The sequence below is a fragment of the Polaribacter sp. ALD11 genome (assembly GCF_002831685.1).
Lineage (GTDB): Bacteria > Bacteroidota > Bacteroidia > Flavobacteriales > Flavobacteriaceae > Polaribacter.
The window spans coordinates 784,729-842,399 of record NZ_CP025119.1 but is presented as its reverse complement, the minus strand read 5'-3'; the positions used below and the strand labels follow the sequence as shown (position 1 = coordinate 842,399).

The 57,671-nt window shown below is 28.2% G+C and carries 53 protein-coding genes (2 of these 53 only partly in view); 40 read left to right on the top strand and 13 right to left on the bottom strand.

The window, feature by feature from the left end:
- From CW731_RS03665 to CW731_RS03655, 3 genes are all read left to right on the top strand, one after another.
- Positions 1 to 2,828, top strand: partial view of a T9SS type A sorting domain-containing protein gene (locus tag CW731_RS03665; protein ID WP_157812181.1) — the 3' portion only. The gene continues 943 nt to the left of window position 1, outside the view; the window shows 2,828 of its 3,771 coding nt (coding positions 944–3,771); its start codon lies off the left edge, out of view; it ends in the stop codon at positions 2,826 to 2,828.
- 18 nt (positions 2,829 to 2,846) lie between these two features.
- Complete coding sequence (locus CW731_RS03660; protein WP_100945458.1) at positions 2,847 to 3,026, top strand: hypothetical protein; 180 nt, start codon at positions 2,847 to 2,849, stop codon at positions 3,024 to 3,026.
- Between the two features lie 384 nt (positions 3,027 to 3,410).
- Entirely contained in the window at positions 3,411 to 4,034 is a 624-nt protein-coding gene (locus CW731_RS03655) for an SDR family oxidoreductase (RefSeq protein ID WP_100945457.1), read from the top strand.
- Between the two features lie 34 nt (positions 4,035 to 4,068).
- On the opposite strand, the gene nth is transcribed toward CW731_RS03655, so the two are convergent.
- A complete protein-coding gene (gene nth / locus CW731_RS03650; protein WP_100945456.1) occupies positions 4,069 to 4,731 on the bottom strand; it encodes an endonuclease III in 663 nt (220 codons plus the stop codon).
- Between the two features lie 125 nt (positions 4,732 to 4,856).
- Between nth and bcp the strand changes: the two genes are divergently transcribed.
- Positions 4,857 to 5,309, top strand: coding sequence for a thioredoxin-dependent thiol peroxidase (bcp, locus tag CW731_RS03645; protein ID WP_100945455.1), 453 nt, complete (start codon positions 4,857 to 4,859; stop codon positions 5,307 to 5,309).
- On the opposite strand, the gene CW731_RS03640 is transcribed toward bcp, so the two are convergent.
- Both CW731_RS03640 and CW731_RS03635 read right to left on the bottom strand, forming a co-directional pair.
- Positions 5,306 to 5,932 (bottom strand): response regulator transcription factor, encoded by a 627-nt coding sequence (locus CW731_RS03640; protein WP_100945454.1) that lies wholly within the window; start codon positions 5,930 to 5,932, stop codon positions 5,306 to 5,308. The genes bcp and CW731_RS03640 overlap by 4 nt on opposite strands.
- Positions 5,925 to 7,745: an ATP-binding protein gene (locus tag CW731_RS03635; protein ID WP_100945453.1), complete on the bottom strand. Its 1,821-nt coding sequence runs from the start codon at positions 7,743 to 7,745 to the stop codon at positions 5,925 to 5,927. The genes CW731_RS03640 and CW731_RS03635 overlap by 8 nt, the downstream gene beginning before the upstream one ends.
- 92 nt (positions 7,746 to 7,837) lie before the next feature.
- Here CW731_RS03635 and CW731_RS03630 point away from each other — a divergent pair, with 92 nt between their 5' ends.
- Both CW731_RS03630 and CW731_RS03625 read left to right on the top strand, forming a co-directional pair.
- Positions 7,838 to 8,239, top strand: a complete 402-nt coding sequence (locus CW731_RS03630; RefSeq protein ID WP_100945452.1) for a helix-turn-helix transcriptional regulator — start codon at positions 7,838 to 7,840, stop codon at positions 8,237 to 8,239.
- A gap of 318 nt (positions 8,240 to 8,557) precedes the next feature.
- The gene (locus tag CW731_RS03625; RefSeq protein ID WP_100945451.1) at positions 8,558 to 10,213 is read left to right on the top strand and encodes a DUF1036 domain-containing protein; all 1,656 of its coding nucleotides are present in this window, start codon (positions 8,558 to 8,560) and stop codon (positions 10,211 to 10,213) included.
- Between the two features lie 4 nt (positions 10,214 to 10,217).
- Here CW731_RS03625 and CW731_RS03620 read toward each other — a convergent pair whose 3' ends face one another.
- Together CW731_RS03620 and CW731_RS03615 are read right to left on the bottom strand one after the other, a co-directional pair.
- Complete coding sequence (locus CW731_RS03620; RefSeq protein WP_100947613.1) at positions 10,218 to 12,665, bottom strand: TonB-dependent receptor; 2,448 nt, start codon at positions 12,663 to 12,665, stop codon at positions 10,218 to 10,220.
- A 7-nt stretch (positions 12,666 to 12,672) separates the two neighbouring features.
- Positions 12,673 to 14,373 (bottom strand): M23 family metallopeptidase, encoded by a 1,701-nt coding sequence (locus CW731_RS03615; RefSeq protein WP_100945450.1) that lies wholly within the window; start codon positions 14,371 to 14,373, stop codon positions 12,673 to 12,675.
- A gap of 145 nt (positions 14,374 to 14,518) precedes the next feature.
- Here CW731_RS03615 and CW731_RS03610 point away from each other — a divergent pair, with 145 nt between their 5' ends.
- From CW731_RS03610 to CW731_RS03580, 7 genes are all read left to right on the top strand, one after another.
- Entirely contained in the window at positions 14,519 to 14,809 is a 291-nt protein-coding gene (locus tag CW731_RS03610; protein WP_100945449.1) for a hypothetical protein, read from the top strand.
- A gap of 13 nt (positions 14,810 to 14,822) precedes the next feature.
- The gene (locus CW731_RS03605; protein WP_100945448.1) at positions 14,823 to 15,113 is read left to right on the top strand and encodes a cell division protein ZapA; all 291 of its coding nucleotides are present in this window, start codon (positions 14,823 to 14,825) and stop codon (positions 15,111 to 15,113) included.
- Positions 15,114 to 15,341: 228 nt separating this feature from the next.
- Positions 15,342 to 16,907 carry a ribonuclease Y gene (rny, locus tag CW731_RS03600; RefSeq protein ID WP_100945447.1) on the top strand — a complete coding sequence of 522 codons (1,566 nt, stop codon included), beginning with the start codon at positions 15,342 to 15,344 and terminating at the stop codon, positions 16,905 to 16,907.
- Positions 16,908 to 17,135: 228 nt separating this feature from the next.
- Entirely contained in the window at positions 17,136 to 20,285 is a 3,150-nt protein-coding gene (locus CW731_RS03595) for a SusC/RagA family TonB-linked outer membrane protein (RefSeq protein WP_100945446.1), read from the top strand.
- A gap of 5 nt (positions 20,286 to 20,290) precedes the next feature.
- Positions 20,291 to 21,769 carry a SusD/RagB family nutrient-binding outer membrane lipoprotein gene (locus tag CW731_RS03590; RefSeq protein WP_100945445.1) on the top strand — a complete coding sequence of 493 codons (1,479 nt, stop codon included), beginning with the start codon at positions 20,291 to 20,293 and terminating at the stop codon, positions 21,767 to 21,769.
- Between the two features lie 71 nt (positions 21,770 to 21,840).
- The gene (locus CW731_RS03585; protein WP_100945444.1) at positions 21,841 to 23,430 is read left to right on the top strand and encodes a metallophosphoesterase family protein; all 1,590 of its coding nucleotides are present in this window, start codon (positions 21,841 to 21,843) and stop codon (positions 23,428 to 23,430) included.
- A gap of 4 nt (positions 23,431 to 23,434) precedes the next feature.
- Positions 23,435 to 24,544 (top strand): alkaline phosphatase family protein, encoded by a 1,110-nt coding sequence (locus CW731_RS03580; protein WP_100945443.1) that lies wholly within the window; start codon positions 23,435 to 23,437, stop codon positions 24,542 to 24,544.
- 49 nt (positions 24,545 to 24,593) lie between these two features.
- On the opposite strand, the gene xerD is transcribed toward CW731_RS03580, so the two are convergent.
- Together xerD and CW731_RS03570 are read right to left on the bottom strand one after the other, a co-directional pair.
- Positions 24,594 to 25,490 carry a site-specific tyrosine recombinase XerD gene (gene xerD / locus CW731_RS03575; protein ID WP_100945442.1) on the bottom strand — a complete coding sequence of 299 codons (897 nt, stop codon included), beginning with the start codon at positions 25,488 to 25,490 and terminating at the stop codon, positions 24,594 to 24,596.
- Positions 25,491 to 25,554: 64 nt separating this feature from the next.
- On the bottom strand, positions 25,555 to 25,926 hold the full coding sequence (locus CW731_RS03570) for a TM2 domain-containing protein (RefSeq protein ID WP_100945441.1): 372 nt from the start codon (positions 25,924 to 25,926) through the stop codon (positions 25,555 to 25,557).
- Positions 25,927 to 25,974: 48 nt separating this feature from the next.
- Between CW731_RS03570 and CW731_RS03565 the strand changes: the two genes are divergently transcribed.
- The 3 genes from CW731_RS03565 (at position 25,975) to aroQ (ending at position 27,992) form a co-directional block, all read left to right on the top strand.
- A complete protein-coding gene (locus tag CW731_RS03565) occupies positions 25,975 to 26,892 on the top strand; it encodes a hypothetical protein (protein ID WP_100945440.1) in 918 nt (305 codons plus the stop codon).
- 104 nt (positions 26,893 to 26,996) lie between these two features.
- Complete coding sequence (locus tag CW731_RS03560) at positions 26,997 to 27,500, top strand: transporter (protein ID WP_100945439.1); 504 nt, start codon at positions 26,997 to 26,999, stop codon at positions 27,498 to 27,500.
- Positions 27,501 to 27,578: 78 nt separating this feature from the next.
- Entirely contained in the window at positions 27,579 to 27,992 is a 414-nt protein-coding gene (gene aroQ, locus CW731_RS03555; RefSeq protein ID WP_100945438.1) for a type II 3-dehydroquinate dehydratase, read from the top strand.
- A 95-nt stretch (positions 27,993 to 28,087) separates the two neighbouring features.
- On the opposite strand, the gene CW731_RS03550 is transcribed toward aroQ, so the two are convergent.
- Positions 28,088 to 28,546 (bottom strand): GNAT family N-acetyltransferase, encoded by a 459-nt coding sequence (locus tag CW731_RS03550; protein ID WP_100945437.1) that lies wholly within the window; start codon positions 28,544 to 28,546, stop codon positions 28,088 to 28,090.
- A 105-nt stretch (positions 28,547 to 28,651) separates the two neighbouring features.
- Here CW731_RS03550 and CW731_RS03545 point away from each other — a divergent pair, with 105 nt between their 5' ends.
- The 23 genes from CW731_RS03545 to CW731_RS03435 all read left to right on the top strand — a co-directional run bounded on the left by CW731_RS03545 (position 28,652) and on the right by CW731_RS03435 (position 52,375).
- Positions 28,652 to 29,524 carry an ABC transporter permease gene (locus tag CW731_RS03545; RefSeq protein WP_100945436.1) on the top strand — a complete coding sequence of 291 codons (873 nt, stop codon included), beginning with the start codon at positions 28,652 to 28,654 and terminating at the stop codon, positions 29,522 to 29,524.
- Position 29,525: 1 nt separating this feature from the next.
- Positions 29,526 to 30,764: an ABC transporter ATP-binding protein gene (locus tag CW731_RS03540; protein WP_100945435.1), complete on the top strand. Its 1,239-nt coding sequence runs from the start codon at positions 29,526 to 29,528 to the stop codon at positions 30,762 to 30,764.
- Between the two features lie 12 nt (positions 30,765 to 30,776).
- A complete protein-coding gene (locus CW731_RS03535; RefSeq protein WP_100945434.1) occupies positions 30,777 to 31,541 on the top strand; it encodes a class I SAM-dependent methyltransferase in 765 nt (254 codons plus the stop codon).
- A gap of 189 nt (positions 31,542 to 31,730) precedes the next feature.
- A complete protein-coding gene (locus CW731_RS03530; RefSeq protein WP_100945433.1) occupies positions 31,731 to 32,471 on the top strand; it encodes a DUF1796 family putative cysteine peptidase in 741 nt (246 codons plus the stop codon).
- An 8-nt stretch (positions 32,472 to 32,479) separates the two neighbouring features.
- On the top strand, positions 32,480 to 33,391 hold the full coding sequence (locus CW731_RS03525) for a glycosyltransferase (protein WP_100945432.1): 912 nt from the start codon (positions 32,480 to 32,482) through the stop codon (positions 33,389 to 33,391).
- Positions 33,391 to 34,347, top strand: a complete 957-nt coding sequence (locus CW731_RS03520; RefSeq protein ID WP_100945431.1) for a glycosyltransferase family 2 protein — start codon at positions 33,391 to 33,393, stop codon at positions 34,345 to 34,347. The genes CW731_RS03525 and CW731_RS03520 overlap by 1 nt, the downstream gene beginning before the upstream one ends.
- Positions 34,344 to 35,342 carry a glycosyltransferase family 2 protein gene (locus CW731_RS03515; protein ID WP_100945430.1) on the top strand — a complete coding sequence of 333 codons (999 nt, stop codon included), beginning with the start codon at positions 34,344 to 34,346 and terminating at the stop codon, positions 35,340 to 35,342. The genes CW731_RS03520 and CW731_RS03515 overlap by 4 nt, the downstream gene beginning before the upstream one ends.
- A complete protein-coding gene (locus CW731_RS03510; protein WP_100945429.1) occupies positions 35,335 to 36,282 on the top strand; it encodes a glycosyltransferase in 948 nt (315 codons plus the stop codon). Before CW731_RS03515 ends, CW731_RS03510 begins: the two co-directional genes overlap by 8 nt.
- Before the next feature lie 5 nt (positions 36,283 to 36,287).
- On the top strand, positions 36,288 to 37,442 hold the full coding sequence (locus CW731_RS03505; protein ID WP_100945428.1) for a glycosyltransferase: 1,155 nt from the start codon (positions 36,288 to 36,290) through the stop codon (positions 37,440 to 37,442).
- On the top strand, positions 37,439 to 38,458 hold the full coding sequence (locus CW731_RS03500) for a glycosyltransferase family A protein (RefSeq protein ID WP_100945427.1): 1,020 nt from the start codon (positions 37,439 to 37,441) through the stop codon (positions 38,456 to 38,458). Before CW731_RS03505 ends, CW731_RS03500 begins: the two co-directional genes overlap by 4 nt.
- Before the next feature lie 13 nt (positions 38,459 to 38,471).
- A complete protein-coding gene (locus tag CW731_RS03495) occupies positions 38,472 to 39,104 on the top strand; it encodes a CatB-related O-acetyltransferase (RefSeq protein ID WP_157812180.1) in 633 nt (210 codons plus the stop codon).
- Positions 39,097 to 40,140 carry an N-acetylneuraminate synthase gene (gene neuB, locus CW731_RS03490; protein ID WP_100945425.1) on the top strand — a complete coding sequence of 348 codons (1,044 nt, stop codon included), beginning with the start codon at positions 39,097 to 39,099 and terminating at the stop codon, positions 40,138 to 40,140. The genes CW731_RS03495 and neuB overlap by 8 nt, the downstream gene beginning before the upstream one ends.
- Positions 40,133 to 41,266 (top strand): UDP-N-acetylglucosamine 2-epimerase, encoded by a 1,134-nt coding sequence (gene neuC, locus CW731_RS03485; RefSeq protein WP_100945424.1) that lies wholly within the window; start codon positions 40,133 to 40,135, stop codon positions 41,264 to 41,266. Before neuB ends, neuC begins: the two co-directional genes overlap by 8 nt.
- Before the next feature lie 2 nt (positions 41,267 to 41,268).
- Positions 41,269 to 41,919: an acylneuraminate cytidylyltransferase family protein gene (locus CW731_RS03480; protein WP_198519845.1), complete on the top strand. Its 651-nt coding sequence runs from the start codon at positions 41,269 to 41,271 to the stop codon at positions 41,917 to 41,919.
- A 6-nt stretch (positions 41,920 to 41,925) separates the two neighbouring features.
- Positions 41,926 to 43,293 (top strand): hypothetical protein, encoded by a 1,368-nt coding sequence (locus CW731_RS03475; RefSeq protein ID WP_100945423.1) that lies wholly within the window; start codon positions 41,926 to 41,928, stop codon positions 43,291 to 43,293.
- Positions 43,294 to 44,421, top strand: coding sequence for a glycosyltransferase family 4 protein (locus CW731_RS03470; RefSeq protein WP_100945422.1), 1,128 nt, complete (start codon positions 43,294 to 43,296; stop codon positions 44,419 to 44,421).
- Entirely contained in the window at positions 44,418 to 45,545 is a 1,128-nt protein-coding gene (locus CW731_RS03465) for a glycosyltransferase (protein ID WP_100945421.1), read from the top strand. Before CW731_RS03470 ends, CW731_RS03465 begins: the two co-directional genes overlap by 4 nt.
- Positions 45,538 to 46,614 (top strand): glycosyltransferase, encoded by a 1,077-nt coding sequence (locus tag CW731_RS03460; RefSeq protein WP_100945420.1) that lies wholly within the window; start codon positions 45,538 to 45,540, stop codon positions 46,612 to 46,614. Before CW731_RS03465 ends, CW731_RS03460 begins: the two co-directional genes overlap by 8 nt.
- 1 nt (position 46,615) lies before the next feature.
- On the top strand, positions 46,616 to 47,983 hold the full coding sequence (locus CW731_RS03455) for an O-antigen ligase (protein WP_100945419.1): 1,368 nt from the start codon (positions 46,616 to 46,618) through the stop codon (positions 47,981 to 47,983).
- 316 nt (positions 47,984 to 48,299) lie between these two features.
- Positions 48,300 to 48,977, top strand: a complete 678-nt coding sequence (locus CW731_RS03450; protein WP_232734714.1) for a glycosyltransferase family 4 protein — start codon at positions 48,300 to 48,302, stop codon at positions 48,975 to 48,977.
- Complete coding sequence (locus CW731_RS03445; RefSeq protein ID WP_232734713.1) at positions 48,977 to 50,263, top strand: phenylacetate--CoA ligase family protein; 1,287 nt, start codon at positions 48,977 to 48,979, stop codon at positions 50,261 to 50,263. The genes CW731_RS03450 and CW731_RS03445 overlap by 1 nt, the downstream gene beginning before the upstream one ends.
- A complete protein-coding gene (locus CW731_RS03440) occupies positions 50,256 to 50,996 on the top strand; it encodes a glycosyltransferase family 2 protein (RefSeq protein WP_100945417.1) in 741 nt (246 codons plus the stop codon). The genes CW731_RS03445 and CW731_RS03440 overlap by 8 nt, the downstream gene beginning before the upstream one ends.
- Positions 50,996 to 52,375 (top strand): sugar transferase, encoded by a 1,380-nt coding sequence (locus CW731_RS03435; RefSeq protein WP_100945416.1) that lies wholly within the window; start codon positions 50,996 to 50,998, stop codon positions 52,373 to 52,375. Before CW731_RS03440 ends, CW731_RS03435 begins: the two co-directional genes overlap by 1 nt.
- On the opposite strand, the gene CW731_RS03430 is transcribed toward CW731_RS03435, so the two are convergent.
- From CW731_RS03430 to CW731_RS03420, 3 genes are all read right to left on the bottom strand, one after another.
- A complete protein-coding gene (locus CW731_RS03430; RefSeq protein WP_100945415.1) occupies positions 52,355 to 53,539 on the bottom strand; it encodes a DUF4105 domain-containing protein in 1,185 nt (394 codons plus the stop codon). The two genes, CW731_RS03435 and CW731_RS03430, sit on opposite strands and share 21 nt — an antisense overlap.
- A gap of 5 nt (positions 53,540 to 53,544) precedes the next feature.
- Positions 53,545 to 54,621 (bottom strand): PorV/PorQ family protein, encoded by a 1,077-nt coding sequence (locus tag CW731_RS03425; protein ID WP_100945414.1) that lies wholly within the window; start codon positions 54,619 to 54,621, stop codon positions 53,545 to 53,547.
- A gap of 64 nt (positions 54,622 to 54,685) precedes the next feature.
- Positions 54,686 to 55,669 carry a YheT family hydrolase gene (locus CW731_RS03420; protein WP_100945413.1) on the bottom strand — a complete coding sequence of 328 codons (984 nt, stop codon included), beginning with the start codon at positions 55,667 to 55,669 and terminating at the stop codon, positions 54,686 to 54,688.
- A 109-nt stretch (positions 55,670 to 55,778) separates the two neighbouring features.
- On the opposite strand from CW731_RS03420, the gene CW731_RS03415 reads away from it, so the two are divergent.
- Positions 55,779 to 56,498: a phosphatidylcholine/phosphatidylserine synthase gene (locus CW731_RS03415; RefSeq protein ID WP_100945412.1), complete on the top strand. Its 720-nt coding sequence runs from the start codon at positions 55,779 to 55,781 to the stop codon at positions 56,496 to 56,498.
- 87 nt (positions 56,499 to 56,585) lie between these two features.
- On the opposite strand, the gene lptB is transcribed toward CW731_RS03415, so the two are convergent.
- Positions 56,586 to 57,323, bottom strand: a complete 738-nt coding sequence (gene lptB, locus CW731_RS03410; protein ID WP_100945411.1) for an LPS export ABC transporter ATP-binding protein — start codon at positions 57,321 to 57,323, stop codon at positions 56,586 to 56,588.
- Positions 57,324 to 57,420: 97 nt separating this feature from the next.
- Positions 57,421 to 57,671 carry the 3' portion of a carboxymuconolactone decarboxylase family protein gene (locus CW731_RS03405; protein ID WP_100945410.1) on the bottom strand. 100 nt of this gene lie beyond the right edge of the window, so 251 of the gene's 351 nt are visible here — the last part of the coding sequence; its start codon lies off the right edge, out of view; its stop codon occupies positions 57,421 to 57,423.

Genomic DNA, 57,671 nt, shown 5'->3' with positions numbered 1-57,671 from the left:
ATATAGTTTATAATGATCCTACAAACCCGAGTTGGAGTTTTATCAATCCAACATTACCGAACGCTGTTAATGATTTTGCGTACGGGCAACAAATAGCGGTAGACAGTAATGGCAATCTTTTTATCGCGTATCAAGATAGCGAATTTAATAAAGGCAAAACTTCAGTTTATAAGTTTAGTAAAACTCCTTATGCGAATTGGACCAATGTTAGTGCAGATACTTCTACAGATTTTTCCTTTAGCAATGAAGTAGAAGTTCTAAACTCAGCTATAAGCCCAAACGGTGTGCCTTATATAAGTTATTTAGATAACAATAAAATTACAGTAGCAAAATTTGATGGTACAGAATGGATTTCTGTAGGCATACCAAATTTTGAAACAACTGGATTTGCAAGGTTCCTTGAAGAAGAATCAGGTGTTTTTGTAGATCGGAATAATGTACCTTATGTCTTTTTTAATTATTTAGAAAATGCACCAGATTTTAACAATCAAGGTCCTCCAAGTGATTTTCCTGTATTTAAATTATTGAAATTTGATGGAACAAACTGGGTTGCAGCTACACCAACAGAAGAAGTAGGTAGTGGTGGTAATGGAATGTTTTCTGTTGACAACAATAATAATATTTATTTTGCTAGTACAACCTATGATTTCAGTTCTGGCCCTCCTATTATTTCTACTAACATACAAAAGTATAATGGTACTATTTGGACAACTTTAGACAATACGCTTACATCTCCTGTAGTTACTATTTTAAATGATAGTAATGATAGCCTTTATGTTGGAACTTGGTCCTATGAAGATGAAGAATATTCTTTATTTAAGTTTAATGGAGTATCATTAGAAATTTTAGGTACTGCTTTACGAATAAGTAGTTTTGATCCTTCTGAAAACCCAGTTACTATGAAATTAGATAGTAATAATGTACCCTATATTTCTTATTTAGAAGATAACAAAGTGGTCATTAAAAAAATAAATGCTACAAGTGATGGTTGGGATGATATTAATGTTGTGGATTTACCAATAAATATAAAGGGACTAAGTTTTGATTTAGATACTGCAGATATACCTTATGTTGTTTATAAAGAGAATAATAATGAAACATCTGTAAGAAAATTTGATGCTGCAAACTCAACATGGAATTTGTTAGGTATTTCAAACTTTACTTTTGGTGGGGCAAATAATTTAAATATTACTTTAGATAATAATAACATTCCTTATGTAATTTATAAAGATGAAAGTAAAGCAGGTCAACCAAGAATTTTCTCTTATTTAACAAATACAGAAGTTACTGGTACAGGAACAACACTTGCTTGGAATGATCCTACAATTTGGGGAGATGGTACCGTACCAACTAAAACAAGTAGAGTTACTATTCCTGCAGGCAAAACTGTAATTATAAATGATGTAACTAGTGCTGTTGCAGGTAGCATAACTATTGAAGGTGTTTTAGAATTTAACTCTAGCAGCACAAGTAGTAGTACTTTAATTACACAAACAGACCCTATTGGAAAAATAGCATTTAAACGAGACGTTCTTGGAGATAAAAAATGGCATGTTGTCGCAGCACCCTTAACCCAAAATAAAGATATTTTTGCTAGTAATAATGCATTGGAATCTGGTCAAGGTAATAATAGAGGAATTGGCTTTTACAATGATGGAAATACTGATTGGACTTATTATCAAGATGGAACAACTAGTTCTGGGGATTTTAATTTTGGTGATGCATACAGTGTTTTATTAAGTGATACAAGTGAGTTGCAATTAGAAGGATCTGCTACTGCGAGTCCTGTTCATAAAGTGCTTTCTAAAAATACCACTGGTTGGAATTTAGTAGGAAATCCTTATTTAGCATTTTTACCTATAAATGTTTCGGGTAATGCAACCAATAATATGTTAGATAACAATGACGCTGTTTTTCAACCAGGATTTAAATCTTTGTATTTATGGAACAATGCTACCGAAGATTATACAGTAGTAAATCAAGCAAATACAACTACAACCTTTGTGTCTCCTGGTCAAGGATTTTTTATAAACGCAAAAAATAATGGAGATATATTTAAAATAGATCCAACAATGCGTAGTCATGAAACGGCGGTTTTCTTTAAATCTTCTTCGAGTTCTTTTGTGATAGAATTAGAAGCAAGAAAAGACGATGTTGTTAAAAAGAGTCAAATTAAGTACCTTGAAAATTCAACCAAAGGTTTAGATGAAGGTTATGATGCGGGTCAATTCTCTGGAGGATTAACAAGTAAAAGTGCTATTAGATTGTTTACTAAATTAGTAGAAGATACCTCAGACTTAGATATCGATTTGGCTTTACAAGTACTACCTACGTCAAATTATGAAGAGATGGTAATTCCTATTGGTTTAGAAGTTAAAAATACGGTTGAGGTTACTTTAAAAGCAACTATTTCTCAATTACCAGCAGATTACAAAGTGTTTTTAGAGGATAAAAAGGAACATAAATTTTATCGATTAGATACTGCTTCAAAAGGCTATACTACAGAAGTTACAACTAGTGATAAAAAAGAGCGTTTTTATCTACATACTACAACTAAAGATTTAACGAAGTCTTTAGGCATTGTAAATGATAACCTCTTAAATACAACTGTATTTGTTGCTGCAGAAAATATTTTAAAAGTGAATGGCTTAAATTCTAAGAATACAAGATTAGAAATATATAACCTTCTAGGAAAACAAGTATTCACTAAAAATTTACAAGACACAAAAGTAGGAATAGATCTAAATGGATTCGCAAAAGGATTTTACATAGTAAAACTAAAATCTAAAACGCAAAATGAAATCACAAAAAAAATTATTATAAAATAATACATATCTCAGACAGAAATGAAGAAAAGTATAGAAGATAAACAAGAGGATATCACAAGAAAAGATGCACTTAAAAAAATAGGAAATTATGGTAAATATGCGGCTTTAACTGCATTAGGTACGTATCTTATTTTAAACCCACAGAAAGCGCAAGCAAGTTCTCCATCTACACCAGAACCTGTAGGAAGTGGATTTTAATAATAAACATTTAATTAAATTTATAAACGAATTGCATTAAGCAATTCGTTTTTTTTTTTTTAATTTATTGAAGAACAACATAATAAAGTAAAAAAGGTAGCGTTATCTATATATAAAATAACAGAAAAATAATATATATGATGCAACTTTACTCTAAAAAGCCTTCTGATATGCAGATGCAACCTACACATGAAACAGTTCAATTTTTGATTAATTTTTCCAAATCGTTAACTTTTGTAAAAACCAAATCAAATGATTTCATTGAATTGAATTTGAATTAAGAGAGGAAAAAGCTTCAACAAATGTTGAAGCTTTTTTTTATATGCATCATTTTTTATTTTATATGAGGTAAAAAATAATTGCTTTTCTTTAGACCTTGCAGTCATGGAAAATATATTAGTAGCAGGTGCAAATGGTACCACAGGAAAAAAGATCGTAGATTTATTAGCAACATCACAATATTTTAACCCGGTTGCTATGGTTCGTAAAGAAAGTCAGAAAAAGCAATTTGAAGATAAAAACATAACAACTGTTTTAGCCGATTTAGAAAAAGATGTTTCACATACAACAGAAAACATCGATAAAATAATATTTGCTGCAGGTTCTGGTGGAAAAAATGTGGAAGCAGTAGATCAAGAAGGAGCAAAAAAGTTGATAGATGCTGGGAGAAAATCGAACGTTAGAAAATTTGTAATGCTAAGTTCTATGGGAGCAGATAACCCAGAAAGTTTAGAAGAACTTAAAGATTATTTAAAGGCAAAGCAAAATGCAGATATCTATTTAAAAGCAAGTAGCCTAACATATTCTATTGTAAGACCAGGTGCTTTAACAGACGAGAAAGGAAATGGTAAAATTGAATTGAGCAGTAAATTAAATAAATCTGGCGAAATTAGTAGAGATGACGTTGCACAAACTTTAGTACATGCTTTACATGATTCCGCAGCAATTAATAATACTTTTGAAATAATAAAAGGCGAAACTTTAATTGGGAAGGCAATTCCTAGTTAGAAAATTATCTTTTACAAACAAAAAAAACACCTTACTAAGGTGTTTTTTTTGTTTTATAATAGTCATCTAAAACCGTTTTTCTACCAATTGTTTTGGTAATAAGGTCATTTTCTAAATTCCAACCTCTTGCAGGTGAATATTCTCTACCGTACCAAATAATTTGTAAGTGTAAATCGTTCCATAATTCTTTTGGGAACAATCTTTTAGCATCTTTTTCGGTTTGCACAACGCTTTTTCCGTTCGATAAATTCCAACGATACATTAAACGTAATATATGAGTGTCTATAGGGAAAGCTGGTACACCAAAAGCCTGACTCATAACTACACCGGCTGTTTTATGGCCAACAGCAGGCAGTTCTTCTAGCCCTTCAAAACTTTGTGGTACTTCTCCGTTATATTTTTCAATCAGAATTTTAGACAAACCGTAAATACCTTTCGATTTCATTGGAGATAAACCGCAAGGACGAATTATGGCCTTAATTTCTTCCACAGACATTTTAATCATATCAAAAGGATTATCTGCTTTAGCGAACAAAAGAGGTGTAATTTTATTTACACGAACATCTGTACATTGCGCAGATAATAAAACAGCAATTAACAAGGTATAAGGATCTTTATGATCTAATGGAATAGGAATTTCTGGATATTTTTCTTCAAGTGTATCTATTACAAATTGCACTTTTTCTTGTTTGTTCATATGAATGAGTTATAAAGTTGTAAAGTTAAAAGTTTCTATAGTTTTACACATTATTTACTAAAAAGTTTTTAGTATCATTTTAACTTTTTTAACTTTCCGTTTTATAAACTTTTAAACGAATAGTCATGACATCATTAAAAATAGGAGATAAAGCTCCGCAATTTGAGGCAAAAGACAATGCAGGAAATACAGTTAAATTAGGCGATTATTCTGGTAAGAAATTAGTTTTATTCTTCTATCCAAAAGCAAGTACGCCTGGTTGCACAAATGAAGCATGTGATTTACGTGACAATTATCAATCTTTTTTAGAAAAAGGATATGACGTTTTAGGAGTAAGTGCAGATTCTGCTAAAAGACAACAAAACTGGATTAATAAACACGAATTACCTTTTCCGCTTTTAGCAGACGAAGACAAAGCTGTAATAGAAGCTTTTAATGTTTGGGGGCCAAAGAAGTTTATGGGAAAAGAGTATGATGGTATTCACAGAACTACTTTTGTAATTGATGAAAAAGGAATTATTGAAGAGGTAATTTCTAAAGTAAAAACGAAAGCACACGCAGCTCAGATATTAGATTAAGCTACAATTAAACCTTTTTGAATTCCGAATTTTATGAGTTCTGGAGTACTTTTAGTGTGTGTAATTTCAAATAAATCTCTCTTATGAGATTTTAAAGAACTTTCTGTAATATTTAATATTGCAGAAAGTTCTTTTTCATTTTTATCAGAATGAAAATACAAAGCTTGTAAAATTTCTAATTTACGTTTTGTAAATGTATAATTATCAATATTTATTTTTGAATAAATTTTATTGTTCTTTACTGGTTCTTCAACATAACAATTTAGGATAACTTCTTTAAAACTTTCTAGGTTTCCATCTTTTCCTACAAAAAAGTCTACACCATTATTTATTGCCTTTTCTTTTATGAAGTTGTTATTCATTGTTGTTAATGCAATAATTTTAAAGTTTTTATGTACTGGCTTTATTTTTTCAATATAATCTAAAGAGCATTGTCCGTTAAAATTTACATCTAAAATTAAAACATCTAAATTATGGGAACTCGTAAACTCTATGAGTTTTTTTAATGTTGTAAATGTTTCTATAACATTCAATTCTTCATGAATGTTTAGGCTGTCTTTTAAGGCATCACAAAAAAAACGATTATCATCTGAAACAACAATTCTTAGTGGCTTTTTAATCATTTATAGGAGTTTCTATTTTAAACAAAGTTCCGTTTTTATTCGAGGTGATTTCTAAAGTACCATTTATTTGTTCAACTCTATCTTGCACACTATTTAAACCAAAACCAGTCTTCTGTATTTTGTTTTGATTAAAACCAATACCATTATCTGAAACCATTAAAAGAACAAACCCTTTTATGTTTTGGTTCATCGAAATATCTATTTCTGTGGCTTCGGAATATTTAATTGCATTTGTGGTTAATTCTGAAATTATACGATATAAATGAACACATTTTTCTTGCTGTAAATCTAAATTATCAATAGTAAATTTATAGTTTATTTTTTGACTTGTTAGTGCATCTAATTTCTCACAAAATTCAATTAAACTGGTAATAAAATTTTCTGAATTAATTTTTGGCGCATGTAAACTGTTCAATAGATAGCGATAATCTTTATAAAAAGCATCTAAAATTTCTTGTATTTTTTCTGGTGTGTTGTCTGCTTTTTGTAATAATCGTAATTTTAAAGCCTCTAAGTAACCACCAAAAGTATCGTGTACATTATTTACTAACTTGTTGCGTTCTTGTTGTTGAACTTCAAGTGTTTTATTTTGGAAATTATATTTTAACTCGTCACTTATTTTTTTTAGTTTAAAATACTTTCGCTGTGTATCTATTACAGAACCAAATATATACCTTGTAAATAATAAGATTTCTAAAGACAGCATTATGTAATATATATTCGGGCCGCTTAACTTAATTGCTAAACTATTTTCTACATTAGGATTCATGATCTGACCGTTAATTACTGCAAGAATTGGTAAGATAAACGCAATTACTAAATAAATAGGAAGTTGTTTTTTTATGGTTAAATACAAATGATTTAAAACCCAAATAAAAATAATTATTTTTAAAACTGTCCAAACAACTAGATATAAAGAAACTAATCCACCAAAAAAGTATTTATAAACGTATAATAAAATAATAGGGATTGTTAAAAATGTTCCCCATTTAAAGATTCCTTTTAAGATTGTTTGAGAAGCTTTTAATTTATAAAACTGCATATAAAAAGAACCAATGCAGAATACACCAACTGTCTGACTAAAACTTCTAATATTGTTCGTAATAAAAGTACTATCTGACCAAAAATACTGCACACCTAAACCTTTACCTGCAAGAAATTCAAATAAAACAGTAACAATGTAAAGAGCATAAAATAAAACAGCATATTCTTTTTTAAGAACCGCAAAAAAGACCAAAACCAACGTCATAGAAATAAGAAAAGAAATAAACAAACCAAAATAGAAATATTCTGTTTCTACACGTTTTAGAAATTCGTTTTCTGTTTCTAAATAGAACGCTACTCTAGTTCTACCACTACTATTTTTAACTTTTAAAAAAACGTCTGTAGGTAATATTGAATCCATAGGAATTTTCCAAACAGGATTCCTATAAAAAATATTTTCATGAGGAAAATCCTTATTGTTAGAAACACTATAAAGAGAATCGATTTGATTTCCTTTTTTTAAATATATTTTTCCATAGGGTAAATATGTATTTGAAATAGTGAAATATTTACTTTCAATACTCGTTTTTGATGGTTTTAAAGCGAAGTGGTGCCACAACGTTTTAGTACCTAGTTTTTTATAAATTTTCTGATTTTCTTCTTTAAAGAATTCACCTTCTTGATACTTTTTTATAATACCTGTAATTGAATATTGATCTTCACCATCCGTATAAAATATTTTTATTTCCTTGTAAACTGACTCTGAATCTTCTTGAGAGAAAATAAGCGCTGAATAAAAAAATAAAAAGATTAAAAGTTTAAGATTCACTTCAAATATTGGTTGTAAAAGACCCTACTAAAGTATGGTTTTTTTTAAGTTAACCAAATTAAATTTGAAAAGCTTTAAAAACACTAAATATAATGGGGGTTATTAAATTATTAGATAAAACACAACTTAAGATTGTTCCGCATGACAATAAATTACAGAATGTTATAAAACTACCCATCAGTTTTATAAAAGACTTCCTTTTTTTCTTCGATATTACTCCTGACGATTTACCAAAACTAATTTCTTTTTCTAAAGAGTTAGAAAAAAACAGACAGTTTGTTATTACAAACAAAAATAGATTTAACTCTTTGACAGATAAAGAAAAGGAAGTTTTTATTTTAGTTATTAAGGGTAAAACATCAAATGAAATTGCTAAAATACTTTTCATTGAAACTTCTACAGTTTCAACTCATAGAAAACGAGTAAAACAAAAATTAAATTTAGAATCAATTTTTGATTGGTATACTTATGCCAAGGCTTTTGAGTTGATTTAATCTTTCACTTTACCTACTAGGTATTTTATTGCTTTGTAAGTAAAGTTATTTTTGAAAATTAGATTCAGATGAGAACAATTTTTTTTTTAGGAATTCTTTTTTGAGTTTAAATGTTTTAGCTTACAGTTAAAAACCATAGTGGTTTATAATTTAGTAGGTGAAAAATTATTAAATACAAAAGCAGGTAAATTAAAAATTAGTACCTTATGAAATAGAGTTTGTTTCATCAAAAAATTTAATAATAAAGGACGCTTAAAATAAAAATTAATAAAGAATTAGGATAAAAAGTTAGCTAAATAAAACTTTGAATATTCATAAATGCATATTACTAAAACTATGTTTCCAATTTCTAAAAAAATAGTATTATTCGTATTTTTCATAATTTCAATATCGACATCATCCCAAGTAAAAAAAATCTTTTATAAAGATGGAAAATTATTTGGAGAAGGAAATATGGTTGCTGAAAAAAAACAAGGAGATTGGGTTTTATATCACAGAACAGGAGAGGTTTTAGCAAAAGGTGCTTACAAAGACAACAAAGAAGAAGGTTACTGGGAAGCTTATATAGCTTCTGGAGTACTTTTTTTTAAAGGAAATTATTCAAATGGTAAAAAAACAGGAAAATGGTTAGAAGCTACAAGTTATTTAGTTGATTATTATTTAGTTAAATCTTATGATGATCTTGGGAATCAAATAAATAAGGATGAATATAAAGCAGTCTATAAATCTGGGGAATTATATGCTATTTCAAAGTTAGTTGATGGTAAACAAGAAGGGAATTATATTGCATATTTCGAAAATGGAAAAATTAAAGCAGAAGGTAAGAATAGAACAGGAAATCAAGTAGGTGAATGGAAATATTATTATGACAATGATCAATTAAAAAACATAGGTAATTTTGTAGATGATGATTTAGATGGTTTGGTTTTTGAATATTATAAAGATGGAAGTACAAAATCTATTATAAATTATAAGTTGGGAGAGTTTAATGGAGAAGCGCTAGAATTCTTCGAAGATGGTAGCTTACAAGCAAAAGTTAATTATATAAATGATAAGAAAAATGGTAAAGCCTTTAAGTATATAGAAAAAGGAAAGTTGTTATTTAGGGGGATTTACAAGGATGATGAAATAAGCGGACAAACTGAAGAGTATGAGTACTATGATGATGGTACTATAAAATCTAAAGTAGAATCTAATGCTGAAGGATTTAATGGAGAAATAAGACATTACACAGAAAACGGGAATTTAGTAAGTGTCGGAAATTATATAAATGATAAGTTAGATGGGGTTTTTAAACGTTATTATAAAGATGGAGGCTTGAAAGAACAAAGTTATTATAGTAATGGTCTTAGTACAGGTGAATGGAAAGAATATTTTAAAAACGGAAAAATGGAAGCTATTGAGACTTATTCTTATGGTAAAAAAAGTGGAACCTGGAAAGAATATTTTGATAATGGTAAATTAAAAAGTCTAGAAAAGTATTTTCAAGATAAAAGAATAGGTGATGTAAAATATTATAAAAAAACATACAACGGTAAACATTATCTTTATAAAAAGGGTGCTTATTCTCAAGATAAAAAGACAGGAACTTGGTATGAGTATGAAAGTGATGGAGATATTGTGTTAAAAAAAACATATAAAAGTGGAAGGTTAGAGAAGACAGTTCATGTAACAAAATTATATTTTAATAATAAAACATCTAGTACGGTAACTATTGTAGTGAGATACAGAAACCAAAAGAATGAGTGGATTACAGAGGGTTGGTTTAATTTAAAACCAGGAGAAAACTCTTATATTAGACCCGTTCTTGACAGTAAAGTTCTATACTATGCAAAGAATAATAATGGAACATGGGAAGGAGATGAAATTAGATCTTACAAAGGAAAAAATTACAAAATGAGAACAATTAACATAGGTGAAGAACTTATGAGTTATTCAGGAAAAAAAATGACAATGAGTTTAACCGGCAAGTAGTATTTTAAAACTTCATACTTATTTTAAAGTTTAAAACTCTACCGGTCATGTAATTAGGGATTCCAAATTGATTTTTAGAATACACATCTCTAACCCAAGTGTTGGTAATAGAATTCTGAATATCAAACATATTAAAAAGTTCTAGACCAGCTGTTAATTCTTTAAATTTAGACAACCACCCAGTTTTGTATTGCTTATTGGCATCTGTAAAAACATAGGAAACACCAAGGTCGGCACGTTTATAGTCTCTTAAACGTTCTTGAAATTTATAGACATCTGCATATGAAGGTGCGCCACCAGGAACTCCTGTATTATACACTAAGTTTAAATATGCTTTTAAATTAGGCAAATTTGGTACGTAATCTTGAAATAGAATCGCAAATTTTACACGTTGATCTGAAGGTCTCGAAATATTACCTCTATTGTCAATATTTTCTTCTGTTTTTAGATAGCCTATACTTACCCAGCTTTCACTTCCAGGAACAAACTCACCATTTAAACGAAGATCAAAACCATGCGCATACCCAGTGGTAACATTATCTGCTCTATATCTAATTCTCACATTATCTACAGAATAGGCATTTACATTACTTAAATCTTTGTAATACATCTCGGTAGTTAGTTTAAAAGGTCTTTCCCACATATCAAAACTATAATCCATACCAGTAACAAGATGAATAGACTTTTGAGCTTTAACATCAATATTTATCTTCCCATTGTAGTCTTTTAACTCTCTATAAGAAGGTGGTTGTGAATACCAACCTCCAGAAAAACGAAATAACATGTCTTTTTTCCAATTTGGTTTTATAGAAAATTGTGCCCTAGGGCTAATAATTGTTTGATTTTTAGATGAATTTCGTCCAGATCTAATGCTCCAGTTTTGTGCTCTAATTCCGAAATTATACCAAACCTCGTTGTTTCCCATAAATAAGCGTTCATTAAGTTGAACGAATCCAGAAAAACGATTTATAGTTACTGTATTGTTTTCTCTAATATTTTGAAAAGGTATAATTGGACCTTCAAAAGCCTTATAAGGTTGATCCTTTCCGATGCTATTTGGCGGACGAACAGAGAAGCCTAAAGAATCGATTATTTCCCATTCTCTAATGCGCTCTCTAATGTCTTCGTTTTGGTATTTTATTCCAAAATCCCATTGTTGTCTATCTTTTTTATAGGTTCCTTTAATTTGTACATTATTTATTAATGCGTCTAAATCATTTCTGGCATGGTTTAATTGTGAACCAATTCCTTGTGAAAAGTCTACTTCACCAAAGTTTTCAGAACCAATGTTTGCATCTACTTCTCCTAAATTATAAGCTGCTGAAATATCATAATATTCTTCTTCTTGCGTATTATAACTAGAAATTGTTCCTCTAAAGGATAAATTTTCATTTACTTTATAATCACCAGAAAAAGCATTAAAAAGGGTTAAATAATTATTTTCTTCTTTTCCATCATAAAAAACGGTTAATTCTAAAGGGTTGGCAATAGTACCAAAACGAGTTCTTCGAGATATGGGTTGATAGTTGTAACTGTTTAAAGAGAAGTTACTTAAATAATTTAAAGAAAAATTCTCTGAGAATTGATACGTTACAAAAGATTGTAAATCAGTAAATTTTGGTCTAAAATTGGTTTCTATTTGTTTGCTATTTACAAACAAACTATTGTCTCGATATCTTAAACTGGTGATAATGCTTAGTTTGTTCTCTATAAAAGGACTTTCGAAAGTGACACTTCCACCCAATAAACTTGCCTCTATAGTAGTTGCTGTTTCTTTAGGTTTTCTATAGGAAATATCTAAAACAGACGATAATTTATCGCCATATTTTGCTTGAAAACCACCAGCAGAAAAGTTAATATTCTGCACCATATTGGGGTTTATAAAACTCAAACCTTCTTGCTGACCAGAACGTACTAAAAAAGGTCTGTAAACTTCAATTCCGTTTACATACACTAAGTTTTCATCAAAATTTCCACCTCGAACATTGTATTGTGTACTCAACTCATTATTATTATTAACCCCAGGTAACGTCATTAAAATATTCTCTACACCAGCATTTGCGCCAATAATGGTTTTCGCTTTTGCAACATCTATACTTACAATTCCTTGTGCCTCTTTTCTTCGGTCTTTTACAATAACCTCAGCAAGTTTTTCTGTTTTTAAAGATAGAATAGGAGAGAAGCGTATGGCATTTCTACTTTTTGCTGTTATTTTATGATAAAATATTTTGTAAGAAATATGACTGAATTTTATAGTTATTTCCTTTTGAAAAGGAATTCTAAGAGAGTAATTTCCGTTTTTATCAGTTACAGTTCCTGTTTTGCCAAGTTCTATAGAAACATTCTCTACAGGAGTATTGTTTTTGTTTTTAACAGTTCCTTTTAGAATAGTTGTTTTCTGAGCATAAGCAGAAAAGGGTAATAATAAAATAAGTAGAAATATTTTTTTCACGGATGTCTTATTTAGCTTGTTTTTTAAAGAACGTAATAGAACGTTCTGTAGTATTGCCAACATTGTCTGAGACTACAATTTTAAAGATATGTTTGCTACCAACCAATCTTTTATCATTAAAATTATAAGTAAGTATGCTTTTTTTATGATTGTATTGCATTAAAACCCACGTACCATCTAATGTTGCTCGCCAGTTTTTTATGCCAGAACCAATATCTGATATTTTTACCTTTAAAGTTTTAGATTTGGTAATCCATTGGTTATTTTTTATATAGAGAATTGTTGCTTTAGGTTTTTGATTGTCAGTTTTTAAGGTATATTTACCTAAGGTTTTTGTTGTTGTATAAAATGTGCTATCTTTTTTTCTGGTATAAACGTACCTTGGGTATTTAGGATACTCAATATTTGCAATATATAGCTGTTCTTTTTCAGCTTCAGAATATTTAGAAACATTAAATGTTAGTGTGTAGCTTTTATCTAAAGGAATTGTAGGTGTATGTATTTTAGCAATGCCTTTATCAACCTTAATATCTAAAAAAATATTTTCATAAAATGTGTTTTTAGGAAAAGCGACAGTAATATTTTTTTCTGAAAACTTCTGAAAATTGGTTGCAATAATTTTATACTCAGTAGAATCTTTTTGTTTTTTAAAGATAGTATTACTTTCTTTACCAGTAATAGGGATTTTAACAGAACTCGTATTTCCTGCAAAATCTTTAGCAATGATTTCTACAGTATAATTTAATCCTTCTGTGATAATTATTTTACCGTTATCTATTAAATCATTATAAATAGAAAGCCTATTTTTAGCAACTTTAAAAGTTTTTTGAATTCTATTTTTGTACTTTTTGTAGTATTCATAATCAATTAAAAGGTTGAGATATTTACTTTCTGCGAAAGAAAATGTTTCTACATCATGATAATAGTGTCTTTTTCCGTTCACCAACATTTCGAGACTGTAAATTCCGTTTTTGTTCCAAGCTTTATCTAATTGGTCAAAAACATGTATTCCAAAACCAATAGTTCCGCTTGCGGAAATTCTTTCAGTAGAATATTTTCCTTTACCAATATTTTTTACTGAAACTTTAAAGCTGTTGTATTGTTGGTTTATTCTTGCATCTAAACTTAAAGGATAGACTTGTAAAGATTTTATGGTTGGTGTTTTAGAATCTGGAACAGTAATACCAAAAAACATAGGATTGATAACGTGCTCTGTTTTTGTGTTTCTTATTTCGAAATGTAAATGTGGCCCACCAGAGCCACCTGTATCACCAGAAAAAGCAATAACTTCTCCTTTCTTTATGATAAATTTATTTTTTTTAGGAAATAAATTTCCAGTTTGATAGTTTTCTTTCTTGTACTGAATCGTTTTTACATATGCTTCAATTTCGTCATTAAACTTGCTCAAATGACCATAAACAGTAGTGAACCCGTTTGGATGTGTTACATAAATTGCTTTTCCGTAACCGTATTGTTGTACTTTAATTCTAGAGACATATCCTGCTGCTGCTGCCACCACTTTTAAACCTTCACGACCTTGTGTTTTAATATCTAAACCAGAATGAAAATGATTGCTTCTTAATTCTCCAAATGTTCCTGAAAGAATTAGAGGAATTTCTAAAGGATTTTGAAAATAATCTTTTGGATATTTCTGTTGAGAAAAGCTTAGAAAAGGAATCAATAATAAGATGAGAAATTGTTGTTTCAAGAAGTATAATTTTTATACAAAAGTAGTGAAAAAGATTTTTTTGTAATTGGTTTATTTTCAGCGTATTATTAAAATAGCAATTAAATGTTGTAATATTTAAAACAGAATGTTAACTTTGTAAATATAGTTTTATTCTAATAATTTTATGAGTATTACCTTAGAAGCAATTCATTTACTGGAAGATAGGTTACAAAGCTTGCTTTCTAATTATGAATTTTTGAAAAAAGAAAATGAAATTCTGCTTCAAAGTTCTACTAATTTTCAACAAAAAATATTAGAGCAAGCGCAAATAATAGCAAGTCAAAAAAAAGAATACGATTTACTTAAAATTGCAAAAACTATAGATGGCAGTGGTACAGATACAAGAGATACAAAACTCAAAATAAATACATTAATTCGAGAAATTGATAAATGTATTATTCAGTTACAAGAATAAAGTTCTTTAAATTGTGGAAAAATTAAAAATTAAAATAGTAATAGCTGGTAGAAACTATCCTTTAAGTGTGAATAACACGAAAGAAGAAGAAGGGATGCGTAAAGCGGCAACAGCTATTAATAAATTAATTTCTACTTATGAACAAAATTATGCAGTAAGCGATAAACAAGATGTTTTAGCAATGTGTGCATTACAATTTGCTTCTAAACTGGAAATTTCTACATTAGAAAAGGGCTCTGAAAGTGCTGAAACTATAAATAAATTAAAGGAGTTAACTAATTTGGTTAATACTCATTTAAAATAAGTTCTTTAAAATACATTAACAACACACTGCCTACGTTAGTAAATTGTTTATTAAACTCAACACGATTCAATTATGAAGGATGAGTCTTAACTACTATAGCAAGCCATAGCTACTAAATTTTTTAGTATCAAGTGGATCCTTGAACAGTTAGTTAGTCCTATAAATAACCATAATGGAGTTTAAAAAACCAAACTATCGTAGGCTTTTTTTATACATTAAATTTAAATTATGGACGGAATGTTACTTCCCATTATAGTGGGAATTATAGGAATTGCAATTGGTTTTATCATTGCAAAAGTGATTGAAAAATCTAAAGGAAAAAAATTGTTAAATGCTACAAGAAAAGAAGCGACCTCTATTATTAAGGAAGCAAGAATTGATGCAGATGCAATAAAAAAAGATAAAATTTTACAAGCTAAAGAGAAGTTTATAGAGCTAAAATCTGAGCACGAAAAAGTGATTTTAAGTAGAGAAAAGAAAATTTCTGATGTTGAAAAACGCATTAGAGATAGAGAATCTCAAGTTGCTTCTGAGGTAGATAAGAATAAAAAATTAAATCGTTCTGTAGAGCAGAAAGACAAAGACTTCAATCAAAAATTAGATTTTCTTGAGAAAAAGGAAGACGAGTTAGATAAAATGCATAAACGTCATGTAGATATGTTAGAGCAAATTTCTGGTCTGTCTGCAGATGAAGCTAAAAAAGAATTGGTTTCTTCCTTAAAAGACGAAGCAAAAACCGAGGCAATGGCTTTCATTCAAACTTCTGTTGAAGAAGCAAAATTAACAGCAGAACAAGAAGCTAGAAAAGTTGTTTTAGGAACCATTCAAAGAGTAGGTGTAGAACAAGCAGTAGAAAACTGTGTTTCTGTATTTAATTTAGAATCAGATGATGTTAAAGGTAGGATTATTGGTAGAGAAGGACGTAACATTAGAGCTATTGAAGCTGCTACTGGCGTAGAAATTATTGTAGATGATACACCGGATGCAATTATTCTTTCTTGTTTTGATCCTATTAGAAGAGAGATTGCACGTTTATCACTTCATAAATTAGTTACAGATGGTAGAATACATCCTGCAAGAATTGAAGAAGTTGTAAGTAAGACAGAAAAACAAATTACACAAGAAATTATAGAGGTTGGTAAAAGAACTGTTATCGATTTAGGAATTCATGGATTGCACCCTGAATTAATAAAAGCGGTGGGTAGAATGAAGTATAGATCTTCTTATGGTCAGAATTTATTACAACACTCTAGAGAAGTAGCTAACTTATGTGGAATTATGGCTGCAGAAATGGGCTTAAATTCTAAAGTAGCTAAGCGTGCAGGTTTATTACATGATATTGGTAAGGTACCAAATGAAGAAAGTGAACTTCCACATGCTTTATTAGGGATGCAATGGGCAGAAAAATATGGAGAGAAACCAGATGTTTGTAATGCTATTGGTGCTCACCATGATGAAATTGAAATGAAGAGTTTAATATCTCCAATTGTACAGGTTTGTGATGCGATTTCAGGAGCAAGACCAGGAGCAAGAAGACAAGTTTTAGATTCTTACATTCAGCGTTTAAAAGATTTAGAAGATATTGCTTTTGGTTTTACAGGAGTTCAAAAAGCGTATGCAATTCAAGCAGGGCGTGAGTTACGTGTAATGGTAGAAAGTACAAAGGTGAATGATGCAAAAGCCTCTGAATTATCTTTTAGTATTTCTCAGAAAATACAGAATGATATGACATATCCTGGTCAAGTGAAAGTAACAGTAATTAGAGAAACTAGAGCTGTGAATGTAGCTAAATAAAACTTTTCTTTAAAATTATAAATTAAAACCTTGAGTATATACTCAAGGTTTTTTTATTGCCTCTATTTTTAAATTAATGTTAATTTTTGTAGAAAAAACACCTTTTAGGTAACTAAAATTTAAGCTTAATCGGACTATTGTATGTAATAAGCTAACCTCTACTATACGTTAGTTTAACTTAATAGTTTTTGCTTTGTAGCCTAATAATAAACCAAACATAACTACAGAATGAAACACAATTTTTTAATTTTAATGTCATTTTTTTTAAGTACAATTGCTTTTTCTCAGCAAGTGTTATCAGGAAAAATTTTAGATGAAACAGGAGGTCCATTGCCAGGAGCAACAGTTAATATTATAAATGGAGATAAATGGACATCGTCTGACTTTGATGGAAACTTCACCATAGAGTACAAGAATGAGAAAAGTATCATTAAAATAGCATACCTAGGTTATGTGAGTCAAGAAATTACAATAGGAAAAAGAAAAAGCATATCTATTACTCTACAACCAGAAGATAATATGTTGAATGAAATTATTGTAACCGCTTTAGGTATTAAAAGAACACAAAAAAAAGTTGGGTATGCAACTCAAAAAGTAGATGCAGCTGCAGTTAAAGAAATTACAGCGCCCAATGTTGCAGGTTTAATTACCGGTAAAGTATCTGGTTTAACAGTAAGTAATCCAACAGGTTTATTTCAAGCACCTTCTTTTACCTTAAGGGGTAAAACGCCATTAATTGTTGTAGATGGTATTCCTGTAAGTACAGATTTCTATGATATTTCACCAGATGATATTTTAGAAATTACAGTATTAAAAGGGACTTCTGCTTCTGCTCTGTACGGTTATAGAGGTGGTAATGGAGCGATTCAAATAACTACTTCTAAAGGAAAAAAATCTGATGGATTAGAAATAACAGTTGCTCATAACATAATGGTTAGTGCTGGTTTTACAGTTTTCCCAGAAACGCAAACAGCATACGGAAACGGTTCTAACGGTAAATATGAATTTTGGGACGGACAAGACGGTGGTATTTCTGATGGAGATATGATTTGGGGACCAAAATTTGAACCTGGTGTAAAAATATCTCAGTGGAATAGCCCTATTTTAGATAATACAAATGGAGAAGTTACACCATGGTGGGGAGATGTAAGTGGAACAAAATATGATGATAAATCTAGATATTCTAGAGTGCCAACTCCTTGGAAATATCATAATAATTTAAAAGACTTCTTAAAAACAGGTGTTATGAATACCACTTCTTTCTCTGTAGCTAATTCTACTGAGAAAGGTTCTTATAGAGTTTCGGGTAATTATAAATCTCATACTGGTAGAGTACCAAATACAAGTATAAAATCTGGGGGTTTAACTTTTAACTCTTCAACTAAATTATCAGACAAGTTAACTTTAGACAGTAAACTAGCCTATAATAAAGTGTTTTCACCAAATTATCCAAGACATGGTTATGGTCCAAAAAATCACATGTACACTATTTTAATATGGATGGGAGATGACGTTAATGGGAAAGAATTAAATGAACACAGATATATTCCTGGTCAAGAAGGGTACAGACAAGCAAACTATAATTACGCATGGTATAACAATGTTTATTTTGCTGCGCATGAATTAAATCAGAGATATGATTCTAATGTTTTAAACGGACAACTGAAGTTAAATTATCAAATTTCAGATGATTTTAGCATGCAAGCAATGGGTTCTTCAGTAATGAAAGATCGATTTGAAAATAGAGAAAGCCCTAAGTCATATTTAAACTATGGAGATCCAAGAGATGGAGATTATAAAACATGGAACACCAATTCTTTAGATGTAGATTATAACTTATTAATGACGTATAATAAAGATATCTCAGATAGGTTTTCTTTAAGTGCAAATGCAGGTGCATCTTCAGAATATCACAAATATCAACAAGAATATAACGCTACAGATGGTATTATAGTGCCAGAATTGTATAGTTTAAATAATACAAAAGGAAATATAAAAGGAAACACCCATTTTTCTGAAAGATCTGTAAATAGTGTTTACGGAATGTTAGAATTAGATTTTGATAATAAATTATTCTTAACATTTACAGGTAGAACTGATAAGCACTCTGTATTACCTAAAAACAACAATTCATTATTCTACCCATCAGTTTCTTTAAGTACAATGGTTTCTGAATGGTTTGATTTACCAGAATCTATAAATTACTTAAAAGTTTTTGGTTCTTGGGCACAAGTAAAAAGGTCTTTAGATGCATATCAAATAAACTCTTATTATAACAATGCAGGTATGTTTAATGGAAGCCCAGTTTTATCTTACCCAGGAGGTTTGGTAAACCCAGACATAGAAGGTTCTTTAACTACAAATGTAGAATTAGGTTTAAGTGCTGGTTTTTTAAATAATAGAATAAGTTTAGATTTTGCATATTATAATGCTATAGATGAAGACTCTATTATTAATTTACCTATTTCTTTAGGTTCTGGTTTCTCATCACGAAAAGAAAATGCACATCAATTTACAACCAATGGATATGAAGTTTCTGTAAGAGCAACACCAATTAAAAATGATAATTTTAGATGGGATGTTTTAACAAACTGGAGTAAAAAAGTACAACGTGTAACAAGATTAGATGAAGGGGCAGAAAAATATAATGATTTAAAACTAAATGAAAGAACAGATGCTTTTTATGCAACAGTTTGGGAAAAATCTGCTGACGGACAATTAATTTTAGATAGCAAAACAAGTATGCCAACTAAAAATGCATACAAACAAAATATAGGAAATAAGAATCCAGATTGGAGGTTAGGCTTAGAAAATACTTTTAAGTATAAAGATTTCTCTTTAAAAGTAGGTGTCGATGGAGTTTGGGGTGGTTTACTAAGATCTAGAACTGTAGAAAAAATGTGGTGGGGTGGTAAGCATCCAAATTCTACAATTCATAGAGATGCGGAATATAAAAATGGTATTGGTACTGTTTATACACCAACAGGAGTAAATGTTACAGGCGGATCAGTTCAAAAAGATTTAAATGGAAATATAACTTCAGACACTAGAACGTATTCAGCACATACAACACCTGTTAGCTGGCAATCTTGGTCTCAAAACTACCCTTATAGAGCCCAAGTAACATCAAAAGAAAGTAAGATTTTTGCAAATGTTTTTGATAGAACATACTTTAAACTAAGAACCGTGGCTTTAAGTTACGATTTAAATAAGGTTATTAAAGCAGAAGGTTTCAAACAAATTAATGCAAGCTTAAATGGATACAATTTATTTATTTGGAAGAAAGCCGATATTATCGATCCTGATTTTGGAGATGATGATAATTTACAAGATCCTTCTACAAGATATTTAGGTTTAGGTTTAACTTTTAAATTTTAATAAAAATGAAAAATTTTAAAATAATAGTATTTCTAATAACGGTGGTTATTTTTTCTTCTTGTGAAGATTTAGATATAAATGACAATCCTAATAATGTAAGAGTAACGCACCCAGACTTACTTTTAACAAATATTGCAACATCTGCATTTCAAGTAAAAGGTACCGGAGCAATGTATGCTTCTAGAATGATTGTGCAAACAGATGGTGAAAGTTCATCTCAGTTTTATAAATGGGATAGAGCAGGTTTTGGTGCTTTTAATAGTTTAAGGCAAGTAACCAAAATGATGGAAGAAGCAGAAAGAATTTCTGATAATTCTTATAAAGGTATTGGTCATTTTTTTAGAGCTTATTATTTTTACGATTTAGCCCTAACTTTTGGTGATGTGCCTTATGCAGAAGCTTTAAAAGGGGAAACAGCAGATTTATTTCAACCAAAATATAGCACGCAAGAAGCTGTTTTTATAGGAGTTTTAAATGAGTTAACCAAAGCCAACTCTTTACTTAATGGGGGAAACATCATTACAGGAGATCCTATCTTTAAGGGAGATGTTAGTAAGTGGAAAAAATTAGTAAATTCTTTTAGACTAAAAGTTTTATTAACACTTTCTAAAAAAGTTGGAAATTCTTCTTTAAATATTAAAAATGAATTTGCTTCAATTTACAATTCACAAGCAATTATTTCTGCGCCAGAGGAAAGTGCTAGATTAGAATTTGTAGATGTGGTAGATTCTAGATACACAGAATTTAATTCTAGTGGTTATGGTTCTGGATTATATATGGCTTCAACATTTGTAGATATGTTGAAGGAAAGAGAAGACACTAGATTGTTTGCTATTTCAGGACAAACAAAAAACGCAAAAGAAGCTGGTTTGGCAACTGATGATTTTAGTGCATACGAAGGAGGAAATCCTATTGCAGCTTATAATGATGTAAACTTGCTTGCTGCTGCTGGAAAAGTTTCTAAAGTAAATGATAGGTATACAAAAGACCCAACAACAGAAGCGCACAACCTTTTAAGTTTTTCTGAAGTTCAATTTATTTTAGCAGAAGCAGCAGTAAAAGGATGGATTCCTTCTACTAGTGCACAAGTATTTTATGAAAACGGAATTAAAGCTAATTTTGAATTTTATAGAACATATGCAAAAGGATATGAAGCATATTACACACAAGCAGTAGCAGTTAAATATATCTCAGGGTCTAAAGTGAATTTTATAAATGCTACTTCAAATGCAGAAAAGTTAGAATTAATTATCACTCAAAAATACTTTACTTCCTTTTTACAAGGTGGTTGGAAAATGTATTTTGATCATTTAAGAACAGGTTATCCTGCATTTCCATATTTAGGTTCAGATACGCCACCAACAAGGTGGATCTATCCTTTAGATGAATATAATGATAATTCAGAAAATGTTAAGGAAGCAATTTCAAGACAATTTGGAGGTTCTAATGACGGAATTAGAGAGTTAACTTGGTGGTTAAAATAAAAGAATAAAAAAGGATATTAAGATAATAAGACCGTAGTTTTACTACGGTCTTATTTTAATTTTATAATAAAATGAAAAAAAATATACTTATAAGTTGCTGTCTATTCTTGGTTACTCAGTTTTTGTCTGCTCAAAAAATAGAAATAGCTCCCTATTTACAAGATGCGGAACCAAATGCTATTAAAATTATGTGGCAGACTAATTTTGGTGAAGAATCTGTTGTGCATTGGGGAACAAAAAAGAATGAACTACAAAACAATACAAAAGGTATTGCTTTTGATATCAATTTTACGGAAAAACGAGTACATGAAGTCTCTTTAACAGGATTGAAAAAGTTTACAACCTATTTTTATAAAGTACAAACAGGTAAAGCTATTTCAGACATTTATCAATTTAAAACCCCCGCTTTTAAAGATTTTCCAAAAGAAATAAATTTAGTTGCTATGAGCGATATGCAAAACGATTGGCAGCATCCAACAAAGTTTAAAGAAATTGTTGAAGAAGGGGTTTTAGCATATTTTGATAAAAATTTTGAAGGAGATATCTCAGAAAACCTTGCGATGGTTTTAATTCCTGGAGATTTGGTAGAAAATGGAACAAAATTTAAGCAATGGGAAGATGATTTTTTTAAGCAATCAGAAAAATTATTTTCTAAAGTACCTGTATATCCTGTTCCCGGAAATCATGAAAAAAATTCAGATTATTTCTTTAAATACTTTAGCCTTCCAAAAAATGGAAGTCCGGAATATGCAGAACATTGGTGGTATAAAGATTATGCAAATACAAGAGTAATTGGTTTAGACTCTAATAATGGTTATAAAGATATAAAACAACAATTGGTGTGGTTAGCTAAATTGTTAGAGGAAACAGCAAAAAATGATGCAATCGATTTTGTTTTTGCACAATTGCATCATCCTCATAAATCTGAATTATGGATTCCAGGAGAAGAAGATTTTACAGGAAAAGTAGTGAAGTTATTAGAAGGTTTTACCAATAAAACCAACAAGCCTAGTTTGCACTTTTTCGGACATACACATGGGTATTCTAGAGGGCAATCTAAAGAACACAAGCACCTTTGGGTAAATGTAGCTTCTGCTGGTGGTGCTATTGATAATTGGGGCGAATTTGAAGGAAGAGATTATGATGAATTTACGGTTACCCAAGATGAATACGGTTTTGTATTAGCAACAATAAATACAGATAAAGAAAACCCTTCTTTTACCCTGAAAAGAATTAGTAGAGGAAATAATATTGAGTTTAGAAATAATGAATTAAGAGACAGTATTACTGTTTATAAGAAAACGATTCAACCAAATACACCTATCTTAACAGATTTAAATAAAGAAGAAAAACCAATTTATAAAGTACTTTTAAAGGCAAGTACTTTTAAAAGTAAAAAGAAAGGTGCTTTTCATGCAGGTGCTAATTGGCAAGTTGCAACTACTAAAGATTTTTCTAAAAAAGTATATGATTCTTGGAAACAGCATGAAAACTGGTATTACAAAGAAAATAGACAAAAAAATGACGATTTAACAGATGAAACTCTAGACAGAAAGCTAAATAACAATACTGTTTATTATGTGAGAGTTCGTTACAGAGATCAGTTTTTAAATTGGAGTAATTGGTCAGAAATAAAAACATTTAAAACAATAAAACAATAAAATAATGAAAAGTATAAAATTAGTATCCGTAGTATTTTTATTAGTATTTGCCGCTTGTAACTCAGAAAAAAAAGAAGAAAAAGCGGTAGTTAAAGATGATTCATCAAAAGTATTTGTTATCACTTTAGATGGTTTGCGTTGGCAAGAATTGTTTTCTGGTGCAGATTCTTTATTGGTAGAAAACAAAGAATATGTTGGCAATGGTAAAGAGTTGAAAAAACAGTTTTGGAAAGAATCAGCTAAAGAAAGAAGAGCTGTTTTGTTTCCTTTTATCTGGAATGAAGTTTCTAAAATGGGGCAAATTCATGGGAACCGTTGGGAAGGAAGTAAAATGAACTTAACAAACGGAATGCATTTCTCATATCCTGGTTACAACGAAATTTTAACAGGTAAAGCAGATGATAAAAGAATAACGAGCAATAGTAAAACGCCAAATCCGAACAAAACTATTTTAGAAATTGCAGAAAAAACGGATGCATATAAAGGTAAAGTAGCAGCTTTTGGTAGTTGGGATGTTTTTCCTTCTATTGTTAATGAGGAAAGAAGTGGTTTGTATGTAAATGCAGGGTTTAGAAAGGCAAAAGGAACTGATTTAACTGAAAAAGAAAGGTTCTTAAATGAATTGCAAGATGAAATTCCAAGTCCTTGGGGTGGTGTTCGTTTAGATGCTTTTACACATCAATTTGCTGTAGAAACTTTAAAAAAGAAACATCCAAAATTAGTTTATATTTCTTACGGAGAAACAGATGATTTTGCACATGACGGGGAATATGATGCGTATTTAAAATCAGCAAAAAGAACCGATGAATTTATAGAAAAATTATGGAATTTCACGCAACAAGATGCTTTCTATAAAGGGAAAACTACTTTTATAATTACAACAGATCATGGTAGAGGAACTGAGCCTTTGGCTACTTGGAAACATCATGGGAATTCAATAGAAAATACAGACCAAGTTTGGGTTATTGCTTTTGGAAATAAGATTGAAGCAAAAGGGGAAATTGTTTCAGATGAACAATTATATACAAATCAGGTGGCAGCTTCTGTTGCAAAAATTTTGGATATTGAAATTCCAACTGATTCTATAGGAAAACCTTTTACATTTATAAAATAGTATAAAATGTAAGTATTGTAAAAGGCCTTTAAGTTTTAAAGGTCTTTTTTTATTTTCTAGGATGAAAAGTTTCTACAACATCTTTTAAATACGTTTTATCTACATGTACATATACTTCTGTTGTTGTAATACTTTCATGACCTAACATTTGTTGAATGGCTCTTAAATCTGCGCCATTTTGTAGTAAATGAGTTGCGAAAGAATGTCTTAAAGTATGCGGACTTATTTTCTTTTTCAAATCGATTTTAAACGCTAAATCTTTTAGAATCATAAAAATCATTTGACGCGTTAAACCTTTTCCTCTTCTATTTAAAAACAAGGTATCTTCAAATCCTTTTTTTGGTTTAATATAACTTCTTATTTCCTTTTCATATATTAAAACATACTTCTGTGCATCTGTATGTATAGGCACATACCTTTCTTTATTTCCTTTTCCGAGTACACGTATAAAACCTTCTTCAAAAAATAAATCTGAAATTTTTAAAGAGATAGCTTCACTAACGCGCAAACCACAACTGTAAATTGTTTCTAAAATAGTTCTATTTCTCTCTCCTTGAGAGTGACTTAAATCGATGGCAGCAATTAGTGCATCAATTTCATCTTGACTTAAAGTGTCTGGTAGTTTTCTACCAATTTTGGGGGTTTCTACTAAATCTGTAGGATTTGTTTCTCTATAATCTTCAAAAACTAAATAATCAAAAAAACTACGCAAACCAGAAATAATTCTTGCCTGACTTCTTGGGTTTACTTTTTTTGCAATATCGTAGATAAATTGCTTTACAATAATACCATCAATAGCAATAGGAGAGATGTTAATCTCATTTTCATCTAGAAAAAGACAAAGTTTTTCTAAATCTCTAGAATAACTATCAATTGTATTTTTAGATAGGCCTCTTTCTATCTTTAAATACATTTGATAATCTTTAATTGCGTTTTGCCAATTCATCTGGTAAATTTACTAAATAAAAAAACCACCCATTTGGGTGGTTTTATAAAACTGTAAAATATTTTTAAAGTGTCTTAGAATAGCTTCCGTTTTTAGGTTGTAAATCTCCAGTAATAATCATAATAAGGTCAATAATATACCAAATACCAAAACCTCCTAATGTTATCAATTTAAGAACACCAAGTAAATTATAACCTAAGTAGAACCTGTCAATACCTAAACCTCCTAAGAAAATAGAAAGTAGTAAAGCAGTAACTTGGCTTTTCCCCGAGTTCGCAACACTTGCGAAACTGGTAACCTCTTTCTTTTCAACTTTATTGTCTTTAAGAACTTCTACAATTTCTTTATTCTTTTTTACAGGAAAAGAAGCGTGCGTATTAAAAGAAAATGCAAAGAACGCAAATAATAATGTGTAAATAGTTAATGATTTTTTCATAAAGTTTGGTTTTTTTTAAGTTATTTGCTTCAAATATATAAGATTTCGATGAATAAAAGTATTTTAATAATTATTAGTTTATTTAGTTTCTTTAATCAATTTTCTCAAGAATCAAAGAAGTTTGATTATGAGTTACTTGGTGCTTTAGTTTTAGATTCTAAGCAGTTAATCTCATATAAAATTGTATTTAACTCAAGTGATAATGGTTTTATTGAAGGGTATTCTTACACAGATCTTTCTGGTGAAAATGAAACAAAATCTTATATAAGAGGATATTATAACCCGAAGAACAAAAATATTCAATTTAAAGAGAGTGATATTTTATACACTAAATCTAAATTTTTGCCAGACGAGTTTTGTTTTGTCAGTTTTAAAGGACAATTTAAAGGAGATTCAAAAAAGAAATTATTAGAAGGAGAATTTATAGGTATTTATGATGATAGAGATACTTGTGCTACCGGAAAAATAAAATTAGTTAGTACAAAATTTGTCGAGAAAAAAGTTAAAAAATTATATAAAAAAATTCTAAAAATAGAAAAAATAACAAAGATAGATAGTGTAGTAAAAGCAGAAATTAAACCAGAAAATTATTTAAAGAAGTTTAGTGAAACTAGAATTAAATCAGGTGAAAAAGTTTCGGTTTTTGTATATACAGGCAAAATGAAAATGGAGGTATGGGATTATGGGAAAGAAGATGGAGACATTATAACAATATTAAAAAATGACATTCCGATTTTAGAAAATTACACAGTAAAAAAGAAAAAGAAAACAATAATTGTTAATTTGGACGACAAAAATAATTTAATCAAAATAATAACAGTCAACTCAGGGAAACTAAAAACAAATACGACTAAACTAAAATTATATGACTTCAGGCGTGAGTATGAGGTTGTTGCAGATTTAGAAGAAGGTAAAGAAGCTGCTATAAACGTAGTGAGACTAAAAGTGAAAAAACAACCTAAATAGCTATCAAATCATTTGAGTTAATTTTAATATTTATTGAGCACAATCTTGAATAAAAACAAATCTACTTTTGTTGAAGAATTTAAAATAAATCTAAAATTATAATTATGAAAAAAGTATTTTTTATTGCGTTTTTAGCAGTTGCAAGTTTAGGGGAATTAAATGCACAAGAAGGAGTTTTAAACGGTGGTTTTAATATTGGTGTACCAACAGGAGATGCAAGTGATATTTCAAATTTAACATTAGGAGCAGAATTAAATTACATGTTTCCTGTAGCAGATGGCTTCACTTTAGGTCCATCTGTACAGTATAGTCACTTTTTCGGAAAAGATGTTGACTTAATAGGAGGCGGAACTTTAGAGGTTTCTGATGCTTCTTTTTTACCAATTTCTGGTGCTGCAAGATTTAATGTTTCAGAGAAATTTGTTGTAGGAGCAAACATTGGGTATGCTGTTGGTCTTGATGAGAATAATGATGGTGGTTTCTATTACAGACCAATTGTAGGTTACAAAATAGGAGGAACTACTCAACTTAATCTTTCTTATTCTGGAATAAGTAATGATGGAACAAACATTTCTAATGTTAGTTTAGGAGTAATGTTCGGGCTTTAATAGTTAAGTAAAGTATATTTAAAAAACGGAAGCTAATTAGCTTCCGTTTTTTTGTATAAAAAAATGTATTTTTGAAATATGAAAATTATAATTATTAACGGACCAAATTTAAACCTTTTAGGAAAAAGAGAACCAGAAATTTATGGTTCTAAAACTTTTGAAGAGTATTTTAGAGAATTACAATTACAGTTTGAGAATGTAGAACTGTATTATTATCAAACGAATATAGAGGGAGAAATTATAGACAAGCTACATGAAGTTGGTTTTAGTTTTGATGGAATTATTTTAAATGCAGCTGCTTATACTCATACATCTGTTGCTATAGGCGATGCTATAAAGAGTATTGAAACCAAGGTGGTAGAAGTTCATATTTCTAATATTCATGCACGTGAAGAATTTAGACAACACAGTTATGTTTCGCCAAACGCAAGTGGAGTTCTGTTTGGTTTTGGTTTAAAAGGATATGATTTGGCGATTCAGAGTTTTCTCTAGTCTAGTCCTAAATTTGTTTTAAAATGTTGTCCTTTTAATTTAAAAATAATCTGGTTGAACGTGGTCAAAACCTATTTTATAAACACGGCATTTAATTAAAATTCAAATAACATTTTAATATTGGCTCTTTCGTAGTGAACCTCTTTTTCTAGAGGAACTCCTACAAAACCCACTTTTTTATACAAATTAATTGCAGGAACTAATTTTCTGTGACTATATAATGTAATGCTATTCCAATTTTCTTCTTTTGCAAAATTGATACAATGTGCAATCAATTTTTGTCCGATTTTTAAACCTTGATAGTCTGGTTGAATTGCCATTTTACTCAACTCAAAATAAGTTTTTTGATTAATTAAGGCCACAGTACCTATAATTTTATTTTCATCTTTCACAAAAAAAATGTAACCTCCAGAATCAATAATATACTCTTTAGGATTGCTTAAAACTTTATCATCATAAGGTTCTACGTAAAAATATTTTTCCAACCATTCAACATTTAGCCTGTAAAAGTCTTTAGAATATTTTAGTTCAAAAGGAATTATTTCTAAGTTCATGATGTATTAAAAAATTGCATCAAAAATATAAAGGAAAAATTAAACAATAGAGGAAACATCAAAAAATCATAAAAAAAATTATCTTTGTTAAAATTAAAACAATTCATGCAGCGAGATAAATGGCTTTTTGAAATATCCCCCAAAAACAATTTATTCGATTTAAATTTAAAAGAAGTTTGGCAATATAGAGATTTACTAATGCTTTTTGTAAAGCGAGATGTTGTAACTTTATATAAGCAAACCATTTTAGGTCCTTTATGGTACTTAATTCAGCCACTTTTTACCTCTGTAATTTTTACTTTAGTATTTAATAATATAGCAGGAATTTCAACAGGAAGTGTACCTCCTTTTTTATTCAATTTAGCAGGTGTAACTATTTGGAACTATTTTAAAGAATGCTTAACAGCAACCTCTGATACCTTTAAAAAGAACGAAGCTATTTTTGGAAAAGTCTATTTTCCGAGGGTAATAATGCCTATGTCTATTGTAATTTCTAATTTATTGAAATTCGGAATTCAGATTTTTATTTTTATCTGTTTCTATTTATACTATTATTTAACAGGATATGAAATAACTCCTAATGCATATATCTTATTTTTTCCGCTGTTAATTATCGCAATGGGAATGATGGGTTTAGGTTTAGGAATGCTTATTTCTTCTATGGTTACAAAATATAGAGATTTAACCTTTTTAGTTTCTTTTGGTGTTCAATTGTTAATGTATCTATCAGCTGTAATGTATCCATTAGATTTAATGAGAGAGAAATTAATAAATATAGATGGAGGGATTGATTACTCTTGGGTTGTAGATTATAACCCGATTGCTCACCTCATAGAGCTTGGAAGATTTATGTTATTAAATGACGGTACTTATTCTACATTTGGAATTATCTATACATCTATTTTTACAATAGTAATTTTCTTTTTGGGATTATTAGTTTTTAACAAAACAGAAAAAACTTTTATAGACACTATTTAATATGAGTAAAGATGTTATTTTAAAGGTTGAAAATATTTCTAAACAATATCGTTTAGGAACTGTGGGTACAGGAACTATTAGTCATGATTTTAATCGATTTTTAGCTAGAATTAGAGGAAAAGAAGATCCGTATTTAAAAATTGGAGCATCTAATAATAGAGCTTCAAAAAGTACTTCGGAATATGTTTGGGCTTTAAAAGACATCAGTTTTGAAGTAAAGAGAGGAGAAGTTTTAGGAATTATAGGTAAAAATGGGGCAGGAAAATCTACGTTATTAAAAATACTTTCTAAAGTTACCGGACCAACTACAGGTTCCATTAAATCTAAAGGAAGAATCGCTTCTTTATTAGAAGTGGGTACAGGATTTCACCCAGAAATGACTGGTAAAGAAAATATTTTCTTAAATGGTGCCATTTTAGGTATGACTAAAAAAGAGATTTTAGCGAAGTTAGACGAAATTGTTTCTTTTTCTGGTTGCGAACGTTATATAAATACGCCTGTAAAACGATATTCTAGCGGAATGAAAGTACGCTTAGCGTTTGCCGTTGCGGCACATTTAGAACCAGATATTTTAGTAATAGATGAAGTTTTAGCTGTTGGTGATGCTGAGTTTCAGAAGAAAGCAATTGGTAAAATGCAGGATATTTCTGGGAAAGATGGAAGAACGGTGCTGTTTGTAAGCCATGATATGGGAAGTATAAAGCGTCTTTGTACTAAAAGCATATTATTAAATAACGGAAAAATATCTAATATTGGTGAAACCGAAAATATTGTAAATGAATACTTAGCAATAAATGCACCACTTAACTTCTGTTTGTCAAAAACTGAAAATAAAAAAGAGTTATATTTTAAATCAATTAAAGTATATGATGATAACTCAATTACAAAAGAATCTTATGCGTGTTCTGAATATATTAATATTGAAGTAGAAATAGGAATTAATAAATATAAAGAAAATAGCTCTCTTTTTGTAATTGTTATGCAAAGTAATGAGTCTAGAGTTTTTTCTGCAGAAAAATTAATTGATAAAAATAGATATATATATAAATTACGTGTTAGTAAGTTTTTTTTAGCCAAAGGAAACTATAAATTGGATTCCTATTTACACATACCTAAAACAGAGAGATTTGATACTTTATTATCAGTTTGCTCATTTAATGTAATAGACGACCTTTCTCCTTTTACTGTTCACGGTTCATTTAATCATGGAGTTGTTTTTGGTGATTTTGAATGGTTATAATAATTTAATAGCATGAGGAAAATAATTAATAAAATAAAGAAAGCAAAAAAAAGGTATGATCTAGGTTATGCTTATTCTAATAATTTTTATCATAAAAACGGAACCCTTAAGATTAATTTAGAAATAAAAAAAACACCTTATAGGTTTGATGTTATAAATTATCTTTTGAAAGGACTTAAAAGAGATACTAATTATTTAGAAATAGGAGTTAGAAACCCTGATGATAATTATAATAAAATAAATGCAAACTTAAAATATAGTGTTGACCCAGGTTTAGAAAATATATTAAACCTTGTAGATTTTAAGGTTACTAGCGATGTGTTTTTTGAACAGCTTAAAAATGGAGAGATTTTAACTAAAAATATTAAGTTTGATGTAATATTTATTGATGGGCTACATTTAGCAGAACAAGTAAAAAAAGATATTGATAATTCGTTACAATTTATAAAAGAAGATGGGTTTATTGTTCTACATGATTGTAACCCACCTACAGAGTTTCATGCCAGTGAAAGTTACGAATACAGAATATCTCCATCTAAAGGTTATTGGAATGGAACAACATGGAAAGCTTTCTTTAATTTCAGAAAAAGAAAAGATTATTATTCTTGTTGTATAGATACAGATTGGGGAATAGGAGTAATTTCTAAAACAAAAGATTTAGGTAAATTTACTGACGTTGACAACCCTTTTTTCGAATATAAAATTTTAGAAAAGAATAGAGAAGATAGCTTAAATTTAATGTCTTTTGATGAATTTAAAGAAAAAACAAACTTTTAGAAGGCTCTATAACTATAATAGATTTTAAAATATAATTTATTAGTGACCAAAGCATAAAAAAATTAAAGTATATATTGTACAATAATTATCCCTTAAAGTTAGATAGATAAATTAGATTTAGAAATTAAAAAAGAACCTCTATGTGAAAAGTAATATTAAAGTTAAATAAGAATTAGTATTAATAAATTTGTGAAAATTAAATTAAAAATCACCAAAAAACATTGTTACGATATTATTCTTAATAAGCGTTGGAAATCATTAAAAACAATTATACCAATTGGTTGTGATTGTCACCCTGCGCATATGCTGGAAATTTTAAATTTAAGAAAACAAAGCTTACCATTTGACTGGTTAGACACAGAACCTATTTATAGCATAAAGTATGCATATGAAAATATTGTTAATAAATTTAATTTTTTTCTTAGAGACTTAAAAGAAGACAATGAAGGTAAGGTATTTTCAAATAAATTTAAATACTCGATATTTTATCATTATGACGATTTAATTATTAATAAAAAATTACAAGTAAAAATTCAAAATCGCTGTATTAATTTTATCAAATTAATTAAAACAAAACCAATTTATTTTTTAAATACAGTTACAAGTGAAAGTATAAATAGTAATGAAAAAGTAAAGTTTTTTTTAAATTCAGTATTAGAGTTTCAAAATATTCTTAAAAGAAAGGATATTTTAATTATTTATTTAAGGTATGATGAAACTCAGGATGAAAATAAATTATTTTGTGACAAGTTAATAGATGAACTAGAATTTTTTGATAAAAATATTAGAATTATTAAATATATTAGAGAAAAAAAGCTATTCGGAATATGGGGAGATGAAAAAAAATACACAGCTTTTATTAGAAAAATCGGGATTAGTATTTATCCTATTTTTCCTAAAATAATAATTAAAAAGCATAAAATAAATTAAAACAGTTAATGTTAGCAATCGTAATTCCATATTATAATTACCAATATTTTAAAGAAACATTAGATTCATTATCTGATCAAACAAATAAAAAATTCATAGTTTATATAGGTAACGATGCTAGTAATAATGATCCGTTATTATTGTTAAAAAAATATAAATTTAATTTTATATATAAAAAATTCGAAACTAATTTAGGAAGTATTTCTCTGGTCAAGCAATGGGAGCGTTGTATAGAAATGACTAAAAATGAAGAATGGATTCAAATTTTAGGAGATGATGATATTCTAGATATTAATTTCGTTTCAGCGTTTTATGATAATATAGAAGAAATTAATAGCAATAATATAGATGTAATACGTTTTGCATCAAGATACATTGATAATTTTAGTAGGCCTTTAAAAGAGTATTCAGATTTTCATCATCCAAAAATAGAATTAGCAAGTGATTCTTTTTTTAGAAAGTATAAAGGAAACTCTAGGAGCTCATTATCAGAACATATTTTTAGAAGAGAAGTATATAAAAAATATAATTTTTTCGAATATCCTTTAGCTTGGTACTCAGATGATAGAGCATGGTTAGATTTTTCAAATTTTAAAAATATTTATACAATTAATGATTCAATTGTTTCAGTAAGAGTTACAAATGTTAGTATTTCTGGGCAAAATTCTAATTATTTTTTGAAAAAAAAAGCCCGCCATCTGTTTTTTAAATACCTGGTATATAGTAAGTTGTTTTTTTTTAGTAAAAATCAAAAAATTGAGTTTTTGTTAGAATTTGGTATACAATTAAAAGAGCAGCATAAAATTAACAGTAAAAATATTTTATATATTACTTTTCAATTATTTCGTATTGGAGCATATGTTTCTATGATAAAATTTATAAGACGTATGTATATTGCTAAATATAAAAACTTAAAATAATGATATTTTCATTATCAGTTATTATACCTGTTTATAATGGAGAACTTTTTATAGAAAAAGCTATTCACTCAGCTGTTATACAACCTGAAGTTACAGAAGTTATTGTTATAAATGATGGAAGTACAGATGAAACTCAACGTATATTAGATAGATTAAAACAAGAGATAGCTAAATTAAAAGTGGTTCATCACACAAATAAATTAAATAAAGGACGTTCTGCCAGTAGAAATTTAGGAATAAAGGTATCTACAGGTAATTATATAGCTTTTTTAGATGCAGATGATTATTATCTTGAAAATAGATTTAAAAATGACCTATTACTTTTTGAGAAAAATGAAAATATTGATGGTGTTTATAATGCAATTGGGGTTCATTTTTATAGAGAAGCTAATCAAAACGAAAAAAAACAGTTACAGTTAACAACTGTTAAAGAGGCTATTAATTCTAGAGAGTTATTTGAAATTTTATTATTAGGAACTAAAAATTACTTTTCAATTGATGGCTTAACAGTAAATAGTAAGATTTTTGATAAAACTGGATATTTTTCAGAGAGCTTAGTTGTAGCTGAAGATACAGAGCTAATTTTAAAAATGGCTTTAAAAGCTACATTAGTTAGCGGGGTAATAGATACTCCTTTGGCTATTCGGGGAGTTCACGAAGATAATAGCTTTTCAAATGAAGAATTGTATAAAGTTTATAGATATGAAATGTATCATTCATTATTAAATTGGGTAATTAAAAATAATTACCCAATTAATAAAATAGATGCTGTTTTAAGGTGTTTGTTTTTGTACCGAAAGTTAGATTCTAAAAATTTATTTATAGAAATAAAATATTGGTTTAAATTGTTAATAATGAATCCAACCTGTATTAAATCACTATTATTTTTTAAAAGTTTTCCTTTGATTATACAAAGGAAAAAGTTTTTACCATTAATATATAAATTTAGGAAATGATGAAAAATCCGTTAGTGTCAATAATTATTCCGACTTTTAACAGATACTTAATTGTAAGGGAGACGTTACGGTCTATATTAAATCAAACGTACTTAAATTGGGAATGTTTAATTGTTGATGATGGCAGTTCTAAAAATGATTTTGTTGAAATTTTAAAGTTTTCTAAAAAAGATGATAGATTTATCTTATTACAAAGACCTAATAGTAGGTTAAAAGGAGCAAACGCATGTAGAAATTACGGTATAGAACATACACGAGGAGATTTTATAATTTTTTTTGATAGCGATGATTTAATGGGCATAACCTGTTTAGAAAATAGAGTTAACACATTTAAAAATTATAAGGAGTATGATTTTTTAGTTTTTTCTATGGGGCATTTTATAGAAGAATCAAATTGTTATCTAGATAAAAATAGAAAAAGTATAAATTTATCAAATAAAAAAACAATTGAAGAGTTTCTTTTTAGTAGCGTACTTCCTTGGCAAGTTAGTCGACCGATCTTTAAAAGTGAATTAATTAAAAATAAAATTTGTTTTAATGAAAATATGCATAATTTTCAGGATGATGAATTTAATGTTAGAGTTTTAGCAAATTTAAAACTTAAATATAAATCAATAGATATTACAGATTCATATTATAGAATGGAACTTAGTAATATTAAGAAGTATGATAATTTAATAGGAAAACAAAATATTCTAAATAGTTATTATGAGTATACTAAAACTATGTTTTCAATTTTAGATTCTGTACAAATTCTAAATAATAGAAATAGTATTTTAGTTAGATTGTTTTTAACCTTTAGATCTAATATTTCTAAAGGAACAAAATTAAAAAATGTACGAAAAGCATTAAATCTAATTAATAAAAAAATTAAATTGTCATTTAAAGAATTTTTTTATTTTTATTTTTTAATACTCTTAAATAAATTTTTTCACAATAAAAAAGGTTATTATAGAACTACTCAATATATTAAAAATAAAATAGTTAATGAGTGATATTATACAGCCTTTAGTTTCAATTATAATTCCAACTTATAATAGAGCTCATTTAATTAGAGAAACTCTAGATAGCATATTAGCACAATCATACACAAATTGGGAATGTATTGTTGTAGATGATGGCAGTGTAGATAATACAAGTGAAATACTTACCAATTATTGTAAGAATGATAATCGTTTTCAATATTATCAACGCCCAGATAGTGAGATGAAAGGGGCAAATAGCTGTAGAAATTATGGTTTCAAATTAAGTAAAGGAGAGTTTATAAATTGGTTTGATAGTGATGATTTATATAAAGAAAATTATATAGATAAATTAGTAAAAAAAAACACAGAAGATATCGATGTTATAGTTTGCGAAATTCAAAAGTTTAGTAATAATTCAAAAACAAAATTAAACAGAATTTATTCTGAAAATTTAATTGAAGATTATTTAACAGGAAAAGTAGTTTTTTACATTTCTGGTCCTCTTTGGAAAAAATCTTTTTTAGATAAACAAGAATTCTTATTAGATGAAACAATAAGTAATTTAGATGATTGGGATTTTAATTTAAGAATGTTATATCAAAAACCAAATATTAAATATGTTAAAATTCCACTGATTTATTATAGAGTTCATGAAAACTCTTTATCCCATGAAATTGGAAAACTAAATTTCATCGAAGTTTTATCTGAATTTAAAGCAAGGGAAAAACATGTTAAATTACTTAAAGTTAATAAAAAAGCTAACCCAAAAATTTTAAAAGAATTTATTAAAAAAAGGTATAATTTTTTTTTTAGACTAGCAATGGTTGAAAATAATAATAAAAAAATATTTTTTTTAAAAAAGGTTCTTATTAAGCAGCTTAATTCATTTGATATAATTGGGGTGTTGAAAACAATTTTTGGTTTTATAGTATTTAGTATCTTTAAAAAAGGTTATAAATTTTTAGAATAAATAATATGAAAATACTCTTAATATCGATGCCTTCAGTTCATGTAATTCGATGGATTGAAAATCTTAAGGAAACATCTTTTGAGTTATTTTGGTTTGATATTTTAGGAAAAGGGAGGTTAAAAACTATTGATAGAGTGCAACAAATAACAGGTTGGAGACAAAGAAAAATATTCTATATAAAAGGGGAGCATTGGTTAAAAAAAAAGAAACCAAACATATATGATAAGATTCAACCCTTTATCGAAATTACTCCAAACGAACAATTAGAAAAAATAATAAAAGAAATTCAACCAGATATTATTCATAGCTTTGAAATGCAAAGCTGTAGTTATCCAATATTAAAAGTAATGAACAAATACCCAACTATAAAATGGATATACTCATGTTGGGGAAGTGACTTGTTTTATTTTCAAAAGTATAAAAATCATAATATAAAAATAAGAAGTGTTTTAAAAAGAATTGACTATTTGCATACCGATTGCTTGCGAGATTTTAAGTTAGCAAAATCACTTGGTTTTATAGGTGATTTTACAGGAGTAATTCCTGGTGGTTCTGGGTTTAAATTAAATGAATTAAAAAATAATAAAGTCCCTATTAAGAATAGGAATATTATTTTAATTAAAGGTTACGAGCATAAGTTTGGTAGAGCATTAAACGTAATTAAAGCTTTAAATGAATTAAAAGATAAATTAAAAAGCTACGAAATTATTGTTTTTGGAGCTCATAAAAAAGTGTTAGATTATGTGGTTTTGAATAAACTTCCATTTAAAGTTTTTTATAAAAGTGAGTTAACTCACTTTGAAATATTAAAATTGATGGGGAAATCTAAAATTTATATAGGTAATAGTGTTTCAGATGGAATGCCGAATACATTATTGGAAGCTATTATAATGAATGCATTTCCTATACAGTCGAATCCAGGAAATGTAACTTCAGAAATTATTGAAGATAGGTTAAATGGTTTAATAATTAATAATCCAGAAGATATTAATGAAATTAAAACTTTGATTAAAGGAGCTATACACATAGAAGATAATATTTTTTTTGAAAAAGCTGCGGAAATGAATACAAGAATTGCAAAAACGATGTTAGATTATAAGTTGAATAAACAAAAAGTAATAGATTTATATGATAATATTGAAATAAGTAAAAATTCATGAGAATAGGTTTTAACCCAAATAAAGATAAGAAAAATAATAAATCTAATTTTTTTCATCAGGTAATTATACCTGTTTATATTCCAAATGAAGAAGGTTACTTTAAAGATAGTTTTCAAATACTAAAATATTGTCTAGATTCATTTATTATAACTAGCCATACAAATACGTATCTAACGGTTATAAATAATGGAAGTTGTGAAAAAGTAATTAATTATTTAGAAAACTTATATCATAAAGGAGTAATTCATGAATTGGTTAATACTACCAATATTGGTAAATTAAATGCAATATTAAAAGGATGTGTAGGTCATAATTTTGATTTAATAACAATAACGGATGCAGATGTATTATTCTTATCAAATTGGCAGGAAGAAACATACAACGTTTTTAAAAACTTTAAAAAAGTAGGTGTCGTTTCACCAGTACCCTCATCCAAGGTTTTAAAACAATTTACATCAAATATTATTATTGAAAACTTATTTTCTAAAAAGTTAAAGTTTACGAATGTATTAAATTCAAATGCTTTAAAAATGTTTGCGCATAGTATTGGGAATGACAGTTTTTATAATGATGTTCATTTAAGGAAAAATTTAACAATTGAAAAACAAAATGTTAAAGTTATTGTTGGAGCAGGACATTTTGTAGCAACATATCGAGGCAGTATATTTAAAGGTATTAAACAAAAATTTTCTGCATATAGTTTGGGAGGGAATAGTGAAGCCGATTTATTAGATAAACCAGTTTTGAAAAACGGATTGTGGAGAGTTTCAACTGAAAATAATTATGCTTATCATATGGGTAATGTTATTGAGCCATGGATGAAAGAAACATTAAAATCTACTAAACTTATTTCTAATAAAAAAGTTAACAAACCCAAGTTAGAGGAAATAAAGTATTCTTCTATGGGTTTGATTTTTAAAGATATGATTTTCGGAAAGTTAATTTCTATTGTTCCAATTTGGAATTTATTTTTACGTTTCAAAGGTTTGACAAAAGATGAGGCAAATAAATATTAAAATTACTGACAGAGTGAAAATTTTAATTAAGAAAATTTTATATAAAATTTTAAATATTTCAGAAACGAAAAATAATGTAAAATGCTCTGGTTTTTCAAGAGGTTTACAAAATGTAGTTTTTCAAGGAAAAAATGAAGTTCCTGATAGGTGCAATTTTTCAGGAGAAATAACTATTGGTTACGCTACTACTTTAGGTTACAATAATGTTTTACATGGTAATATTGTAATAGGTAAATATTGTCAATTAGGTTTTGATGTAGCAATACATTCTAGTAATCATCCTATATATAATTTGTCATCCTATATTAATAGTAACCTTTTTAATGGAGAATTAGTTAAATTTAAAACTTCCGAAAAAATAATTATTGGAAATGATGTTTGGATTGGACATAACGTAATTATTGTAGGTAATGTTACAGTAGGTAACGGAGCAATATTAGCTGCTGGTGCCGTAGTTACAAAAGACGTAGAACCTTATACTATTGTAGGGGGGGTACCAGCAATAAAAATAAAAAAAAGATTTAAAGATTCAATTATTAAGGAAATTGAAGAGCTAGAATGGTGGAATAAAGAAGGTAAGGAATTGGAAGATTTAAAACATCTTTTTATTAAAAATTATAAGAATAAGGAAAGTATCTATGAATAATAAATATATAGAAATACTAGGGAGAAAAATAGGTGTAGAATATCCACCTTTTGTAATTGCAGAAATTGGTATTAATCATGAAGGCTCCTTAAAAATAGCCAAAGAAATGGTAGATGCAGCTTTTAGAGCTGGTGCAGAATGCGTAAAACACCAAACACACATTGTAGATGATGAAATGAGTGGAGCCGCAAAAAAAGTAATCCCAGGTAATGCGGATGTTTCTATTTATGAAATAATGAAACGTTGTGCGTTAAGTGAAGAAGATGAAGTAGATCTAAAAAAATATGTAGAAAGTAAAGGAATGATTTTTATTTCTACACCATTTTCTAGAGCGGCATCAGAAAGGTTAGAAAGAATGAATGTTGTTGCGTATAAAATTGGTTCTGGTGAATGTAATAATTATCCTTTATTAGAACACATTGCCTCTTTTGGCAAACCAGTAATTTTAAGTACGGGTATGAATACCATAAAAAGTGTTACAAAAGCAGTAGAAATTTTTAAAAAAGCTAAGGTTCCTTTAGCATTATTGCATACCACTAATTTATATCCAACTCCAGTTCACTTAGTGCGTTTTGGCGCAATGCAAGAATTATCAAAAGCATTTCCTAACAATGTTTTTGGTTTGTCAGATCATACAATAACTAACCATGCTTGTCTAGGGGCTGTTGCTTTAGGAGCATCAATTTTAGAGCGTCATTTTACAGACCATAAACAAAGAACTGGTCCGGATATTGTTTGCTCTATGGATGAAAATGATTGTAAAGAATTGATAGATGGAAGTAATTTAATTTGGCAAATGCGTGGAGGCACTAAAGAACCTACAAAAGAAGAACAAGTAACTATAGATTTTGCTTTTGCAACTGTTGTTACTATCAAATCAATTAAAAAAGGAGACTTTTTTACTAAAGACAATATTTGGGTTAAAAGACCTGGTACGGGTAAAATATTGGCAGAAGAGTTTAATAATATTTTAGGTAAAAAAGCAATTAAAAATATAGAAAATGATACACACCTAAACTGGTCTAATATTGAATAAAGTAAAGAAAATAGTTTTTTTAACAGGAACTCGAGCAGATTTTGGAAAGCTAAAATCTTTAATAAAAATTACACAAGAGTCTTCTTTTTTTGATATACAAATTTTTGCAACAGGAATGCATTTAGATAAAAAATATGGTTTAACCGTAAATGAAATTTATAAATGTGGCTTTAAAAATATTGATACATTTAAAAATCATGTTGGTGCAGAACATATGGACAGGACTTTGGCTAAAACAATACAAGGTTTTTCTGAATATATAGCTATTGAAAAACCCGACTTAATTGTTGTTCATGGAGATAGGGTAGAAGCATTAGCGGGAGCAATTGTAGGAAGTTTAAATAATATTTTAGTTGCTCATATTGAAGGAGGAGAAATTTCTGGCACTATAGATGAATTAATTAGACATTCTGTTAGTAAACTATCTCATCTACATCTGGTTTCTAACAAAGAAGCTAAAAAAAGATTAATACAAATGGGAGAATTAGGTTCTTCAGTTTTTGTAATTGGATCTCCTGATTTAGACTTAATGAACCCACAAAAACTTCCGCAGTTAAAAGATGTAAAAAACTATTATGATATTTTTTTTAAAGAATACGCAATAGCTATATTTCACCCAGTAACCACAGAATATAAAAATATTAAAAAGCAAAGTAAAATTTTTGTAGATACATTATTAGAGTCAGATGAAAATTACATTGTTATTTATCCTAATAATGATTTAGGGACAGAAGAAATACTTGAAGAATATAAAAGATTAGAAGGTAAAGTTAATATTAAAATATTCCCTTCGTTGAGATTTGAGTATTTTTTAAGATTATTAAAAGAATCTAAATATATTATAGGTAATTCTAGTGCAGGTATTAGAGAAGCCCCTTTTTATAATGTACCAACTATAGATATTGGTAGTAGGCAAAACAATAGATATCAAGGGAACACCGTATTAAATGTTTCATTTAATACGATAAACATTTTAAAAACAATTAACACCATAAATAAGTTAAAAATAAAAAGCACTGAAGCGTCTGATTTTGGAAAAGGAAATAGTGATGTTTTATTTCTAAATTTATTAAGATCGGAAGAACTTTGGGAGGTTAATTGTCAGAAACAATTTCAAGATTTATAATTATGAGGGTTTTAGCTATTATACCCGCAAGAGGAGGTTCTAAAGGTATACGAAGAAAGAATATGGTCAATTTTAATGGGAAACCATTAATTCAATGGTCTATTGATGCAGCAAATAAATCGAAATATATAACAGATATTCTTGTTACTTCAGATGATGATGAGATTTTAGAATATGCAAGAAAAACAAATGGGGTAATTGATTTAAAAAGGCCTAAAGAATTAGCAAAAGACAATTCTAGAACAGAGCCAGTATTAGTGCATGCTTTAAAAAACATAGATAAGGAATATGATTATTTAATACTTTTACAGCCAACATCTCCATTAAGAACAACAGAAGATATAGATTTAGCATTTCAAAAATTAATAAACTCAGAAGGAGCTTCACTTATAAGTGTATGTAATATAGAAGTTCATCCTTATAAATCTTTTAAGGTAGATAAAAATGGCTTTTTACAAGGAATAATAAATAATGAGTTTCCTTTTTATCCTAGACAAAAATTACCTAAAGTTTATAAACCCAATGGGGCTATTTATATAATTGAAACTGCTATTTTTTTGAAGCTAGAAAAATTACATACTCAAAGAACCATTCACTATGAAATGTCTAAAGAAAAAAGTTTAGATGTAGATGTTTTAACAGATTTAATATAGTTAATTATGAGTGTTTTAATTGTAGTACCAGATGGTACAGGTATTAGAAATTATCTCTTTTCTGATATTATTCCGACCCTAATTAAAGAAGGAAAAGAAATTATTGTTTATCATTGTTTGGATGAAAAATCTTTAGATGAAGTAAAGAAAATCCATGAAGTTGAGTTTAAATCTCAAAATATGATTCCTTATAAAGAATCTATTAATCAAAAACTTTTAAGGGAATCAATTGCTTTTGCACGTTTAAATTACAATTCAAAATTAGTTGAAAATGAAACTATTCTATTTAATTGGAATACAAAAAAAATAGGGTTACAAAAATTATTTTATAAGTTTACAGAAAAAATAGGTAAATATGCTAGTAAAAAATACAATAGAATATTAAGTCTAGAAAAAAAATATCAAAAATCTTTACAATACTCAATTAAAAAAGAAATTCAGTATTTAAATCGAATAAGACCAGAAAGTGTATTTTGTACCCATCAAAGATCAATTAGAGCTATTCCTATTATTACGGCGGCAAACCAATTAAATATTAAAACAATTGGTGCAATATATTCATGGGACAATATACCGAAAGCTAGATTAGCTGTTAGAACTAAAAAGTTTATTGTATGGTCTGATTATATGAAAGATGAAATGAGAATATTTTATCCGGAAATTGATCAAGAAAAAATTATTGTTACTGGAACTCCTCAGTTTGATTTTTATAAAAAACAGCAGATTCTTATTCATAAAGCAGATTTTTGTAAGAAATATAATTTAAATATTAATAAAAAAATTATTTGTTTTTCTGGAGATGATGAATTAACATCACCTTATGATCCTATATATTTAGAACATTTATCAGAGGAAATTAAAAAAAATAATAAAGAAGAATCTATTCAAATTTTATTTAGAAGAAGTCCCGTAGATATTTCTAATAGATATAATTATGTATTAGAAAAGTTTAAAGAAATAATAGTACCTGTAGCTCCTCTTTGGAGCAATGAAAGTGATAATTGGTCTACTTTATTTCCTTATTATAGAGATGTAGAACTTCTGGCAAATATCTGTTTTCATTCAGACTTAGTTATAAATATTGGTTCTACGATGGCACATGATTTTGCTTTTTACAACAATCCTGCAGCTTATTTAAATTATGATACTTGTTATGATAAGAATTGGTCTGTAGATACTATATATAAATTTCAGCATTTTAGATCGATGCCTACCAACCAAGAAGTTTATTGGATCAATTCAAAAAATAATTTTTTAAGTACTATAAATAAAGCAATTGACAATAAGCATTCCTTAGGAAAAGATTGGTTAAAGATCATAAATATTGAAAATGAAAATATATCTTTGAATATTGTAAATGAAATTTTAAATTAGATGCATATCTGTTTCTTAACAAATGAATATCCTAATAAAGAAGAACCTCACGGAGGCATTGGTACTTTCGTTAAATTTTTAGCCGAAAAATTAATAGAAAATGGTGTTTTTGTTTCTGTAATAGGAATTTACAAAAATGAAGAAAGCTTAAAAATTAATGGTGTAAATATATATAGGCTAAAGAAATCCGATTGGAAATTTGCTAAATTTTATCATCATAATAATAAAATTCAAAAGAAAATTATTGAAATACAAAAGGAACTTCCAATCGATATTATTGAAGGTAGCGAACTTAATTTTGCTTTTTTTTCTAAAGAAACCACTTATAAAAAAGTAATTAGATTACATGGTGGTCACCATTTTTTTGCTTCTGAGGAAGGAAGAAAAACAGCTCTTTGGAGAAGTTATCAAGAAAAAATATCATTTAAAAAAGCAGACTATTATATATCTGTAAGTAATTATGTTGGAGAAGAAACAAAAAGACTCTTAAATTACCAATTTAATTTTAAAACTATTTATAATAGTATAGATTTAAACTCCTTTTACAAAAGTGATAAAAAAGTAGAAATACAACACAAGCTATTATATGTTGGTACTGTTTGTGAAAAAAAAGGTATTGAAAAACTAATTTCAGCTATGCCTTTGATAAAGAAAAAGTACCCAAATATTGTTTTAGAAATAGCTGGTAGAGATTGGGTAACTAATAAAGGTGAGTCATATATAAAATATTTGAAAAGTATTATTTCAGAAGACACTACCGGCAGTATTAAATTTATTGGTAATATACCGTATTCAAAATTACCTAAAAAAATTGAAAGTGCTCATGTCTGTATATTTCCATCTTTAGCAGAATCATTTGGTTTAACTTTAATAGAGGCAATGGCGATGGGTAAATTAATAGCCGCAAGTAATATTAAACCTTTTAAAGAAATTGTAGGAAATAGTAGTTCAATTGTTTTCTTTAATCCTTTTTATAAAACAGAAATTTATGAAAAAGTATCATACTTATTGTCAATAGAAAAAGACTTATTAAGAGATAACAGCAGAAAACATGTGTTCAAAATTTTTAATTCAGAAAAAATATTAAAAGATAATATTGATTTTTATAATTCATTATTGAAAAAATGAAATTCGGAATTATAACACATGCTATTCATAAAGTAAAAGGCGGAAAAGTGTATGCTTATGAACCCTATGTTAGGGAAATGAATTTATGGGCAAAGTATGTGGATGAAATTATAATTTTAGCACCTATTTCTAATGAAAAAATTACTAACCTTGAAATAGCTTATCACCATCCGAAAATAAAAGTAGTTCATATTCCTAGTTTTGATATTATTTCTTTTAATAATACATTAAAATCTTTATTAGTTATACCTAAAATTTGTTGGTCAATTTATAAAGTGATGCAGCAAGTTACTCACATTCACTTGCGTTGTCCTGGTAATATCGGTTTGTTAGGATGTTTGGTTCAAGTAGTATTTCCATTAAAACCGAAAACAGCAAAATATGCAGGGAATTGGGATCCACAGAGTAAACAGCCTGTTACCTATAGGTTTCAGAAATGGTTATTAGCCAACACCTTTTTAACAAAAAAAATGAAAGTATTGGTCTATGGAGATTGGCCACAGCAAACTAAAAATATTGTTTCTTTTTTTACAGCAAGTTATCATAAACAAGAGATTGAAGAGGTCTCATTTAAAGACCTATCTGTACAAGTTCGATTAATTTATGTTGGAGGTTTAACTGTAGGGAAACAGCCTTTACTAAGTATTAAAACTACTCACGAATTAATTCTAAAAGGACATAACATTCGTCTAGATATCTATGGTGATGGTGTGATGAGAAATGAAATTGAAAATTATATAAAATTACATCAGTTAGAAAACAATGTTTTTTTACACGGAAATCAGCCTAAAAATATAGTAAAAGAAGCTTACAAACAATCTCATTTTTTATTGTTTATTTCTAAGTCAGAAGGTTGGCCAAAAGTAGTTGCAGAAGCTATGTTTTGGAGATGCTTACCCATTTCATCAAAAGTATCTTGTGTACCTTATATGTTAGATTACGGTAATAGAGGTTCTTTGGTAGAATCAAATGTAAGTAAAGAAGAGCTGGTTAAAATAATAATTAAGTATATTAACAATGAAAACAACTATCAAAAAAAAGTGTTATCGGCACAAAAATGGTCTCAAGGGTTTACTTTAAACTCTTTTGAGCAAGAAATAAAGAATGTACTAATAGATGAGTAAACTTGGGGTAATACAAATAATTGACTCTCTAAATACTGGAGGAGCAGAGGTTTTGGCAGTTAACATCGCTAACTCCTTATCTGAAAATGGTATGAACTCTCACCTTTGTGCCACTAGAAAAGAAGGTAGTTTAATTAAAAATATTAACGCTAGTGTTGGCTATTTATTTTTAAATAGAAAAAAAGCAATAGACATTAAGGCTTTAATTAGTTTAAAAAAATATATTAAAGTAAATAATATTAGTATTATTCATGCGCATGCTACGTCTTTCTTTTTTGCTTTTTGTACAAAAATTATATATTGGAAATTAAAAATAGTTTGGCATGACCATTATGGTAAAAGTGATAGTTTAGCAAAAAGACCTGTTACTGCATTAAAAATTAGCTCCCTTTTTTTTAATGCTATTATTTCTGTAAATGCGGATTTAAAAACCTGGGCAAAGAATAATTTATTTTGTAAAAACTTATTCTTTTTAAATAATTTTGCAATCTTTAATAATTTTGAAGAAAAAACACTTTTACGAGGAAATAATACTAAAAAAATAGTTCATCTTGCTGCATTTAGAGCACAAAAAGATCATGAAAACTTAATAAATGCTTATGCATCATTTTTAAAACGAAATTCTAATTGGACCTTACATTTAGTAGGACAAATAAACAATACAGCATACTCTAAAAAAATAGTTCTATTAATAAAAGAACTAAAATTAGAAAAGCATATTTTTGTTTACGGTTCTTGTTTGGATATTAAAAATATTTTAAAACAAAGTGATATTGCTGTTTTACCGTCTAAATCTGAAGGGTTACCCTTAGCATTATTAGAATATGGTTTGGCTAAATTACCGGTAGTTGTAACAAATGTTGGTGAATGTGCTAAAGTTGTAGAGAATAACAAATCTGGAATTGTAGTAACTCCTAATAATAATTTAGAGTTAGAGGAAGCACTTCATGAATTGGCTAATTCTGAAGAAAAAAGAATCTTATTTGGTAAACAGCATTATAAGAACATCTTAGAAAAATATTCTAAAGAAAGTTTTATGAATCAATTGTTAAAAATTTATACACTCTAATTTGATAGAAAAAATATTACAAAATAAACTGTTATTTATTATTATTCATTTAGTTTTTGGTTACTTAGGCACTCTAAGTATATTTCCAACTCTATTTGGTTTAATATCTATTGTACTACCTATTTTTATTATTTTTCAGACAAATAATGAAAATGAAGAAGCTTTATTTTTTGCTGCATACCTCGTAGGTGCTGAGGTTTTTATTAGAATGACAGGAGGCTTTGTCTTATATGAAACAGGTAAATATGCTGTAATATTATTTTTAATTATGGGAATTGTTTTGGGAAGGTTTAAACAATCATTTTCCGTACACTATGTTTTTTATATTCTATTATTATTACTTGGAATTGTGTTTACTCAAGTTCCTGAAGGTGAGTCTTTAAGGAAAAATATTCTATTTAATTTAAGTGGGCCAATTGTTCTAGGAGTTACTGCTTTTTATTGCTACAGCAGAAAAATTACTTTAGAAAAGTTAATGGATATGCTTTTTTTTATGCTGCTGCCTATTTTTTCTATGATTATTTATCTCTATCTTAGAACTCCAGATTTAAGTGAAATCGTTTTTGGAGGTGAAGCTAATTTTGAGACTTCTGGTGATTTTGGACCTAATCAAGTAGCAACAGCAATTGGTTTAGGTATGTTTATATTAACGGTTTATTTGTTATCTAAAAAAAAACTATCTGGTTATCTATTCTTAGATGCTATTTTTTTAATTTATTTTTCTTACAGAGGTCTTTTAACTTTTTCAAGAGGAGGTATTTTAACTGCTGTAATTACCTTAATGGCATTTCTTTTCTTTTATTTATTACATAAAAGGATTGGATTTGCTGTCTTGTTAAGATATTCTATTGTTTCATTAGTCTTTATTTTATCAATTTGGCTATACACACTAGATATTACAAATGGAATGTTAAATAATAGGTATACAGGAAAAAATGCAATTGGTGTTCAGAAAGACATTACAACAGGAAGAATTGACATATTTCAAATTCAACTAGAAAATTTTTTACAAAACCCATTAGGTATTGGAGTTGGAAATGGAAAGTATGAAAGACTAAATAAAGGAGAAGGAATAACGGGAGCATCACATAACGAGGTAGGGCGATTATTGGAAGAGCATGGCTATATTGGCTTTTTTCTTTTAATATTACTTTTAACAGTTCCTCTTTTTAACTTTTTTCGAGGAAATAATTATCAAAAAGCATTTATCGCATCCTTTTATATATTATGGTTTTTAACAATTAATCATTCTGCAATGAGAATTGCACTCCCCGGTTTTATTTATGCACTTAGTCTATTAAATATAACAAATACAAATGAAGAAGAGTTAGAAGATATAATTGAGATTAACAGTCAAGATAATGTATAAACAAATTCTTTATATTGGTAATAATCACACAAAAAACCCTACTACCTTAAAAATTTTAAGTTCCTTTTTAAGCAAAGAAGGGTTTAAAATGTATAAATCATCAAATAAGGTAAATAAGTTTTTGAGATTACTCGATATGTGTTTTTGTATTCTTAATTTAAGGAAAAAGGTGGATTATGTGTTAATAGATACCTATAGTACTTCAAACTTTTATTATGCTTTTTTTTGTTCTCAATTAGCACGATTTTTTAAACTGAAATACATTTCTATTTTACACGGAGGAAACTTGCCGTATAGGTTAGAAAAATCCCCTAAAATGTCTAAACTCATCTTTAAAAATTCTTATATAAATATTTCACCTTCTGAGTATTTAAAATACGAGTTTGAGAAAAAAGGATATTTAGTACAAAAAATATCGAATACTTTAGAAATCGAAAACTATAGTTTTATTAAAAGAGAAAAGATAGCGCCGAAACTACTTTATGTAAGAGCTTTTGATAAAGTTTACAATCCTTTAATGGCAATTGAAGTTTTAAGGAAATTAGTGAAAATTTATCCCGAAGCTAAATTATGTATGATTGGTCCTGATAAGGATGGTTCGTTAAAAAAAGCAGAAGAGCTCGTTTTAAAGTATAATTTATTAAACAATATTGAAATTACTGGTTTTCTTTCAAAAAAAGAGTGGCATAAAAAAGCAGAAGAATATGATATTTTTATTAATACAACTAATCTAGATAATACTCCTGTAAGCGTAATAGAAGCTATGGCATTGGGTTTGCCTGTAATTTCAACAAGCGTTGGAGGTATTCCTTATTTAATTGAAAATAAGGAAGATGGTTTATTAGTAGCTAAAAATGATGTTGAAAAAATGGTTACGTGTGTAATTTCCTTAATCGACGGAAATCATAAAAACATTACTATAAATGCAAGAAAAAAAGTTGAAAAATTTGGTTGGGAGCATCTAAGAACTGATTGGTTAAAAATCTTAAACTAATGATTTATAGGATTATTTATAAAATTGGTGAAAGGCTAAGAAATCCTTCATTAAAGGAAAAATATTTTTTTCTTAAGGTTTCTGAAAAATGGAGTTTAGATGAATTAGAAAAATACCAACTTCAAAAACTGAAAGAATTATTAAAAATAGCAATTAATAATTCCCCCTTTTACAAAGAGAAATTAAAAGATATAAATGTGTCTGAATTTAATTCTTTATCAGAATTAAAAAAAATACCCATTACTACAAAAGAAGAACTTTTTAAATATAGGTCTGATGTACATACAAATCTTAACTTTAAAAAACAATTTGTGGCAAGAACCTCTGGTTCTAGCGGTAAAACTTTAGTTTTTAATAGAGAAGAAGCTGCTGATTCTTTTAATAGAGCAGCTATAAAAAGAGGGTATTCTTGGTACAATGTAAATTCTTGGGAAAGAAATGGCTATTTTTGGGGATCAAATTTTTCTTTCTTAAAGAAATGTAAAAATAATTTGTTAGATAAAATTCAAAACAGATTTAGGGTTTTTAGTTTTGATGAAAATCAACTTAAAAAATTTATAATTAAGTTGAAAAAGGCGAGTTATGTTCATGGGTATTCTTCAATGATTTATCAAACAGCAGTTTTAATTAATGCTAAAAAAATATCTAAACCTTCTAAAATTAAGATGGTGAAAGGTACTTCAGAAAAAATATTAGATAGCTACCAGAAAGAAGTCATAAAAGCTTTTGGCTCTAAGATTATAAGTGAATACGGAGCTACGGAATCTGGAATTATAGCTTTCGAATGCCCTTTTGGCCATATGCACATAAACATGGAAGGTGTACTTGTAGAGGAAATTGACAATGAAATAGTAGTAACCAATCTTCAAATGCATTCTTTTCCTATTATTCGCTACAGATTAGGAGATTATATTAAGTTAGATTTAAGTGGAGAAAAGTGTAAATGTGGATTAAAGCATCAGGTTTTAGAGGAAGTTACCGGCCGAATAGGAGAAAATATTTACGGTTTTAACAAAACGTATCCGAGTTTATATCTATATTATGTTTTTAAAAACCTCTCTAAAAACTTTAATCTTCAATTAAATTATCAAGTAATTCAAGAAGAAAAAGGAGAATTGATTTTTTTGATTGAACAAAATATTAACTTTTCAGAAGAAAGTAAATTGGTTGGTGAAATAGAAAAATATTTTAAGAAAGATATTAGTTATATTATAAAAAAGAACACGACTTTTAATACTCATAAAAAAAACAAACTTAAAAATTTTATTTCTAAAATAAATGGATAGTTTAGTCTCAATAATTACTCCAAATTATAACTCAGAAAAATTTATAGCGCAAACGCTACAAAGTATAAGAGCTCAAACCTACAAAAACTGGGAACTTATAATTGTAGACGATTGTTCTACAGATAAGAGCTTAGACATTATTGAGGAATATTCTAAAATTGATAAAAGGATAAAATTTTTAAAATTAAGTGAGAATTCCGGAGCAGCTGTAGCTCGAAACAAAGCCATTAAAGAAGCTAACGGTAATTTTATTGCTTTTTTAGATAGTGATGATTTATGGTTGCCAAAAAAGTTAGAAAAGCAACTCGCTTTTATGGTTCATAATAATTACAATCTAACGTACACTTCTTATAATATTATTAGTGAAAATGATGTAGCACCAAAGAAAACTGTTTTTTGTAAGCCAGAGTTAAATTACAAGCAAATGTTGTATTCAAATAAAATAGGGTGTCTAACAGCCATGTATAATAGTGCTAATTTAGGTAAGATATATATGCCTGAAATTAGAAAAAGACAAGATTATGCACTGTGGCTTAAAATTCTAAAAAAAGAAAAAATGGCATACGGTTTCCAAGAAGTTTTAGCCTTTTATAGAGTTAGAAGTAACTCTATATCTAACAATAAAATGGAAATGCTAAAATGGAATTGGATTTTATATAAAAAAGTAGAAAAATTATCTTATTTTGAATCTTTATTTTATGTAACGTCAAACATCTTAAATAAGATATTTTAATGCTTCAAAAAAAATACTTTAATATTTCTGAAAGAAAAATTCTTCTTAGAATCATAGATGTACTGGTTATAATGACCAGTTTGTTTATGTCTTTTGAACTATTAGAATTTAATTATTTTAATTTTGAAAATGACCATGTTTTTGGATGGATATTTTTATTGATTTTTTACTATTTAATTTTTGGTGAAATATTTCAGCTATTCAATTTAAATATTTCAAACAACAGATACTTAGTCGTAAGAAGCATTGTAATAACGGCTTTTGTAACTACAGTTTTTTATATTTTCACCCCTTTTTTCACTCCTGTTTTACCTAGTAATAGGCTTCAAATTGTCTATCTTTTTTTAATTTTAATTGTACCAATTGTACTTTGGAGATTTATTTATATACAAGTAATTTTTTCTCCAAAATTTTTTAAAACCGTAATTTTTATTGGAAAATCAGACAAAATTGAAAAAATGATTAGCCAAATTAAAGGCGATAATTTTCATAGTTTAAGAGCTTATTTTTCAGATAGAAATATTGATGGCATAGATGGATTTAGAGATATAAATACAGAGAAATTAATTGAATTTTCTCTAGACAATACCATTAATGAAATTATTGTATCAAAAAAGGGCTTATCTGATAAAGTAGTAAATTCTATTAATAAAGAATTAATATTTTTATTTCAAAAAGGATTAAACATTACAAGTTATGAAAGCTTTTATGAAGAAACGAACTTTAGAATTCCTAAAGAGTATTTAGAACATAATTTCTACAAGTATATAAATTTTAGCAAGAATAATAGTAACAGGTTTTATCTCTTTGGTTTAAGACTTGTAGATATAATAGTTTCTTTCTTTGGTCTTATTTTATTTTTGATGATTTCTCCTTTGATCTTAATTGGTAATTTATTTGCAAATAAAGGGCCACTATTTTATTCTCAGGAAAGAGTAGGTCAAAATGGAAAAGTATTTAAAATATTTAAGCTTCGTTCTATGGTTACAAATGCAGAAGAAAATGGAGCCGTTTGGGCGCAAAAAAATGATGTTAGAGTTACTGCTTTTGGTAAATTTTTGAGAAATACAAGATTAGATGAAGTACCTCAGTTTTTTAATATTCTAAAAGGAGAGATGAGTATTATTGGGCCTAGACCAGAAAGACCTAAATTTGTTAAGGATTTAGAAGGTCAGATACCTTTTTATGCAATTAGACATGTTGTTAGGCCGGGGTTAACGGGTTGGGCACAAGTTAATTACCCGTATGCAAATACGATTGAAGAGCAAGAGACAAAGTTAAGGTACGACTTGTATTATATTAAGGAAAGAAATGCTTTTTTAGATTTTAAAATCTTGATTAAGACCATAACTACCGTATTATTTTATAGAGGACAATAAATACTTGTAGAGAAATACATACCGAATAAAAAGTAAAATTAAAAGCGGAATGACTGCAATAGGAAATACTTGAATTCCAAATATCCATAAAAACGAAATTAAAACTAAAAACAGCAAGAGAATTAAAACATATTTTTGAAGCCACATTATAGAGTTCTTTTTCGATATTTTAAAAGCAAAGTATAAGTTAGGTAAAAAAGCCCATAAGATATTAAAATTATTAGGTGCAGTTTTGTGTGAAGAAAAGAACCATAAATAAGTTAAAATTAATCCAACTAGCCCTGTAATAAAGAAGATTGTAAAATCTAATGATCTAGTTCTCCTTTTATTTTTAACATCTTTATAAGTAATAAAAATTACAATTAATAAAAACAACATAAAAATTGTTAAAGGACTAAAGAAGCTTGAAGAATTACCAATTTCATCAAAATTTAATAAAATATCTTCTCTTTTTACCAAATTTATTAATTTATCAGTGCTTTTAATTTTTCCATTTTTAAAGGTTTCATAAAGATAATCTGGTAAATAGGTATATGCTAATTGATTCCTTTTTGTATCTAAAATAGTTCCTGCAATTAAATTAATTCCGAAATTACCCCAAGTATTCCAATAGATTTCTTGGTTCATTAAACCTCTTAATGTTTTATTATTTTCAATTTTATTAGAATTTAAAAGGACATTTTCATTTAAAATTGTCTGAGTAATATCTCTAAGTTTAGAAGCACAATTATCAAAAAAAGGATCATATAAATACGTTGCATTTTCTTCTAATGCATTGTTTTCTAAATAAACAAAAAATTGTTGTTTCTCATCTTGATTCAAATTTAAAACTTGTTGTTTTAACCAACGTTTATCTTTTTTATAACTCGCTAAAAAGTATTTAAAATCGTACTTGGCAAGTAAATAATACATTTTTCCTTGTGCAAAATTCAATAAGAAATTAGGTGCTTCAAAATCAAAAACTCCATAGTTATAAATAAGATCTAAGTTTAAAATAGGATCTTTAATTCTGATTGCAGAATGCCCAAATTTTTCATATAATTCTTCACCAGGACCCGCAGTAACAATCGAAATTTCTGAGTTAACAGAAAGATGTACTTGCGCTTTGTTTTTTTGAATAGAAAAAGAACAAAGTAATATAAGAAAGAGTAATTTTTTCTTCATAATAATTAAGGTCTAAGAAAAGTATAATCGAACGTAATTGAAAAAATATTAGAAAATAAAGCATTACCAACACTACCAATGTTTGTTAATGCATAATCTACATGAATTCCTCTGTAATTAAAACCAACACCAAAGTTAGGTTGTAAAGACAGTGATTTAGAATTGTTAAACTGAGTTACATATTGAAAGTTACCAACACCAGCTCTTAGATACACCAAGTTGTCATAATCTAATTGAAAACCAATTGCAGGGTCTACACTTCCTGCATCCGAAGAAAAAATATCATTTGTTTTAGCAAACCGTACATTTAAATCGACTTCTGTAAGTAAGTTAAAAAAACGACCAATTCTAAATTCTCTAGCAACACCTAATTGCAATTTTGGCTTTGTAATTTCTGTAGTTTCTGGCAATTCTTGATTTTGGCCAGGAATTGCATCTTTAATTTTATCAAATTCAACCTTATTTATTGCCCAACTATTAAAAGTTGTGGTAATATCTCTTACCATTAATCCGAATTTCCAAGCATTTCTTTCAAATTGAATACCTGCATCAAACCCGAAACCCCAAGAAGAAGCAAAATCACCAATAGTTCTTCTTACTATTTTAGCGTTTACACCAAACTTTACATCTTTAAAAATAAGATTTCTAGCATACGCAATGTTAAAAGCATAATCTGCAGCAGAAAAAAGACTGATTCTATTAAAATCGATATTCCCTTCGCTGTCAATTAATTCTGTAGTATTTAAAATGTCATCTACGCCAAAACGAATTATAGAAATACCCAAAGCACTTTCTTTATCTATTGGCATTGCAAACGCTGCATGATTGTAATTTGCAATTCCTGCAAAGTAAGAAGCATGCATTAATGAACCTTGATAATCTTCTATACCAACTAGACCTGCTGGATTCCAGTAAATTGAATTCACATTATTAGAAGTAGCAACAACAGCTTTACTCATTCCTAAAGCAGCGGCATCTACACCAATATTTAAAAACTCATTAGAGTAATTTCTAAAGGCTTGTGCGTTTAATAAGAATGAAAAAAATAAGAATAAAAGTAAAATTCTGAATTTCAAAAGCATAAAATTTTCTGTAACAAATATCTTAAATACTATTAAAATAACAGTTGTTTTGCAAAGTTATTGTTTAGGAAAGTTCAATATGAATGTTTTCTTCTATAAATCTAGCTATTCTTAGCTCTAACCATTTATTTTCTTGTGGTTTAAAGGAGCTCATAAAACCACAATGACCTCCATAATCGGGGATTTCTAAGTGAAAATTAGTCGATTGTATGGCTTCTTTTCTAGGATAGCATTCTTCAGATAAAAAAGTATCATCTTTTGCGTTAATTAATAAAGTGGGTCTATCTATTTTAGAAAGGTAAGGTTTGGCACTTGCTTTTTCCCAATAATCTTCTGGACTTTTAAATCCGAAAATAGGAACTGTATATAAGTGCTCTAGATGCTTAAATTTAGTCGCCTTAAATAATTTATCTTTATCTAAATTGTATTCAGGAAATTTATGTGCTTTCTCTAAAACTTTGTTTTTCATTGTTTTAAAAAACAGTTCTATGTATAGTTTGTTCTTTAATTTTTCCATTTCTACTTCTGCACTGGCAATATCTATTGGTACAGAAATTGCAATTCCTCCTTTAATTTTGGTTGATAATGTTTGCTCATATTCACCTAAATATTTCAACGTTAAATTACCTCCTAAACTAAAGCCTACAATTGAAACAGTGTCATAATTATAGTTTTCTAAAAGATGATTTACAACAAAATCTAGATCTTCAGTTTTTCCGCTATGGTAAGTTGCTAACAATAAATTATCTTCGCCACTACAACTTCTTAAATTAAAACAGACTGTGTCCAAACCTTTTTTATTTAGATGATTGGATGTCGATGCAATATATTTAGATTCTGAGCTACCTTCTAAACCATGAATTAAAAGAACTAAATTTTTTGAACCTACTTGAGAAAAATCTAAATCAATAAAATCAGCATCCCAAGTTGTAATTCTTTTTCGCTGATAATTACAAACGTCTTTCATAAAAAGAGGCCTATACATGGTGTTAAAATGACTGTTTTTAAAAGGTAAAGTAGGAGAGAAGTCAGATTCTAAAATTGGCATTAGTCGTTTTTTGATTGATAATTTTTAAAAATACATAAAAAATAAAGAATTTTAGAAAATTACCAATATAGGATTTGTTATTTTAGCTATTCTAAACGAAAAACAAAACATGAAAAAACACATTCCTAATTTAATAACGCTTGGTAATCTTTTATGCGGAACAATTGCTACAATATTTGCAGTTCAAGGTGATTTTGAAGCTGCAGGTTTATTAGTCGTTTTAGGTATTGTATTTGACTTTTTCGATGGGTTTGTTGCACGTTTACTAAATGTTTCTGGTGAATTAGGAAAACAATTAGACTCTTTGGCAGATATGGTTACAAGTGGTGTTGTACCAGGAATTATTATGTTTAATTTATTTGCGGATAAACAATTTGAGATTGAAAATTTTACGGATAATTTTACTTTGTCGGCATTCTTACCTTTTTTTGGTCTAATTTTAACATTAGGAGCTTGTTATAGGCTTGCTAAATTTAATATAGACACAAGACAATCAGAATCTTTTATAGGTTTACCAACACCAGCAATGAGTTTGTTTGTTATTTCTTTGCCATTAATTCAAGAATATTCTGATATTCATTTTGTTCAAAATTTAATTAGCAATAATTATTTTTTAATTATTATAACACTGTTCTTAACGTATTTAATGAATGCTGAAATTCCGTTATTTTCTTTGAAGTTTAAGGAGTATTCTATAAAGAACAATTTAGTGAAATACCTGTTTTTATTAATTTCAATTTTAATTATTATTACACTTCAGTTTTTATCAATTCCTTTAATAATAGCTTTTTATGTAATATTATCTGTTATTTCTAGTCCTCAAAAATAGCATGATTTTTATAATTTTATTTAAATAAAAAAGCATCAATAATTAAATATTGATGCTTTTTTTATGAATTTAAAGAAAATTTTGTAATTAGAATATTTTCCTTTTTTTCAATTCAAAATCCTTACCAAGATACACTTTACGTACCATTTCATCTGCGGCTAACTCTTCTGGAGTTCCTTCTTTTAAGATACTTCCGTTGTACATTAAATAGGTTTTATCTGTAATTGCTAAAGTTGCCTGCACATCATGATCTGTAATTAAAATACCGATATTTCTATCTTTTAAATGTGCTACAATACTTTGTATATCTTCTACAGCAATAGGATCTACACCTGCAAAAGGTTCGTCTAACAAAATAAAATTAGGATCAGAAGCTAAACAACGTGCAATTTCTGTTCTACGCCTTTCACCTCCCGATAATAAATCTCCTCTATTTTTACGAACATGACCTATATTAAATTCTTCTATTAAAGATTCTAATTTTATTTTTTGTTCTTTTTTAGAACGTCCTGTAAATTGTAAAACAGACATAATGTTGTCTTCTACAGATAATTTTCTAAAAATAGATGCTTCTTGTGCCAAATAGCCAATTCCTTTTTGCGCACGTTTGTACATGGCATCTTGAGTTATTTCTTCATCATTTAAAAAAATTTTGCCAGCATTTGGTTTTATCATACCAACAATCATATAGAAAGAAGTAGTTTTTCCAGCGCCATTTGGTCCTAAAAGACCAATAATTTCACCTTGCTGAACTTCCAAAGAAATTCCTTGTACTACTTTTCTACTTCCGTAGATCTTTTGAATGTTTTCTGCTCTTAAAATCATATTTTTAAAAATGTGTAATGGGGTAATTTTTTGATTTGTGTAAAAGTAATAAATAACGCTGTTAAGAATCTTAAATATCTCTTAAACAATTAATCAGTTACACTTCAGTTTCATCAAGCATTTCCCAATATTCTACAGCTTTTCTTAAATGCGGAATTACAATGGTACCTCCAATTAAGTTTGCAATAGACATGGTTTCCATCATTTCTTCTGTAGTAACGCCATTTTCTTTTGCTGCTTCTAAATGGTACTGTACACAATCATCACATCTTAAAACTGCCGATGCTACCAACCCTAGTAATTCTTTGGTTTTTACTGGCAAATGCCCTTCTTTAAAGGCATTTGTAT

Bases quoted from the DNA above. Each gene is read 5' to 3' on its own strand.
- CW731_RS03660 (WP_100945458.1), top strand. From the start codon at position 2,847: ATGAAGAAAAGTATAGAAGATAAACAAGAGGATATCACAAGAAAAGAT.
- CW731_RS03655 (WP_100945457.1), top strand. From the start codon at position 3,411: ATGGAAAATATATTAGTAGCAGGTGCAAATGGTACCACAGGAAAAAAG.
- nth (WP_100945456.1), bottom strand. From the start codon at position 4,731: ATGAACAAACAAGAAAAAGTGCAATTTGTAATAGATACACTTGAAGAA.
- bcp (WP_100945455.1), top strand. From the start codon at position 4,857: ATGACATCATTAAAAATAGGAGATAAAGCTCCGCAATTTGAGGCAAAA.
- CW731_RS03640 (WP_100945454.1), bottom strand. From the start codon at position 5,932: ATGATTAAAAAGCCACTAAGAATTGTTGTTTCAGATGATAATCGTTTT.
- CW731_RS03630 (WP_100945452.1), top strand. From the start codon at position 7,838: ATGGGGGTTATTAAATTATTAGATAAAACACAACTTAAGATTGTTCCG.
- CW731_RS03625 (WP_100945451.1), top strand. From the start codon at position 8,558: ATGCATATTACTAAAACTATGTTTCCAATTTCTAAAAAAATAGTATTA.
- CW731_RS03610 (WP_100945449.1), top strand. From the start codon at position 14,519: ATGAGTATTACCTTAGAAGCAATTCATTTACTGGAAGATAGGTTACAA.
- rny (WP_100945447.1), top strand. From the start codon at position 15,342: ATGGACGGAATGTTACTTCCCATTATAGTGGGAATTATAGGAATTGCA.
- CW731_RS03595 (WP_100945446.1), top strand. From the start codon at position 17,136: ATGAAACACAATTTTTTAATTTTAATGTCATTTTTTTTAAGTACAATT.
- CW731_RS03590 (WP_100945445.1), top strand. From the start codon at position 20,291: ATGAAAAATTTTAAAATAATAGTATTTCTAATAACGGTGGTTATTTTT.
- CW731_RS03585 (WP_100945444.1), top strand. From the start codon at position 21,841: ATGAAAAAAAATATACTTATAAGTTGCTGTCTATTCTTGGTTACTCAG.
- CW731_RS03580 (WP_100945443.1), top strand. From the start codon at position 23,435: ATGAAAAGTATAAAATTAGTATCCGTAGTATTTTTATTAGTATTTGCC.
- xerD (WP_100945442.1), bottom strand. From the start codon at position 25,490: ATGAATTGGCAAAACGCAATTAAAGATTATCAAATGTATTTAAAGATA.
- CW731_RS03570 (WP_100945441.1), bottom strand. From the start codon at position 25,926: ATGAAAAAATCATTAACTATTTACACATTATTATTTGCGTTCTTTGCA.
- CW731_RS03565 (WP_100945440.1), top strand. From the start codon at position 25,975: ATGAATAAAAGTATTTTAATAATTATTAGTTTATTTAGTTTCTTTAAT.
- CW731_RS03560 (WP_100945439.1), top strand. From the start codon at position 26,997: ATGAAAAAAGTATTTTTTATTGCGTTTTTAGCAGTTGCAAGTTTAGGG.
- aroQ (WP_100945438.1), top strand. From the start codon at position 27,579: ATGAAAATTATAATTATTAACGGACCAAATTTAAACCTTTTAGGAAAA.
- CW731_RS03550 (WP_100945437.1), bottom strand. From the start codon at position 28,546: ATGAACTTAGAAATAATTCCTTTTGAACTAAAATATTCTAAAGACTTT.
- CW731_RS03545 (WP_100945436.1), top strand. From the start codon at position 28,652: ATGCAGCGAGATAAATGGCTTTTTGAAATATCCCCCAAAAACAATTTA.
- CW731_RS03540 (WP_100945435.1), top strand. From the start codon at position 29,526: ATGAGTAAAGATGTTATTTTAAAGGTTGAAAATATTTCTAAACAATAT.
- CW731_RS03535 (WP_100945434.1), top strand. From the start codon at position 30,777: ATGAGGAAAATAATTAATAAAATAAAGAAAGCAAAAAAAAGGTATGAT.
- CW731_RS03525 (WP_100945432.1), top strand. From the start codon at position 32,480: ATGTTAGCAATCGTAATTCCATATTATAATTACCAATATTTTAAAGAA.
- CW731_RS03520 (WP_100945431.1), top strand. From the start codon at position 33,391: ATGATATTTTCATTATCAGTTATTATACCTGTTTATAATGGAGAACTT.
- CW731_RS03515 (WP_100945430.1), top strand. From the start codon at position 34,344: ATGATGAAAAATCCGTTAGTGTCAATAATTATTCCGACTTTTAACAGA.
- CW731_RS03510 (WP_100945429.1), top strand. From the start codon at position 35,335: ATGAGTGATATTATACAGCCTTTAGTTTCAATTATAATTCCAACTTAT.
- CW731_RS03505 (WP_100945428.1), top strand. From the start codon at position 36,288: ATGAAAATACTCTTAATATCGATGCCTTCAGTTCATGTAATTCGATGG.
- CW731_RS03500 (WP_100945427.1), top strand. From the start codon at position 37,439: ATGAGAATAGGTTTTAACCCAAATAAAGATAAGAAAAATAATAAATCT.
- neuB (WP_100945425.1), top strand. From the start codon at position 39,097: ATGAATAATAAATATATAGAAATACTAGGGAGAAAAATAGGTGTAGAA.
- CW731_RS03480 (WP_198519845.1), top strand. From the start codon at position 41,269: ATGAGGGTTTTAGCTATTATACCCGCAAGAGGAGGTTCTAAAGGTATA.
- CW731_RS03475 (WP_100945423.1), top strand. From the start codon at position 41,926: ATGAGTGTTTTAATTGTAGTACCAGATGGTACAGGTATTAGAAATTAT.
- CW731_RS03470 (WP_100945422.1), top strand. From the start codon at position 43,294: ATGCATATCTGTTTCTTAACAAATGAATATCCTAATAAAGAAGAACCT.
- CW731_RS03465 (WP_100945421.1), top strand. From the start codon at position 44,418: ATGAAATTCGGAATTATAACACATGCTATTCATAAAGTAAAAGGCGGA.
- CW731_RS03460 (WP_100945420.1), top strand. From the start codon at position 45,538: ATGAGTAAACTTGGGGTAATACAAATAATTGACTCTCTAAATACTGGA.
- CW731_RS03450 (WP_232734714.1), top strand. From the start codon at position 48,300: ATGTCTAAACTCATCTTTAAAAATTCTTATATAAATATTTCACCTTCT.
- CW731_RS03445 (WP_232734713.1), top strand. From the start codon at position 48,977: ATGATTTATAGGATTATTTATAAAATTGGTGAAAGGCTAAGAAATCCT.
- CW731_RS03440 (WP_100945417.1), top strand. From the start codon at position 50,256: ATGGATAGTTTAGTCTCAATAATTACTCCAAATTATAACTCAGAAAAA.
- CW731_RS03435 (WP_100945416.1), top strand. From the start codon at position 50,996: ATGCTTCAAAAAAAATACTTTAATATTTCTGAAAGAAAAATTCTTCTT.
- CW731_RS03430 (WP_100945415.1), bottom strand. From the start codon at position 53,539: ATGAAGAAAAAATTACTCTTTCTTATATTACTTTGTTCTTTTTCTATT.
- CW731_RS03425 (WP_100945414.1), bottom strand. From the start codon at position 54,621: ATGCTTTTGAAATTCAGAATTTTACTTTTATTCTTATTTTTTTCATTC.
- CW731_RS03420 (WP_100945413.1), bottom strand. From the start codon at position 55,669: ATGCCAATTTTAGAATCTGACTTCTCTCCTACTTTACCTTTTAAAAAC.
- CW731_RS03415 (WP_100945412.1), top strand. From the start codon at position 55,779: ATGAAAAAACACATTCCTAATTTAATAACGCTTGGTAATCTTTTATGC.
- lptB (WP_100945411.1), bottom strand. From the start codon at position 57,323: ATGATTTTAAGAGCAGAAAACATTCAAAAGATCTACGGAAGTAGAAAA.